The 56335-nt window shown below is 66.7% G+C and carries 53 protein-coding genes and 2 pseudogenes (1 of these 55 cut by a window edge); 23 read left to right on the forward strand and 32 right to left on the reverse strand.

All coding sequences use genetic code 11. The annotated features are described in order from the left end of the window. Positions 1–324: 324 nt before the first annotated feature. Both DIE06_RS29775 and DIE06_RS39175 read left to right on the forward strand, forming a co-directional pair. A complete protein-coding gene (locus DIE06_RS29775; protein WP_185733506.1) occupies positions 325–1218 on the forward strand; it encodes a DUF6402 family protein in 894 nt (297 codons plus the stop codon). Then, positions 1185–1616, forward strand: coding sequence for a hypothetical protein (locus tag DIE06_RS39175; RefSeq protein WP_260433810.1), 432 nt, complete (start codon positions 1185–1187; stop codon positions 1614–1616). The genes DIE06_RS29775 and DIE06_RS39175 overlap by 34 nt, the downstream gene beginning before the upstream one ends. Before the next feature lie 201 nt (positions 1617–1817). Here the strand turns inward: DIE06_RS39175 and DIE06_RS29785 are convergent, their stop codons facing one another. Next, a complete protein-coding gene (locus tag DIE06_RS29785; RefSeq protein ID WP_124664479.1) occupies positions 1818–3377 on the reverse strand; it encodes a methyl-accepting chemotaxis protein in 1560 nt (519 codons plus the stop codon). A gap of 228 nt (positions 3378–3605) precedes the next feature. Between DIE06_RS29785 and DIE06_RS29790 the strand changes: the two genes are divergently transcribed. Further along, positions 3606–5120, forward strand: a complete 1515-nt coding sequence (locus tag DIE06_RS29790; RefSeq protein ID WP_124664480.1) for an MDR family MFS transporter — start codon at positions 3606–3608, stop codon at positions 5118–5120. Positions 5121–5234: 114 nt separating this feature from the next. Here DIE06_RS29790 and DIE06_RS29795 read toward each other — a convergent pair whose 3' ends face one another. Continuing rightward, complete coding sequence (locus DIE06_RS29795) at positions 5235–6233, reverse strand: quinone oxidoreductase (RefSeq protein ID WP_124664481.1); 999 nt, start codon at positions 6231–6233, stop codon at positions 5235–5237. A gap of 125 nt (positions 6234–6358) precedes the next feature. On the opposite strand from DIE06_RS29795, the gene DIE06_RS29800 reads away from it, so the two are divergent. The 4 genes from DIE06_RS29800 (at position 6359) to DIE06_RS29815 (ending at position 9906) form a co-directional block, all read left to right on the forward strand. Then, positions 6359–7273, forward strand: a complete 915-nt coding sequence (locus tag DIE06_RS29800; protein WP_124664482.1) for a LysR family transcriptional regulator — start codon at positions 6359–6361, stop codon at positions 7271–7273. Positions 7274–7374: 101 nt separating this feature from the next. After that, a complete protein-coding gene (locus tag DIE06_RS29805; protein ID WP_124664483.1) occupies positions 7375–7935 on the forward strand; it encodes a GNAT family N-acetyltransferase in 561 nt (186 codons plus the stop codon). A gap of 9 nt (positions 7936–7944) precedes the next feature. After that, positions 7945–8802, forward strand: coding sequence for a MerR family transcriptional regulator (locus DIE06_RS29810; RefSeq protein ID WP_124664484.1), 858 nt, complete (start codon positions 7945–7947; stop codon positions 8800–8802). Positions 8803–8925: 123 nt separating this feature from the next. After that, complete coding sequence (locus DIE06_RS29815; RefSeq protein ID WP_124664485.1) at positions 8926–9906, forward strand: sulfonate ABC transporter substrate-binding protein; 981 nt, start codon at positions 8926–8928, stop codon at positions 9904–9906. A 181-nt stretch (positions 9907–10087) separates the two neighbouring features. On the opposite strand, the gene DIE06_RS29820 is transcribed toward DIE06_RS29815, so the two are convergent. Then, positions 10088–11140: an AraC family transcriptional regulator gene (locus tag DIE06_RS29820; protein WP_260433811.1), complete on the reverse strand. Its 1053-nt coding sequence runs from the start codon at positions 11138–11140 to the stop codon at positions 10088–10090. 99 nt (positions 11141–11239) lie between these two features. Between DIE06_RS29820 and fabF the strand changes: the two genes are divergently transcribed. After that, on the forward strand, positions 11240–12568 hold the full coding sequence (gene fabF, locus DIE06_RS29825; protein WP_311767648.1) for a beta-ketoacyl-ACP synthase II: 1329 nt from the start codon (positions 11240–11242) through the stop codon (positions 12566–12568). A gap of 237 nt (positions 12569–12805) precedes the next feature. Here the strand turns inward: fabF and DIE06_RS29830 are convergent. Both DIE06_RS29830 and DIE06_RS29840 read right to left on the reverse strand, forming a co-directional pair. After that, a pseudogene (locus DIE06_RS29830) lies at positions 12806–12946 on the reverse strand (RNA-guided endonuclease TnpB family protein); the annotation flags it as partial. A 326-nt stretch (positions 12947–13272) separates the two neighbouring features. Continuing rightward, positions 13273–13647 (reverse strand): annotated as a pseudogene (locus DIE06_RS29840) (arginase family protein); the annotation flags it as partial. Positions 13648–14012: 365 nt separating this feature from the next. On the opposite strand from DIE06_RS29840, the gene DIE06_RS29845 reads away from it, so the two are divergent. The 5 genes from DIE06_RS29845 to DIE06_RS29865 all read left to right on the forward strand — a co-directional run bounded on the left by DIE06_RS29845 (position 14013) and on the right by DIE06_RS29865 (position 19305). Continuing rightward, positions 14013–14687, forward strand: coding sequence for a lysoplasmalogenase (locus DIE06_RS29845; RefSeq protein WP_124664486.1), 675 nt, complete (start codon positions 14013–14015; stop codon positions 14685–14687). 244 nt (positions 14688–14931) lie between these two features. Continuing rightward, on the forward strand, positions 14932–16515 hold the full coding sequence (locus tag DIE06_RS29850) for an NAD(P)/FAD-dependent oxidoreductase (RefSeq protein WP_124664487.1): 1584 nt from the start codon (positions 14932–14934) through the stop codon (positions 16513–16515). A 21-nt stretch (positions 16516–16536) separates the two neighbouring features. Continuing rightward, positions 16537–17475 (forward strand): SDR family oxidoreductase, encoded by a 939-nt coding sequence (locus tag DIE06_RS29855; RefSeq protein ID WP_124664488.1) that lies wholly within the window; start codon positions 16537–16539, stop codon positions 17473–17475. Next, positions 17472–18377 (forward strand): metal-dependent hydrolase, encoded by a 906-nt coding sequence (locus tag DIE06_RS29860; protein ID WP_124664489.1) that lies wholly within the window; start codon positions 17472–17474, stop codon positions 18375–18377. Before DIE06_RS29855 ends, DIE06_RS29860 begins: the two co-directional genes overlap by 4 nt. 4 nt (positions 18378–18381) lie before the next feature. Then, a complete protein-coding gene (locus tag DIE06_RS29865) occupies positions 18382–19305 on the forward strand; it encodes an alpha/beta fold hydrolase (RefSeq protein WP_124664490.1) in 924 nt (307 codons plus the stop codon). Here the strand turns inward: DIE06_RS29865 and DIE06_RS29870 are convergent. Together DIE06_RS29870 and DIE06_RS29875 are read right to left on the reverse strand one after the other, a co-directional pair. Next, positions 19266–19820, reverse strand: coding sequence for a putative glycolipid-binding domain-containing protein (locus tag DIE06_RS29870; RefSeq protein ID WP_124664491.1), 555 nt, complete (start codon positions 19818–19820; stop codon positions 19266–19268). The genes DIE06_RS29865 and DIE06_RS29870 overlap by 40 nt on opposite strands. Positions 19821–19908: 88 nt before the next feature. Continuing rightward, positions 19909–21453: a Fic family protein gene (locus tag DIE06_RS29875; RefSeq protein WP_124664492.1), complete on the reverse strand. Its 1545-nt coding sequence runs from the start codon at positions 21451–21453 to the stop codon at positions 19909–19911. A gap of 275 nt (positions 21454–21728) precedes the next feature. On the opposite strand from DIE06_RS29875, the gene DIE06_RS29880 reads away from it, so the two are divergent. The 5 genes from DIE06_RS29880 (at position 21729) to DIE06_RS29900 (ending at position 28942) form a co-directional block, all read left to right on the forward strand. After that, entirely contained in the window at positions 21729–22622 is an 894-nt protein-coding gene (locus DIE06_RS29880; RefSeq protein ID WP_124664493.1) for an urea transporter, read from the forward strand. Continuing rightward, positions 22597–23373 carry a class II aldolase/adducin family protein gene (locus DIE06_RS29885; RefSeq protein ID WP_124664494.1) on the forward strand — a complete coding sequence of 259 codons (777 nt, stop codon included), beginning with the start codon at positions 22597–22599 and terminating at the stop codon, positions 23371–23373. The genes DIE06_RS29880 and DIE06_RS29885 overlap by 26 nt, the downstream gene beginning before the upstream one ends. Positions 23374–23422: 49 nt before the next feature. After that, entirely contained in the window at positions 23423–23611 is a 189-nt protein-coding gene (locus DIE06_RS29890) for a 4-oxalocrotonate tautomerase (protein WP_124664495.1), read from the forward strand. 105 nt (positions 23612–23716) lie between these two features. Next, positions 23717–23938, forward strand: a complete 222-nt coding sequence (locus tag DIE06_RS29895) for a hypothetical protein (protein ID WP_124664496.1) — start codon at positions 23717–23719, stop codon at positions 23936–23938. A 162-nt stretch (positions 23939–24100) separates the two neighbouring features. Further along, positions 24101–28942, forward strand: coding sequence for an NAD-glutamate dehydrogenase (locus DIE06_RS29900; RefSeq protein WP_124664497.1), 4842 nt, complete (start codon positions 24101–24103; stop codon positions 28940–28942). 15 nt (positions 28943–28957) lie between these two features. Here the strand turns inward: DIE06_RS29900 and DIE06_RS29905 are convergent, their stop codons facing one another. From DIE06_RS29905 to DIE06_RS29930, 6 genes are all read right to left on the reverse strand, one after another. Beyond that, positions 28958–29818: a class I SAM-dependent methyltransferase gene (locus DIE06_RS29905; protein ID WP_124664498.1), complete on the reverse strand. Its 861-nt coding sequence runs from the start codon at positions 29816–29818 to the stop codon at positions 28958–28960. Between the two features lie 10 nt (positions 29819–29828). Next, entirely contained in the window at positions 29829–30179 is a 351-nt protein-coding gene (locus DIE06_RS29910; protein ID WP_124664499.1) for a glyoxalase/bleomycin resistance/extradiol dioxygenase family protein, read from the reverse strand. A gap of 1 nt (position 30180) precedes the next feature. After that, positions 30181–30357 carry a ribbon-helix-helix domain-containing protein gene (locus DIE06_RS29915; RefSeq protein WP_124664500.1) on the reverse strand — a complete coding sequence of 59 codons (177 nt, stop codon included), beginning with the start codon at positions 30355–30357 and terminating at the stop codon, positions 30181–30183. Positions 30358–30458: 101 nt separating this feature from the next. Next, positions 30459–31292 (reverse strand): arylamine N-acetyltransferase, encoded by an 834-nt coding sequence (locus tag DIE06_RS29920; protein WP_124664501.1) that lies wholly within the window; start codon positions 31290–31292, stop codon positions 30459–30461. Between the two features lie 119 nt (positions 31293–31411). Then, the gene (locus DIE06_RS29925; RefSeq protein WP_124664502.1) at positions 31412–32104 is read right to left on the reverse strand and encodes a hypothetical protein; all 693 of its coding nucleotides are present in this window, start codon (positions 32102–32104) and stop codon (positions 31412–31414) included. A 254-nt stretch (positions 32105–32358) separates the two neighbouring features. Beyond that, positions 32359–33843, reverse strand: coding sequence for an amidase (locus DIE06_RS29930; protein WP_124664503.1), 1485 nt, complete (start codon positions 33841–33843; stop codon positions 32359–32361). Between the two features lie 397 nt (positions 33844–34240). Between DIE06_RS29930 and DIE06_RS29935 the strand changes: the two genes are divergently transcribed. The 4 genes from DIE06_RS29935 (at position 34241) to DIE06_RS29950 (ending at position 38621) form a co-directional block, all read left to right on the forward strand. Beyond that, entirely contained in the window at positions 34241–34675 is a 435-nt protein-coding gene (locus tag DIE06_RS29935; protein WP_124664539.1) for a universal stress protein, read from the forward strand. A 668-nt stretch (positions 34676–35343) separates the two neighbouring features. Further along, positions 35344–35592 carry an adhesin gene (locus DIE06_RS29940; protein WP_124614144.1) on the forward strand — a complete coding sequence of 83 codons (249 nt, stop codon included), beginning with the start codon at positions 35344–35346 and terminating at the stop codon, positions 35590–35592. Between the two features lie 408 nt (positions 35593–36000). Beyond that, a complete protein-coding gene (locus DIE06_RS29945) occupies positions 36001–37287 on the forward strand; it encodes an NRAMP family divalent metal transporter (RefSeq protein ID WP_124664504.1) in 1287 nt (428 codons plus the stop codon). An 80-nt stretch (positions 37288–37367) separates the two neighbouring features. Continuing rightward, entirely contained in the window at positions 37368–38621 is a 1254-nt protein-coding gene (locus tag DIE06_RS29950; RefSeq protein ID WP_124664540.1) for a DUF2252 family protein, read from the forward strand. Between the two features lie 39 nt (positions 38622–38660). Here the strand turns inward: DIE06_RS29950 and DIE06_RS29955 are convergent, their stop codons facing one another. The 16 genes from DIE06_RS29955 to DIE06_RS30030 form a co-directional block, all read right to left on the reverse strand. Then, a complete protein-coding gene (locus DIE06_RS29955; protein ID WP_124664505.1) occupies positions 38661–39062 on the reverse strand; it encodes a PPC domain-containing DNA-binding protein in 402 nt (133 codons plus the stop codon). Positions 39063–39182: 120 nt separating this feature from the next. After that, a complete protein-coding gene (locus DIE06_RS29960; RefSeq protein WP_260433813.1) occupies positions 39183–39341 on the reverse strand; it encodes a hypothetical protein in 159 nt (52 codons plus the stop codon). 6 nt (positions 39342–39347) lie between these two features. Continuing rightward, positions 39348–40748, reverse strand: coding sequence for an MFS transporter (locus DIE06_RS29965; protein WP_124664506.1), 1401 nt, complete (start codon positions 40746–40748; stop codon positions 39348–39350). A 38-nt stretch (positions 40749–40786) separates the two neighbouring features. Then, a complete protein-coding gene (locus tag DIE06_RS29970) occupies positions 40787–42031 on the reverse strand; it encodes an NAD(P)/FAD-dependent oxidoreductase (RefSeq protein WP_124664507.1) in 1245 nt (414 codons plus the stop codon). Beyond that, positions 42028–42990 carry a VOC family protein gene (locus tag DIE06_RS29975; RefSeq protein ID WP_124664508.1) on the reverse strand — a complete coding sequence of 321 codons (963 nt, stop codon included), beginning with the start codon at positions 42988–42990 and terminating at the stop codon, positions 42028–42030. Before DIE06_RS29975 ends, DIE06_RS29970 begins: the two co-directional genes overlap by 4 nt. A gap of 18 nt (positions 42991–43008) precedes the next feature. Then, the gene (locus tag DIE06_RS29980; protein ID WP_124664509.1) at positions 43009–44499 is read right to left on the reverse strand and encodes an aldehyde dehydrogenase; all 1491 of its coding nucleotides are present in this window, start codon (positions 44497–44499) and stop codon (positions 43009–43011) included. Positions 44500–44597: 98 nt separating this feature from the next. After that, positions 44598–45425 (reverse strand): aspartate dehydrogenase, encoded by an 828-nt coding sequence (locus DIE06_RS29985; RefSeq protein ID WP_124664510.1) that lies wholly within the window; start codon positions 45423–45425, stop codon positions 44598–44600. Beyond that, positions 45418–47085 (reverse strand): thiamine pyrophosphate-binding protein, encoded by a 1668-nt coding sequence (locus DIE06_RS29990; RefSeq protein WP_124664511.1) that lies wholly within the window; start codon positions 47083–47085, stop codon positions 45418–45420. Before DIE06_RS29990 ends, DIE06_RS29985 begins: the two co-directional genes overlap by 8 nt. Next, entirely contained in the window at positions 47078–47875 is a 798-nt protein-coding gene (locus DIE06_RS29995; RefSeq protein ID WP_124664512.1) for an SDR family oxidoreductase, read from the reverse strand. The genes DIE06_RS29990 and DIE06_RS29995 overlap by 8 nt, the downstream gene beginning before the upstream one ends. Then, positions 47872–48732, reverse strand: a complete 861-nt coding sequence (locus tag DIE06_RS30000) for an IclR family transcriptional regulator (protein WP_124614157.1) — start codon at positions 48730–48732, stop codon at positions 47872–47874. The genes DIE06_RS29995 and DIE06_RS30000 overlap by 4 nt, the downstream gene beginning before the upstream one ends. Then, positions 48729–49640 (reverse strand): alpha/beta fold hydrolase, encoded by a 912-nt coding sequence (locus DIE06_RS30005; protein ID WP_124664513.1) that lies wholly within the window; start codon positions 49638–49640, stop codon positions 48729–48731. The genes DIE06_RS30000 and DIE06_RS30005 overlap by 4 nt, the downstream gene beginning before the upstream one ends. Before the next feature lie 18 nt (positions 49641–49658). Beyond that, a complete protein-coding gene (locus DIE06_RS30010; RefSeq protein WP_124664514.1) occupies positions 49659–50186 on the reverse strand; it encodes a cupin domain-containing protein in 528 nt (175 codons plus the stop codon). Positions 50187–50220: 34 nt separating this feature from the next. Beyond that, complete coding sequence (locus DIE06_RS30015; protein WP_124664515.1) at positions 50221–50991, reverse strand: SDR family oxidoreductase; 771 nt, start codon at positions 50989–50991, stop codon at positions 50221–50223. Continuing rightward, positions 50984–52054: an aromatic ring-hydroxylating dioxygenase subunit alpha gene (locus DIE06_RS30020; RefSeq protein ID WP_124664516.1), complete on the reverse strand. Its 1071-nt coding sequence runs from the start codon at positions 52052–52054 to the stop codon at positions 50984–50986. Before DIE06_RS30020 ends, DIE06_RS30015 begins: the two co-directional genes overlap by 8 nt. Positions 52055–52108: 54 nt before the next feature. Beyond that, positions 52109–52420 carry a recombinase-like helix-turn-helix domain-containing protein gene (locus DIE06_RS30025; RefSeq protein WP_124664517.1) on the reverse strand — a complete coding sequence of 104 codons (312 nt, stop codon included), beginning with the start codon at positions 52418–52420 and terminating at the stop codon, positions 52109–52111. Position 52421: 1 nt separating this feature from the next. After that, positions 52422–52739, reverse strand: a complete 318-nt coding sequence (locus DIE06_RS30030) for a non-heme iron oxygenase ferredoxin subunit (protein ID WP_124664518.1) — start codon at positions 52737–52739, stop codon at positions 52422–52424. A 448-nt stretch (positions 52740–53187) separates the two neighbouring features. On the opposite strand from DIE06_RS30030, the gene DIE06_RS30035 reads away from it, so the two are divergent. Then, a complete protein-coding gene (locus DIE06_RS30035) occupies positions 53188–54267 on the forward strand; it encodes a porin (protein ID WP_124664519.1) in 1080 nt (359 codons plus the stop codon). A gap of 107 nt (positions 54268–54374) precedes the next feature. Here the strand turns inward: DIE06_RS30035 and DIE06_RS30040 are convergent, their stop codons facing one another. The 3 genes from DIE06_RS30040 to DIE06_RS30050 form a co-directional block, all read right to left on the reverse strand. Continuing rightward, on the reverse strand, positions 54375–55328 hold the full coding sequence (locus tag DIE06_RS30040) for an IclR family transcriptional regulator (protein WP_124664520.1): 954 nt from the start codon (positions 55326–55328) through the stop codon (positions 54375–54377). A 378-nt stretch (positions 55329–55706) separates the two neighbouring features. Next, a complete protein-coding gene (locus DIE06_RS30045; RefSeq protein ID WP_124664521.1) occupies positions 55707–55913 on the reverse strand; it encodes a hypothetical protein in 207 nt (68 codons plus the stop codon). Between the two features lie 315 nt (positions 55914–56228). After that, positions 56229–56335, reverse strand: partial view of an alpha-ketoglutarate-dependent dioxygenase AlkB gene (locus tag DIE06_RS30050; RefSeq protein WP_124664522.1) — the final stretch only. The gene runs 499 nt beyond the window's last position; the window shows 107 of its 606 coding nt (coding positions 500–606); its start codon lies off the right edge, out of view; its stop codon occupies positions 56229–56231.

Below are 56335 nucleotides of genomic sequence, written 5' to 3' on the forward strand. Positions count from 1 at the left end.
GGCGCTCAGATGCTGGTATTTCGTCATTGCAACACCCTACCTCATCAAAGGTGTTGCACTTGAAACTAGAGTCTAAGAGTTCAAGGATGCATCCCCCTTGATACTCAAAAAGGCGTGTCATTCGACCGGCCCGCTCCGGGGGCAAAGCCGCCACCCGCTCCGCCCGAACCGATTTCGCGCGCGCCGAAGACTCGGCCGCAAAGTGCGGCTCCTCGACCGCTGCCGTAAACCGGTCCGGCAATAGCGAAAGAATCGCCAAGGCAACCAGAGTCGGAAGTTTGCGAAAACCCGCCGCCGTTCGACCTCCGGGACGTACCAATTGCGATGGACAATCCTGGCTGGAAGGTTTCCGCCAGACTCGCGCGAATCTGGTTTGCGGGTGCAGCACATACCTACAATGACGACCCAACGTCGCCTCAGCCATTCAATGACGACAGCATCACACTCGACTGGACGTTGAAATTTGGCAACATCCGGAGGAAATTCGAACATCTCCTTGCGAACGGCGTTTATAGCAGGCGATCTGTAAAAACAGAGATAGATATCATCAAACCCTTCGTCAAAAATATCTTTCTCGAAAGAAATTCGACATCCAATTTCAACACCTCACAATCAACCGATAACTTGCTCAAGTTTCATAACGATTGGCAATTTCAGATTCTGCCGATAAGAAACTGGGACACCCTGAAAAATTTCGCCCCGACGGATCTGACGGGTGCACTGGCCAACTTCAACATCTACATCGCCATAGAAAATGTTGAAATTACGAGCGAAAAATACTTCAAGTACGAGAAATCAGGAAACTTGTACTGCATCAATGCAGTCGGAAAAATCACGCACATCTACGCTTACGTGAAGGACAATTACTCATTCAACGGAAAGCAGTATTTGGGACATTGGAACAGGCACGGAGTCATCATTGCACCCGGCTCGCTGCTAACCAGTTCCAGCTCACCGAAGCGGGATTCCGGTATCGATATTTGGGCAAAAAGCATCAACAAACCCGTAGACACACGAAAAGGCTTGTTCAGAAATTTCAGAAAATCCGACGTCTACTTTCCAATCTACAACGCTGACTACGACCGCTGGCGAGAGAGGCATCATCGCGGCAAGGACTTCATGATATATTCGAAGCCCATCTATCTAAAATTGAAGAAGCCGATCGATCTTGATCTTGGTGAGATATGCAGATTAGAACCATCAGATACGTTGGCCTAGCCATTATTGCCTATATCGGCATCGGTTTGATAATTCACCTTAATCGACCCATCTACGGGCGTTGCGATTTTTATGACCGCCCCGAAACACTAGACGGCGGCATAAAAAACATGAATGGAGTTTCGTACCGGTTCACAATGTGCGGCACCGGTGGAAATGATCAGGATGGGACGAATGACAAAATAGAACTGCGGGTTTTCAGTGGAAATGGCGAACTCCTGGCCAGACGATATTTCTCCGTGAACTGGTATCACGGAGAAAGTTTTCATCAGCCCTTGAATTATGAGGGCAACGTGGTTCGCTACATCGACTTGGCCGATGAGTCAAACTACGACAAATACCTGACAATTCCACCAAGCAAGTGGGATTGGCTTCGCGCCAGGTTGCCTTTGTTTTGAGCGTATCGAAGTGATACGTAATCCGGGACGGTCACGTGGATGTATATACATTGACCAGCTCGGAAAGCCCCACGAACGATGCCAGTCTTTTCGACCGAATCATCGCGACAGCGTGGACCAAGCCCACCGTAAAGAGCATCGCAGGCGACTCGCCTGAACAACCCGGCTGCCGCCCCGTCGCCCCGCCCACCCCGCCAACGATCAAGCCACCCGAAACGCCCCCACCGCGCGCCGCAGCCCGTCGGCCTGCTCCTCGAGCGACGCAGCCGCGGCCGCCGCCTGCTCGACCAGCGCCGCGTTCTGCTGCGACACCTGGTCCATCTGCGACACCGCGCGGGTCACCTGCTCGATCCCGTCGCGCTGCTCGTTCGACGCCGCCGCGATCTCGGTCATGATGCCCGTCACGCGGCCGATCGCCTGCTGGATGTCCTGCATCGTCGCGCCGGCCACGCCGACCAGCCGCGAACCCGTCGCGACGCGCTCGACCGATTCGCCGATCAGCGTGCGGATCTCCTTCGCGGCCGACGCCGAGCGCTGCGCGAGCGTGCGCACCTCGCCCGCGACCACCGCGAAGCCGCGGCCCTGCTCGCCCGCGCGCGCAGCCTCGACCGCCGCATTCAGCGCGAGGATGTTGGTCTGGAATGCGATGCCCTCGATCGTGCCGATGATGTCGGCCACCTTCTGCGAACTCTGGTCGATCTCGTTCATCGTGCCGATCACCTCACCGACGACCGTCGCGCCGCGCGTCGCGATCTCGCTCGCGTTGTCCGCGCATGCCTGCGCCTCGACCGCGTGATCGGCGTTCTGCTTCACGGTTGCCGTCAGCTGTTCCATGCTCGCGGCCGTCTCCTGCAGCGCGGACGCCTGCTCCTCGGTGCGCTGCGACAGGTCGGTGTTGCCGGCCGCGATCTGGTGCGTCGCGGTCGAGATCGCTTCGGAGCCCTGGCTGACCTGGCGCACCGTATCGGCGAGGCTGCGCTGCATGCCCGTCACACCCTTGACCAGCTCGGCCATCTCGTCGCGCGACGACCAGCGCACTTCCGACGTCAGGTCGCCGTCCGACAGGCGGCGGAAATGCGACAGCAGCCGGTTCACCGGTTGCGTGATCGCGAAATGCAGGCCGATCGCGCAGCCGAGACACGCGGCGAGCCCGAGCGCAATGCCGGCGATCGCGCCCACTCGCATCCAGCCGTAATAGGCCTGCGCGGTGTCGTAGACGTCCTTGCCGCGCGCGGCCTGGTACGCATCGAGCGCATCGGTCGCCTGCGTGAGCGCCACCGACAGCGGCGGCGCGACCGTCATCAGCAGCCGGTCGGCGTCGTCGCGACGTCCCGCGCCGATCGCGTCGATCAACGGCTTCAACGCCTGTCCGATCAGCGCCTGGCGCGCGGCGTCGAGCCGCGTCGCGAGCGGGCCCTCGTCGCCGTCGTGCGGCATCGTCGCGTAGGTGCGCCACGCGGCATCGGCCTTCGCGAGATAGTTCTCGGCCTTCTTGACGAGATCGGGCACTTCCGGCGCCTCCGGATGCAGCAGCGCGCGGTCGAGCGTGGTCCGCACGATCGTCAGGTTCAGGCTCGCGGCGGACAGCGCTGTCTTCGCGGCCAGCTCGCGCGTATAGGCCGCGTCGAGCGCACGGTTCGAGCTCTGCATGCCGGTGAGGCCGATCAGGCCCGACACGACGAGCAGCACGGCGACGAGACCGAGCGTGGAAAAAATCCGCGTACGGATCGAGAAACGGGAAAACAGGGCGTTCAGGTTCATGACGGGACGTGAGCGATAAGGAGTGCCGCGGCAATCGGTCCGCGGCACTCTGGATTACGGTTTGCCTGCAAAAAACTTGAGTCCGGCCCGCTTTCTTGCTGATCGTGGTCAATTTCCCGGCCGGCAATCTTCCGTTACCGATGCAACAAATCGAGGCTCGGCAGAAATTGACCAGGCAATCAGTTGCCTCTATATTTCGGTCAATTACCTGCCATGGCAGATATCTCGATGAGAACCGATACCCTCCTTGCTCCACCGGCCGCCGAAGCGGCCCGCCGCGACGCGCCGACCGGGCTGATCGTCGCCGCGCTGCTGCTCGTCATGCTGCTGTCCGCGCTCGACCAGACGATCGTGTCGACCGCGCTGCCGACCATCGTCGGCGAGCTCGGCGGCCTCGACCAGCTGTCGTGGGTCGTCACCGCGTACCTGCTGTCGTCGACGGTCGTGCTGCCGCTATACGGCAAGCTCGGCGACCTGTACGGCCGCAAGATCGTGCTGCAGGCCGCGATCGTGCTGTTTCTCGCCGGTTCGGCGCTCTGCGGCGTCGCACAGGACATGACGCAGCTGATCGTGCTGCGCGCGCTGCAGGGGCTCGGCGGCGGCGGGCTGATGGTCGTCACGATGGCCGCGATCGGCGACCTGGTGCCGCCCAACCGCCGCGCGCGCTATCAGGGGATGTTCGGCGGCGTGTATGGCCTCGCGACGATCGTCGGGCCGCTGCTCGGCGGCTTCCTGGTCGAACACCTGTCGTGGCGGTGGATCTTCACGATCAACCTGCCGCTCGGCTTGCTCGCGCTCGCGGTGATCGGCATCGCGTTCCGGCCGCACACGGCGCACGTGAAGCACCGGATCGACTACCTGGGCGCCGCGTTCCTCGCGACGGCCCTCACCTGCGTGATCCTGTTCACGAGCGAAGGCGGTTCGCTGCTGCCGTGGTCGTCGCCGCAGCTGTGGATGACGCTCGTGCTCGGCGTGGTCGCAATCGGCGGCTTCATCTACGAGGAACGGCTCGCGGCCGAACCGATCATGCCGCTCGAACTGTTCCGCCAGCGCACCTTCGTGCTGATGAGCCTGATCGGCTTCGTCGTCGGCATCGCGCTGTTCGGTTCGGTCACGTTCATTCCGCTCTATCTGCAGGTCGTGAAGGGCTCGACGCCGTCGCAGGCCGGAATGCAGCTGCTGCCGATGATGGGCGGGATGCTCGCGATGTCGGTCGCGAGCGGCCGGCTGATCTCGCGGCTCGGCACGTATCGGCCGTTTCCGATCGCGGGGACGCTGATCGGCGGCATCGCGATGGCGCTGCTGTCGACGCTGTCGCTCGACACGCCGCTGCACACGATGTACGCGTACATGGCGCTGCTCGGGATCGGGCTCGGCATGGTGATGCCGGTGCTGACGCTCGCGGTGCAGAACACGGTCGAATTCCGGCACATGGGTGTCGCGACGTCGGGCGCGACGCTGTTCCGCTCGATCGGTGGCTCGCTCGGCGTCGCCGCGTTCGGCGCACTGTTCTCGCACGGGCTGCAGTCGCGGATCACGCAGGCGCTGCCGGCCGGCACGGAGCTCCCACCCACGCTCGGTCCGGCGGCCGTGCACCAGTTGCCGGATGCGGTGCGCGATGCGTACCTGCATGCGTTCGCCGGGTCGCTGCATGTCGTGTATCTGTCGGCGGCGGGCGTGATCGCGATCGCATTCGTGCTCGCGTGGTTCGTCGAAAGTGTGCCGCTGCGCAAGCATCACTGATCACTGGTCACTGATCCGCGGGCGGGCAGCGGCAGCGTGGCTCCGCCGCCTGCCCGCGGATCGACGCCGCGACGCGACCGTCCTCACGGCTTGCGATCGCCGCCCGGTCCGCCGTCACGGCACCAGCACCACCCCGCCCGTCGTCTGCCGCGACTCCAGCAACCGATGCGCGTCGGCCGCCTGCCCCAGCGACAGCCGCGCGCCGATCTCCACGTGCATCCCGTCCGCGAGCCGTTCGAGCGTCACGCGCGCCGCTTCCCGATACCCCGCCACGTCACGCGCGATGAAACCCAGCACGCTCGGCCGCGCCAGCGCGATCGAGCGAGCCGGCCCCAGTTCGTCGAGATCGATCGTCTGCCGCGCGCCGATCGCGGCAACCTGCCCGATGCTCGCGACCATCCCGAACGGCCGGACCGCGCCGAGCGTGCGCGTCAGCACGTCGCCGCCGATCCCGTCGATCGCATAGTCGACGCCCGCACCGCCGCCGAACGCGCGTGCCGCCGCGACGAAATCCGCCTCGCGATAATCGACCACCGCTTCCGCCCCCTGCGCGCGCACCAATGCCGCCTTCGCGGCCGAGCCGACCGTGCCGATCACCCGCGCGCCGAGCGCACGCGCCCACTGCGTCGCCAGCAAGCCGACACCGCCGGCCGCCGCATGCACGAGCACGGTATCGCCGGCGCCAACCTGCCGCACGCGGTGCAGCAGCATGTAGACGGTGATCCCTTTCAGCAGCCCGGCCGCGGCCGCGTCGTCGCTCACGCCGTCGGGCACGGGCACCACGCGCTCGGCGGGCAGCGTGCGCAGGCTCGCGTAGCTGCCGGTCGGCAGTCCCGCATACGCGACGCGCTGGCCCGGGACGAGCGCCGTCACGCCGGGGCCGACCGCATCGACCACCCCGGCCGCCTCGACGCCGAGCGCGTCCGGCAGTGCCGGCAACGGATGCGCGCCGGTCCTGAAATAGATGTCGACGAAATTCACGCCGACGGCGGTCTGGCGAATCCGCACCTCGCCGGCCCCGGGCGGCACGACGGGCACATCGACACGGCGCAGCACGCCGGCATCGCCATAACGGTCGATCCCGATCCGGGTGGCGCTAGCAATTTGGGGCATGACGTTCCTCGCAATCGAATGATGTGACACGATCATCTCATCGTGCATAATCGATCGGAATCCCCGTTATTCGCCCATCTATTGTGCAAAATTCGACCGATCTGACGCCCGCGTCCGCGCTGCCGATGAGCTGGGACGACCTCCGCTATTTCCTCGCGGTGATGCGCGGCGGCAGCCTGTCGGCCGCCGCGCGGGCGCTGCAGGTCCAGCACTCGACCGTCGCCCGGCGCATCGACGCGCTGGAGTCGGCGCTCGGCATCCGGCTGTTCGACCGGCTGCCGCGCGGCTGGCCGCCGACCGACGAAGGCCTGCACCTCGCCGAACATGCGGCCCGCGTCGAAGCCGACGTGCATGCGTTCGCCCGCGCCGCGCAGGGGGTGGCGGCGCTCGACGGTGTCGTGCGCGTGTCGGCGTCGCCGGTGTTCGCGAGCCACTTCCTCGCGCCGCGGCTCGCCCGCGCGCAGCGCGCGTGGCCTGCACTGCGGATCGACCTGATGGGCGAGATGCACGCGGCCAACCTTTACGCACGCGAAGCCGACCTCGCGGTGCGCCTGTCGCGGCCGAGCGAACCGGGGCTGGCCGCGCGCCGGCTCGGCACGATGCGCTTCGCGCTGTGCGCGTCACCCGACTGGGCCGCCACGCCGCCCGACACCTGGGCATTCCTCGGCTATGACGACGCGCTCGCGCAAATGCCGCAGCAGCAATGGCTCGAACGCTTCGCGGCCGGGCGCCGATTCGCGTTCATCGCCAACGACCTGGCCGCGCTGCATCGTGCGTGCGTGGCCGGCGCGGGGATCGCGTTGCTGCCGCGCTTTCTCGTCGACGCACCGGCGATGGACGCCGGCGCGAGCGCGCCGGCCTCGGTCGACCCTTCGCTGCCGGCCACCGCCGCGCTCGTCGAACTGACGTCCGTGCCCCGTTGCGATGTCGAGCGCGAGATCTGGCTCGTCGTCCACCCGGACGTGCGCCGCTCGCCGCGCGTGCAGCGCGTCGCGGATGCGATCGCCGACGCGATTCACGACGCGGACGGCCATCTGTAGACCTGCGGGCCGGCCTCTGCCGACGCGCGACGCGGCCAATGCCTTTACCGCCCCGCCCGACAGCCGGCATAGTGGCGGTTTCATCCACCCGCTCCGCCACCATGCCCGCCGCTCCCGCCTGCGTCGTCCGCGACGCGACCGATGCCGATCTCGACGCCATTCACGCGATCTACGCACACCACGTGCGCCACAGCGTCGCGTCGTTCGAGGAGACGCCGCCCGACGTCGACGAACTGCGCGCGCGCCGCGACGCGGTGCTGCGTCACGGGCTGCCCTATCTCGTCGCGGAATGCGACGGCCGCATCGCCGGCTACGCGTATGCGACGCCGTATCGCACGCGCAGCGCGTACCGCCACACGATCGAGGATTCGATCTACATCGACGACGCGCAGCGCGGCCGCGGCATCGGCCGCGCGCTGCTCGCGGCGCTGATCGCGCGTTGCGAGACCGGCCCGTGGCGGCAGATGATCGCGGTGATCGCCGACGGCGGCACCGGCGGCTCGACGTCGCTGCACCGCGCATTCGGTTTCGCGCCGGCGGGCGTGCTGCAGGCGGTCGGTTTCAAGCACGGCCGCTGGATCGATACCGCGCTGATGCAGCGCGCGCTCGGCGACGGCGCACGCACGCTCCCCGCCTCGCCCGAGCCCGTCGCGTCGCGCTAGAATGGCCGCATGTCAAAACAGACTCGAACCATGCCAGACGAGGCCGCGGCGGATTCCCGCAACGAGTACACGGTCGACGAACTCGCGCGCGTGTCCGACACGACCGTGCGCAACGTCCGTGCATACCAGGATCGCGGACTGCTCGCGCCGCCCGAGAAGCGCGGGCGCGTCGGCATCTACGACGACACGCACGTCGCACGCCTGAAGCTGATCAACCACCTGCTCGCCCGCGGCTACACGCTGTCGAACATCCAGGACCTGATCATGGCGATCGACGAGGGTCACGACCTGCGCTCGATCCTCGGCCTGGAGAACGCGATCGGCGGCCGCTGGTCGCACGAACTGCCGAAAACCTATTCGCTCGCGACGCTCGCGCAGATGTTCGGCCCGCAGACGGCATCGCAACTGTCGCGCGTGACCGAGCTCGGGTTGCTCGAACGGCGAGGCCTGTCGTTCGTCGCGAAAAGCCCCGCGCTGCTCGAAGCGGCGGCCGCGATGACGAAGGAAGGCATCCCGCCGCGCGAACTGCTCGACGTGATCAGCCTCGCGCGGCCGCACTTCGACGCGATCGCGCGGCTGCTCGTCGACCTCGTCGTGAAGCGGCTCGACCGCTATGACGAAGGCACGCTGCCGCCGGTGACCGACGTGCCCGCACTCGTCGATGCGATCTGGCGCCTGCGTCCGCTCGCGGCCGTGTTCGTCGAAGGCGAGACGAACCGCGCGCTCGAGAACGCGGCCAGTGCGTATCTCGGCGGCCGTGTCGCGACGATTCTCGACAGGAAGCTCAGCGACGAAGCGGCGCGGCAGGCCGGTGCGCCCGATGCGTCCGATGCGTCCGGCACGCAAGGCGACGACGGCAAAGCATAGGACCGCCGCCGTCATATTCATATCGGCAATGCTTCGTTTGCGGGTCCGATCGCCCGTGCGACGATTCTTCCAACCGAGCGGCACGCGCTGCTCCCCGAAGACGTTTCGCATGGAGTCCGTTCGATGATTCGTTTCACCCGCTGGATCACCCGTACCACCGCGACGGCGCTCGTCGCCGTCGCCGCCACATCCGCATTCGCGCAAGGCAGCGCCGACAAGGTCGTGCGCATCGGCTACCAGAAGGCCGGCCTGCTGTCGGTCGTCAAGACGCAGGGCGCGCTCGAGACGCGCCTCAAGCCGCTCGGCTACGACGTCCAGTGGTTCGAATTCCCCGCCGGCCCGCAGCTGCTCGAGGCGCTGAACGCGAACAGCATCGACTTCGGCTACACGGGCGCGCCGCCGCCGGTGTTCGCGCAGGCGGCCGGCGTGCGCTTCGTGTATGTCGCCGCGGAACCGCCGTCGCCGCACAACGAAGCCGTGTTCGTGAAGGCCGATTCGCCGATCCGCTCGCTCTCCGACCTGCGCGGCAAGAAGGTCGTACTGCAGAAGGGTTCGAGCGCGAACTACCTGTTGCTCGAAGCGCTGAAGAAGGCAAGTGTGCGCTACGACGAGATTCGCCCGGTGTACCTGCCGCCCGCGGACGCGCGCGCCGCGTTCGAGAGCGGCAACGTCGACGCGTGGGCCGTCTGGGATCCGTACTACGCAGCCGCCCAGAATTCGCTGAAGATCCGCACGCTGTCCGACTACACGGGCCTCACGCCCGCGAACAACTTCTACGAGGCAACGCGGGGGTTCGCGGAGCAACATGCCGACGTGGTCGGCACGATCCTGAAGCAATTGCGCGAGACCGGCCTGTGGGTCAACGAACATCCGGCCGAGACGGCCGCGCTGATCGCGCCGAAGGTCGGCCTGCCGCTGCCGCTCGTGGAAACGTGGATCAAGCGTGTGCCGTTCGGCGCGGTGCCGGTCGACGAGAAGATCATCGCCGTGCAGCAGCGCGTGGCCGATGCGTTTTATGGGGCTAAGCTGATTCCGCAGAAACTGAGTGTCGCGGAGAATGCTTGGGTCGATAAAAGCGTGGCGGGTGCGCTCGCGGCGAAGTAACGCGCGGACGCAGCGCGATGTAGTCGAAACAGGCCGACGGGCACCCTGCCCGGCGGCTTTTTTGTTCGTGTCGGTCCTTCGGGAAGGGCGGGATGAACTGTCAGGGTTCGGCCGCGGATTCACCCGGTCGACACTCGCCTTCAAAGTCGTTGAAAGTGTGGTCAGGCTGGACTCTTTCCTGTCACTCGCCGTGGCGGGTGTCCTTGCGATAGTCGGAAGGACTACTGCCGGTCCAGTGCTTGAACGCACGGCAAAAACCGGTGGCGTCGGAGAAACCGAGATCAAACGCCAGCACTGCCACGCTCGTGTTCGAGTTGGTCAGCCGATCGACAGCGATATCCCGTCGCAGTCCGTCTTTCACCTGCTGGAAATGGGTTCCTTCTTCCGCAAATCTGCGATTGAGCGTGCGGACAGAGGTATGCAGTGCCTGCGCAAGGCCCTGGATCGTCAGCGGCTGCGCCATGTTCCGCTCAAGATACTCGCGCGTTTTGGCCACAATGGAGCCATGATGAAATGCGCTGAATGTCCAGTCCCCGGGCGCGCCTTTCAGGAACGCCCATAGTTCGTGTTTCTCGCGTTTGAACAGCTCGGCACAATCCTGGTACGAGAAGTAAATGCTCGTCATCCCGGCATCGAAGTGCACCGCGCCGGGGAACAGGAATGCATAGTCTTCGACGTGCCTGGGCCTGGCGAAACTGAACTCGGCCCGATGCAGGATGATCTCTCTGCCAAGCAGCCATGATGCGATGCCGTGCGCCAGCTTCATCATCAACTCGTGCCCAAGCGGAGTGACCTGCGTATCCGGCGCCCTTTCCACCAGAGCCAGTCGCACCAGATCGTTCTTCGTCGAAATCTGCAACCGGTAGTCATCCAGCAGCAAATTCCAGAAACGAACAAACCGATTGAACGCGACCAGGACGGTAGGCGCGTCCAGCAGGCTGAGCATCAGATACTTCAATGTGCCGCCCCGGATCGGCCTGGACCATAGTCCCAGCATTTCGTCGTCGAGCGTCGCCGCGACCGTCTTGTACAACACGACGTATTGCTGGCGTGTGATTCGCGCATCTGGCTGATTCAGAAGCGACTGCGGGATGGCGGCGCTTGCGAGTAGCTGTGCTGCCACGTCTTCTCCGCAACGGGTGCGAACGGTGCGCAGCATCCCGTGCAGGAAGTGAGCCGAAACGGTGAGAGAACTTTGCCGGGACAGGTTCATGATCCGGTCATTATGGCGCATTTTGCATATCGATTGGCACGATGCGCCAGTTCTTCATCCGCCCGATGCCTATACTGGCGGGCAATTTCCGCGATTCTTGAAGTTTGCGAGCATTGCCAGATGGCGCATTGCGCCAATCGCTGGCGGCATTTCTTCGTCAGTCAAAAAGAGGAGCATGGCTTGAATACGAGACGTATCGTCGTGACCGGGATGGGTATCGTTTCGCCGTTGGGATGTGGCGTTGAATCGGTATGGAACCGTCTCCTGAACGGGCATTCGGGCCTCGCCGGTTTGCCCGACGACGTCACTGAAGGGATTGCATCGAAGGTCGGCGGCGTGGTGCCCATGTTGACGTCAGAGTGTCCATGGGGATTTGATCCTGCCCTCGCGGTAGAGCCCAAGGATCAGAAGAAGATGGACCGGTTCAGCCTGTTTGCGCTCGCCGCGGCGCAAGAGGCGCTGACTCAAGCCGGGTGGCAACCTGAATCCGAAAACGCACGCGAAAGAACGGCAACCATCGTGGCGTCTGGCGTGGGCGGGTTCGGCGCGATCGTGGACGCCGTCAGGATCACGGATAACCGCGGACCAAGGCGGCTTTCTCCTTTTACCGTTCCCAGTTTCCTTGCCAATATGGCAGCGGGCCATATCTCCATCCGTCATGGCTTTCGTGGCCCTCTGGGCGCACCGGTGACTGCCTGCGCTGCCAGCGCACAGGCCATCGGCGACGCAGCGCGCCTGATTCGGGCCGGCGAAGCCAGTATTGCCGTGTGTGGTGGGGCCGAGGCCTGCATCGATCGAGTCAGCCTGGGGTCGTTCGCCGCGGCAAGAACCATGTCCACCGGCTTCAATGATCATCCCGCGCAGGCGTCCCGCCCGTTCGATACCGAACGAGACGGTTTTGTCATGGGAGAAGGCGCCGGCATGCTCGTCATCGAGGACCTGGAGCACGCATTGCAGCGAGGCGCCAAGCCGATCGCGGAAGTGCTCGGTTATGGCACGAGCGCCGACGCATATCACATGACGTCTCCGCCCGATGACGGCGCCGGCGGGCGACGTGCGATGGAGCTGGCAATCCGGCAGGCGAATCTTGAACCCGGAATGATCGGGCATCTGAACGCACACGCGACGTCCACGCCCGTAGGCGACATCAGCGAGCTCGCGGCCATCAAGGCGATATTCGGAACGGGTCGAGGCCCCGCCGTATCAGCCACCAAGTCGTCGACCGGACATTTGCTTGGGGCAGCCGGCGGCGTGGAAGCCATTTTCACCGTGCTCGCGCTGCGCGATCAGCTTGCGCCGCCTACGCTCAACCTGATGGAGCCTGATTCAGCCGCGGAAGGCATCGACATCGTCGGCGGATCGCCTCGCAAGCTATCGACGGAATATGCGATCTCCAATGGCTTTGGTTTTGGGGGCGTCAATGCCAGCCTGGTGTTCCGTCGACTTTGATCCTGGCTGCGAGCCGAACGAAGATCCCGAACGCAGGCCCTGGCGCCATTGACCGAATCGGCTACGGGGACCGTGGCCTGCAGGTTTCGCGGGCGTCGATCCACAGTCACTCAAGTAGATGTCCGCGTGGTGTGGATTGCGATAGCTTGCATACGACCTCACTTGCCTGATCTTTTATACTCAGTATATTTTCGCGAATCGCCTCGCACTTTGTCGGCAGGATACTTTTCTCGATTGACCCGTCGGCCACTTCTTGCTCCACTTGAGCGCGTGCTTCTGCGTGTCATTGCAGAAGTTCCACACGTAGTTCACCGCACGGCTCTGCTTGTTAAGGAGTCCGTGGAGCGACTTCACCCGATAGCGGTAGACAAGGATCATGCCGGTCATTGTAGCGTTGGAATGCCGTCTGTCGACGGCGCCCCTTTCCTCCCCGCCATGCGCCGCGAAGGAAGTCCCCTTGGGGGAAATGGCGAGGTTTCTCGGAGCAACTGATGAAACTTGTCCCAGTCACGCTCGTTCACGAACTGGCGAACAAGCTCACGCAACTCTACTAGATCATTCCGCATCTCAAACTTTTCCACGTAGCGACTCCCTGCTGCATTTCCAGATGCCAAGTACAGACTGCTCCGAATGATATAAGACCCAATGCGTACAAACGGCGCACGAACATCGATCGACCGAAGCGCCCCACGCCCCGCTCACTCGCCCGAGCGCAGGATCGTGCGCGCATGCTCGACGATCGCCGGCTTGATCGACAGCGGGTTGTGCGCGTCGAACCAGCAGTCGCCATAGTCGACGGCCGCGAGATCATCGAACGGATCGAAGCCCCACGGATACGGATGGAGCTCCGCGAGCTGCACGCTCGCTGCACGAATCGCGGCCGGCCCGAGCCGCGCGCCGGAGCGGTAGGTCGTCGCAAGATCGAGCGGCACACCGGAAATCGCGACGTCGACGCCGTCGAGCGCACGCGAGTAATTGCGGCGCATGAACGACAGCACGCCCGCATAGGTGTTTTCGATCGAGGAGCCGTATGGCGTCGTGCGACGGATTGCGCCGTCGCCGTGGAGAAGTTCGGTCATGGTCGGACCTGTTTTCGTGGTGGCCGGACCGCTCCGCTTCGGCTGGGCGCGCGGGTCGGGCACGGCGTGGATTCATCGGACACGCACCGGCTTGCGCATCCGGTCGCGCGGCCAGGCGGGACAGCGACAGCGACAGCGACAGCGGCAATACCGCGGCGATCATAGCAAGCCGAATCGCAGCCGTTGCCCCGGTTCAGCCGGGGCAACGCGCGGAAAAATCCGGCGGCGGCATCGGGACGCGGCGCGCTCGTTTCCTAGAAGGATTCGCCGGTTTTCGCGCACGCGTTCTTCCGGATAATGGCCGCAGCCGCGCCCTCGACCGCGCGCCGTCCACCGCAGACAACAACAATCCGGAGACACCCGCCTTGATCGCCACGCTTCCCGCCACCTACCGCCGGCTCTGGCCACTCGCCGTCATCGCCGCGCTGCTGTACGGACTGTCGCTCGTCGCCGCGCCCTATCCCGGCCAGGCCGCCGCGAAAGCCGCGATGGGTATCCTGCTGCTCGCGGCCGGCAGCACCTGCGCGGCACCGCGCGAACGCGCGTGGCTGTGCGCGGCGCTCGCGACGGCCGTGCTCGGCGACGTGCTGCTCGCGCTGCCCGACTGGCCGCTGTCGTTCGTCCTCGGCCTTGGTGCGTTCCTGCTCACGCACCTGTGCTACTGCGCGATCTTCGTGCGCTGGCGCGCGCGGCCGCACGGCTGGCGCATCGTCGCGCTGATCGGGTTGTGGATCGCCGCGCCGGCGTTCTACGCGACGTTCCTTCCGCACCTGGGCGAGCTGCTCGTACCGGTCGCCGTCTACATGCTCGTGCTGTGCGCGATGGCGAGCTTCGCGCTCGCGGCCCGCACGCGCAGCCCGCTGGTCGCCGTCGGCAGCCTGATCTTCGTGGGCTCGGACACGCTGATCGGCGTCGGACGCTTCCTCGGCGCTTTTCCCGGCATCGACTACCTGATCTGGGGCCTCTACGCGCTCGCGCAGGTCACGATCGTCGCCGGGGTTTTCCATGAGACGGCCGCCCGCTCGATCGGTCCCCGATAGCGTTTCAAACAGGCCGCCGTGTGCCGGCGGCCTCGTCTCTCGCAGCTCCCGCCCTACCGACGGCCGTTTCCGCACATTCCGCCATGCGGAAACCGGTCCGTTCCAAACCCCGCTCAGCCCTTTTCCCGTGCGGCTTCCGGCCCTTAGAGCGCTGCTTCTAGCCTCTTGCGGTTTCCGGGTTCACCCACTATCGTTACATCGAACAATGTAACATTCTAAAATGAGCCAAATCGGAGACACCCGGATGAATGCTCGCACGTTGCCTTTCGGCCCGCCCGGCCACGACGGCCTGGACGAAACCACCGACATCGCCATCATCGGCACCGGCTTCGCCGGTCTCGGGATGGCCATTCGCCTGCGGCAGACCGGCGTGACCGACTTCATCGTCCTCGAGAAGGCCGCGTCGGTCGGCGGCACGTGGCGCGACAATCATTACCCCGGGTGTGCCTGCGACGTGCAATCGCACGTCTATTCGTTCTCGTTCGCGCCGAACCCGCGCTGGACGCGCATGTTCGCGCCGCAGCCCGAGATCCGCGCGTACCTGGAGGACTGCGTGCAGCGCTTCGGCATCGGCCCGCACCTGCGCCTGAACCACGCGCTGCAGCGCGCCGAATACGACGAAGCCGCGCAACGCTGGCGCCTCACGTTCGCGAACGGCAAACGGCTGTCGGCGCGCGTGCTGGTGTCGGGGATGGGCGGGCTGTCGCGCGCCGCGCTGCCGGCGATTCCCGGCATCGAGCACTTCAAGGGCCGCGCGTTCCATTCGCAGCAGTGGGATCACGACTACGCGCTCGAAGGCAAGCGCGTCGCGGTGATCGGCACCGGCGCGAGCGCGATCCAGTTCGTACCGCAGATCGCGCCGCGCGTGAAGGCACTCGCGCTGTTCCAGCGCACGCCGCCATGGATCATGCCGAAGCCCGACCGCAACCTGACCGGCTTCGAGAAATGGCTGTTCCGCACGCTGCCGATCACGCAGAAGGCCGTGCGCAGCAGCATCTACTGGATGCTCGAATCGCGCGTGCTCGGCTTCGCGATCCATCCGTCGCTGATGAAGAACGTGCAGAAGCTCGCGCTGCGCCACATCCGCAAGCAGATTCCCGATCCGGAGCTGCGCAAGACCGTCACGCCGAACTACACGCTCGGCTGCAAGCGCGTGCTGATCTCGAACGACTACTACCCGGCGCTGTCGCGCAAGAACGTCGACGTGATCACGACCGGCATCGACCACATCGAGGCCGACGCGGTCGTGACGACCGACGGCAAGCGACATGAAGTCGATTGCCTGATCTACGGCACGGGCTTCCAGGTCGCCGATCCGTATCCGCGCGGCGCGATCATCGGCCGCGGCGGCCTCGACATCGTCGACGCCTGGCGCGACGGCGCGCACGCGTATCTCGGCACGACGCTGCCGGGCTACCCGAACTTCTTCATGATCGTCGGTCCGAACACGGGCCTCGGCCACAACTCGATGGTGTTCATGATCGAGTCGCAGATCGAATACATCCGCGGCGCGCTGCAGGCCATGCATCGAGAACGCGCGGATGCGATCGAGGTGCGCCCGCTCGTCGAGGCGCAGTTCAACAGCGACCTGCAGGGCAAGCTGAAAAAGGCGATCTGGTCGACGGGCGGCTGCAAGAGCTGGTACCTCGATCCGCGCACCGGCAAGAACACGACACTGTGGCCGGGTTTCACCTGGCGCTTCCGCCAGGCCACCGCGCACTTCTCGATCGCCGATTACCACACGTATCGCGCGCCGCACCACGACACGAGTGCGCGGCCCATCGCCGCGCCCGCCGCTTCCGCTTCCACCGCCGCCGAAGTGGCCTGAGTCAGACAAGGAGCCAACGACATGAGAGATTTCGCCAACAAGGTCGCCGCGATCACGGGCGCAGGCTCGGGCATGGGCCGCTCGCTCGCGGTACAGCTCGCGCAGGCCGGCTGCCACGTGTCGCTCGCCGACAAGAACGGCGTCGGTCTCGCCGAAACCGAGCGGATCGTGCGCGCGATCGCGCCGAACGTGCGCGTGTCGACGCGCGTGCTCGACGTCGGCGACCGCGACGCGATGTTCGCGTGGGCCGACGACACTGCAAAGGAACACGGCAAGGTCAACCTGATCTTCAACAACGCGGGCGTCGCGCTGTCGAGCACGATCGAAGGGATGGAATACGGTGATCTCGAGTGGATCGTGAACATCAACTTCTGGGGCGTCGTGCATGGCACGAAGGCGTTCCTGCCTCATCTGAAGGCAGCGGGCGACGGTCACGTGATCAACACGTCGAGCATCTTCGGGATCTTCGCGCAACCGGGCATGAGCGGCTACAACGCGACCAAGTTCGCGGTGCGCGGCTTCACCGAATCGCTGCGCCAGGAACTCGACATGATGAAGTGCGGCGTGTCGGCCACCTGCGTGCATCCGGGCGGCATCCGCACCAACATCGCACAGTCGAGCCGCGTCGCGAAGAACATGGTCGGCTTCATCGTCGAGAGCGAGCAGCAAGGCAAGGACAGCTTCGAGAAATTCTTCATCACGACCGCCGACGACGCCGCGCGCACGATCCTCGCCGGTGTGCGCAAGAACAAGCGCCGCGTGCTGATCGGCCGCGACGCGAAGGCCGCCGACTGGATGGCGCGCATCCTGCCGGCCGCGTACCAGGCGCTCGTCGTGCTCGCGACGCGCCGCGAGGCCGCGAAGGCCCGCCGCGCGGCCGCCCGCTACGGCACGCCGGCGGCCGCGCCGCTTCACGCCACCTACAACAACGCAGGCAATCAGGGAGGAGAACAATCATGACGACCCCGAACATGATGCCGGTGCGGCGCGACATCCGTTTCGCGCTGCCGCCCGAACACGCGAAGAACTGGCACGTCCAGGGCGTGCCGGTCACGCACTTCATGAACGCGCTGTCGCTGCTGTTCCCGGCCGGCGAGCGCTTCTTCATGGATTCGGTGCGCCACTACCGCGAACGGATCGAGGATCCGGCGCTGAAGAAGCAGGTGCTCGGCTTCATCGGCCAGGAAGCGATGCACACGCGCGAGCACATCGAGTACAACGACCTGTTGCAGTCGTCCGGCCTGCCCGCGCACAAGCTCGACAAGCGGCTGTGGACGATCCTCGGCTTCTTCAAGAAGACGCTGCCGCACTCGATGCAGCTCGCGATCACGATCGCGCTCGAGCACTACACGGCGATCCTCGCGAACCAGCTGCTGTCGGGCCACGAGCACCGCATCGACGGGTCGGTCGAGGGCTATCAGCAGATGTGGATGTGGCATGCGATGGAGGAAACCGAGCACAAGGCGGTGTCGTACGACGTATGGAACGCCGTGATGAAGCCGGGCGTCGGCAGCTACCTGCTGCGCACCGGCACGATGCTGACGACGACCGTGCTGTTCTGGACGATCGTGTTCGACTTCCACGTGCGGCTGATGCTGTCGCACCGTCGCAAGCACGGCGGGTTCGGCGGCATGTGGCGCCTCGTGAAGTACCTGTACAGCCCGAGGACCGGCGTGTTCCCGAGCATCGCGCGCGAGTGGCTCGACTATTTCCGTCCGGGCTTCCACCCGTGGGACCACGACAACCATCAGTACCTGCAGGGGCTCGACACGCTGCTCGCGAACATCGACGCGACCAACGCGCGCTACGCGGCGCAGGCCGCCCCGCGCCGCGTGCCGCTGCATCCGGTTGCGCAGGCATGACATCATGGCGCGCGCACACGAGATGCTGACCGTCCGCTCCGGCGACGTGAAACTCGCCGTCCATGTCAGCGGCCCGCGGCGCGCGCCGGCGCTGATCCTCGTGCATGGCTACCCCGATTCGGCGGCCGTGTGGGCGCCGGTCCGCGCGCGGCTCGCGAAGCGCTATCGCGTGATCGCCTACGACGTGCGCGGCGCCGGCGCATCCGATGCGCCGCGCCGCCGCGCCGACTACACACTGGCGCGGCTCGCCGACGACCTGAAGGCCGTCGCCGACGCGACCTGCGGCAACCGGCCGTTTCATCTCGTCGGTCACGACTGGGGGTCGATCCAGTGCTGGGAGGCCGTGACCGATCCCGCGTTCCGCGGGCGCATTGCGTCGTACACGTCGATCTCCGGCCCGTGCCTCGACCACGTGTTCCGCGCGAAGATGCGGCTCAAGCAGAGCCTGAAGTCGTGGTACATCGCGTTCTTCCACTTGCCGGTCGTGCCGTCGCTGGTCTGGCGCCTCGGCGGCGCCGCACTGTGGCCGCGCTGGCTGCAGCTGACCGAGCGCGTGCGGCCCGAGCGCGATCCCGCGCAGCTGAAGAATGCGCTGAACGGATTGCAGCTTTACCGTGCGAATTTCCTCGCGCGGGCGAGAAAGCCGCGCGAACGGTATGCGCAGGCGCCGGTGCAGATCCTCGTGCCGGTGCGCGACCGCTATGTGACGCCCGGGATGTCGGTCGGCCTCGATCGCTGGCTCGGCGAGCACGTGCGCGAGGAAATCGACGGCGCACACTGGGTCGTGGTGCGCAATCCTGATCTCATCGCGGCGCGGATCGACCGGTTTGCGTCGGCGCATGAACGACCGGCGGTCACGGCAGCGCCCGCGGCAGCGCGAGGGGCAGTTCAGCGCAACGGCGGCAGGCGCTTGAACAGCGTTTCGTAGTCGATCACGAGCCCGTCGGCGTCGATGTCCATCTCCGCCGTGAAATTCCTGAAAATGCCTTCGTAGCGGTAGCGCCGGCCGGGCTCGATGCACGCATAGGCCTGCTTGACCGGCGTCACGGTCAGGTCCGGCGTCGAGATGTAGGCGACGTCGATCGGCCGCCGCTCGCCGCGCGCGAGGCCGAGGCGGCCGATCGGCAGCGAATTCGTGAACGGCGTCGCCGCGATGTCGATGTCGACGCAACCGTCCAGTTCGCGCAGTTCGCGGCCTGAGCCGTCGCGCCAGTGCCCGGCCGCGTCGCCGTGCAGTTCGAGCGTGCCGCCACCCATCACCTTGAGTACCGCGTACTTCACGCGCCATTGCGAATCGCACTCGACCCGATACGCGAGCCCGTACGCGCGGCCGTACCGCTGACCGACCACGGCGCTTTCGACGACGATGCCGGAGGGATTCCGGTCGAACGTCAGATGTTCGATTCCGTCGCCTTCGAGCGACGTCCAGCGCAGTTCGTGCATCGTCCCGTCTCCTTGTTGCCGTACGAGGGGGCATCGTCACACAAATCCCGGCTATCCAAAATGCTAGCGCCGGCGAGTCCAGCACATGTCATTTGTGTTCGACGTCCATGTCCGGACCCTCGAACGCTGATCGGATCGCTTCCACGACTCGCGCCGCTCTGTGCTCATCCTCAAGCTGCGGATACTGCTGTTTGAGCTTGCGAGAAATTTGCCAGCCGTTTTCCCTGACGGAGCGAATGATCCGGTCTGCATCCGGGTTCGGCATCTCCACAACTTCCTTGAGGCGCTCCTGGGCGAGCTGAAAGACGACCAACGTCCTGGCCTCATCGGCCATCTCGGTGCGAATCGTGTGCTCGACGACTCGCGCGGTATACAGAACGTGAGCTGTCAGATCTGGATAGCGCCAGACGAAACGCGCATCTCCGTAGCTGTCGAAATCGAAATTGCTGCACGTTCCGTCTTCATAGGTCACGAGTTTTCCGAACCGATAGGACGTTGCGTAGCGCCGCATGACGCAGCGGGAGAACACCTCGAGCGTGCGATCGTATCCGGCACGAAACTCCGTCGAACTCGTGATGGTTGCCGAGATCGGCAATATCACGCCATCCGGTACCGCCTTGTCCCGCACCAGTGAGTCATTGATCAAGAAGCGATGAATCCGGCCGTTGCCGTCACGCATCGGATGGATATAAACGAAGCCGAACGCCAACGCCGCGGCACGCGCCAGCGGCTCGGCGCCTCGCGTTGCTGCCTCGAATTCGGCGAGCCCCGCCAGCATTGGCGTCACATCTTCGAACGCCGGGGCAATGTAATGCACGATGTCTTCGCGCATCGTAGCCTGCCCCACGAATACCGGTGAACGGCGCACCCCCAACCCAAGCGCATCGTGGCCCAGAATGCCGGCTTGCAGCGCATGCAGGCTTGAGGCGCTTAGTGGAGCGTCGATTCGGCCGCAGTATTGCGCGATGACATGCGCAAATCGCTGGATACGGTCCGCCTGATCGATCTCTTTCTCGATGAGAAAGCTTGCACGCGACTCCTTGAATGTCAGCCAACTGGCTGTCCGCATCAGGATGTCCGGCCCGAAGACGCGGTCCAACTCGCTCAGTGCCGCGCTCAAATCAAACTGCACGGCTTCCTGAACCGCGGCAGTTCGGCGAACCAGCGGGCAAAACGCAGGCGTACCCGGCAAGTTGTCGTACACCCGCCAACGGCGATTTCGAAGCGGCTCCGTGCGGGTAAGGTATTCAGTTGAAGAAACCGCATTGACATAGCCGCCGTTCGGCACGTCCGGTACGTCCAGACGCTGGCCTGTCAGCCATTCATACAGGAAACCCGTGCGTCGAGCGTATTGGCCCAACGGAGCGCTCCGGCACCAGCTTTCAATCGGCTCCGGTCCAACGACTGCAAACAAGCGGGCAAAAAACTCGAGGTGAAGCTCTTCATACTTCAGTCCGAACTCGAAATGACCCGCAAAGTCGTCGGTGGGTCGATAACTGGGCGGATAGCGGTTTTCCACTTGGTCGTCGCTTTCACGGCTTGCACGTGTGCTGCCAATGATCGAAGCAACACGCAGCGGCTGCGCCAGCGTAATGTCGTAGCGAGCAACCAGCGCCTTGAAACCGACTTTCATGGATAAATCCCCTAACGAGATTCCGAAAACACTAACAATTGCGCGATCGTACACGAAAACGCTAACGTATCAGTTCGCGCAAAAATGATAACCGAAATCCAAATTTGCTAAGAAATGGCCTCAATCCCGCGAAAACGCTAACACGCATCCCGACTACCCATCGATCACGCCCCACTTCCGGGCATCCCGCCACAAATCCCGACTATCCAGAATTCCCTATTCCGGTGCATCGCGGAGTGTCCTATGCTCGCGGCTCATCCTGTTCTGCCGCCGCCATGCCTGACACCCGCATCGCTTCGCCGACGATCGACCTTCGCATTTTGCTGCGCGGCATCGGACAAATCGTGCTGCAGGCGAACGCGTTCACCGGCGCGATGCTGGTCGCCGCACTGGCGCTGACCGACCTGCGGCTCGCGTGCGCAGCACTGGTCGGCGCGGCCGCCGGCACCCTGACCGCCGTACTGACCGGCGCGCCGCATCCGGACGTCGAACAAGGGCTGCACGGCTTCAATGGCGCGCTCGCCGCGCTGGTGGTCGTGCTGTTTGCCCCCACCCCGCTCACCGCGCTCTTGCTGGTGCCGCTCGCCGCGATCGGCGCCGCGCTGGTGCAGCGTGCGATGCGCACCGCGCTCGCGAAATGGCGCCAGTGCCCGTATTCGAGCCCGTGCCTCGCCGCCACCGCATTGTGGCTGCCGTTTGTCGCGGTGCAGCACGCAAGCGGCACCGCGCCGGCTGCACCGCTCTTGCTCGACACGTTCGCCGCCGCGCTTCTATCGGGCGTCGCACAGACCGCCTTCGCGCAAGGCGCGTGGGCCGGCGTGCTGATCGTCGCCGGCATCGCGATCGCGTCGCGCCGCACGGCCGCATTCGCACTCGGCGGTGCGATCGTGTCGACCGTATTGCTGATCGCGCTCGGCGCGAGCGGTGCAGCATTCGCCGACGGCCTGCTCGGCTTCAACGGCGCACTCGCCGCGCTCGCGCTGATGTCGCGCGGTGCGCGCGCCGCGCTCGCGGCCGCCGCACTGGCCGCGCTGATCCAGTGGCTCGCGATGCGGGCGGGCATCGTCGCGCTCACCGCGCCGTTCGCGCTCGCGTCGTGGATCACCGTGGCCGTCGCGCGCCGCCTTACCCTCGGAGAACCCGATGTCGTCATTCGCACACCGTCCTGACACCGTGAAACCCGGCGGCCCGATCTCGGACGCCGAGCGCCGGCTGCGCGTCGATCTCGCCGCCGCGTATCGCCTCGTCGCACTGAACGGCTGGGACGACCTGATCTACACGCATCTTTCCGCGACGGTGCCGGGCGAACCCGGCCATTTCCTGATCAACCCGTTCGGCCTGACGTTCGACGAGGTTCGCGCGTCGAATCTCGTGAAGATCGACCTGGCCGGCAACCGGATCGGCGACAGCGAACACGCGGTCAACGTGACGGGCTTCGCGCTGCATGCGGCCGTGCACGCCGCGCGGCCTGACGCCGTCTGCGTGATGCATCTGCACAATACGCCCGGCATCGCCGTGTCGATCCAGCGCGATGGACTGCTGCCCGCGTCGCAGCATGCGCTGCGGTTTCTCGGCGACCTCGCGTATCACGACTACGAGGCGCTCGCGTTCTCGCCGGCCGAAGGCGCGCGACTGACCGCCAGCCTCGGCGCGAAATCCGCGATGCTGCTGCGCAACCACGGCACGCTGACGGTCGGCCGGACGGTCGCCGAAGCATATGTGCTGATGGATACGCTGATCAAGGCGTGCGACATCCAGGTGCGCGCGCAGGCCGGCGGCGGGCCGCTCGTGCTGCCCGAGCCGGCCGTCGCCGACCGCACCGCCGAGCAGTTGCGCGACGGCGGCGCGATCGAGGGCGAACTGGAATGGCCGGCGCTGCTGCGCCGCCTCGACCGGATCGATCCGTCGTATCGTGACTGACGCCGCCGGCGTCCCATCGAATTCCCCCCAACCCTCGGAGCATTCAGTCATGCCGACTTTCAATATCCAGTTGTTCGAAGGCCGCACGGTCGAGCAGAAGCGCGCATTCGTCGAAGCGATCACGCGCGTCACGTGCGAGACGCTCGGCTGCGACCCGGGCTCGGTCGATATCATCCTCGCCGACGTGAAGACGGAGAACTGGGCGACGGCCGGGAAGCTGTGGAGCGACGAGCGCTGATGCCGGCCCGTTCGGCGCCGGCGGAACCTGCCGGGCGACGAGCGTTCGAATTGCGGTGACATCTGGACGAACGCGCTGCACGATGCGGCGCGCCAAGGAGACCGCATGATCGACGACAAACGTATCGCCACCGCGCCCATCGACATGATCCTGTCGATGGGCGCGCAACGGGACCAGTCGCTTCGGCATGTCGATCAGACTTGTCCGCAACACGAATTCGTCGCCTGTCGCGAATTCGTGTCGCACGAATTGACCACGATGCTGGTCGACTTCATGGATCCGCTCTACGCACGGCACCCCGACCTGAAGCCGCCGGACCTCGCCTGACCTTCTCCTGCAATGCCGGGCATGCGCGTTGCAGGCGGCCTCCCTGCCCCGCGCCGCGTTGTGCGCCCGCACATCGCGCCGTCACGCAATCGGCGCATCAATCGGCGCATAATGCCGAACACACTACGCAGCAGCCAATGGCCACCCGACCAGGAGACCGCCATGGAAGCGAAGAACGAAGAAGTCGTCGCACACCTGCTCTCCGATGTCGTCGAATTCGCGCGCGGGCGCCTGCCCGAAGCCACGTTCCGAATCGTCGAACCTTTGCTGCGTCATTACTACGATTTCGGCGACGCCGATGATCTGCAGAATCGCAGCATCGCCGACCTGTACGGCGCCGCGATGGCGCACTGGCAGACCGCCCAGAAATTCGTGCCCGGCAGCGAGCGGCTGCGCGTGTACAACCCGATCCTCGAACAGCACGGCTGGCACTCGGACCATACGGTAATCGAGATCGTCAACGACGACATGCCGTTCCTCGTCGATTCGGTGACGATGGCCGTCAACCGCCTCGGGCTCGCGCTGCACTCCGCGCTGCACCCGGTGTTCCGCATCTGGCGCGGTCGCGACGGCGCCATCGAGCGCGTCGACGCCGGCGGCGCGACGCCCGACGACGGCCGGTCGCAGCTCGCATCGTTCATCCATTTCGAAGTCGACCGCTGCGGCGATGCCGCGCTGCTCGACACGCTGCGCGACGACATCGCGCGCGTGCTCGGCGACGTGCGCGCGTCGGTCGAGGACTGGCCGAAGATCGTCGACATCGTGCGTGCGACGATCAAGGACATGAAAGCCCGCGAATCCACCGCGGAAGACATCGAGGCGCGCGCGTTCCTCGAATGGATGGCCGCCGATCACTTCACGTTCCTCGGCCAGCGCGACTACTCGCTGGTATCGGACGGCACCGGCTTCGGCCTGCGCGGCGTCGAAGGCTCGGGCTTCGGCCTGCTGCGCGAATCGCTGCGCCTGCCCGGCGCGTCGGACGTGACGCCGCTGCCGCCGGCCGCCGCCGAGATCATCACCGGCCCCTGGCCGATCTTCGTGACCAAGGCGAATTCGCGCGCGACCGTGCACCGGCCCGGCTATCTCGACTACGTCGGCGTGAAGCTCGTCGGCCCCGACGGCAAGGTGGCGGGCGAGCGGCGCTTCATCGGGCTCTATACGTCGACCGCCTATTTCGGCTCGTACACCGAGATCCCGATCGTGCGCCGCAAATGCGCGAACATCGTGCAGCGCGCGGGCTTCTTGCCGAAGGGACATCTCGGCAAGTCGCTGGTGACGGTGCTCGAAACCTATCCGCGCGACGAACTGTTCCAGGCCGACGAGGACCAGCTCTACGACATCGCGCTCGGCATCCTGCGGCTGCAGGAACACCAGCGCACGCGCCTGTTCGTGCGGCGCGACCGCTTCGACCGCTTCGTTTCGTGCCTCGCGTTCGTGCCGCGCGACAAGTACAACACCGACCTGCGCCGCCGCATCGCGAAGCTGCTCGTCGACGCGTACAACGGCGTCAACGTCGAGTTCACGCCGTTGCTGTCGGAATCGGCGATCGCGCGCATCCACTTCGTCGTGCATGCGGAGCCGGGCACGATGCCGGAAGTCGACACGCGCGAGCTCGAAACGCGGCTCGTGCAGGTTGCGCGCCGCTGGCAGGACGATCTCGCCGACGCGCTGCTCGACGCCTTCGGCGAAGAACAAGGCAACCGCCTGCTGCAGCGCTATGCGGACTCGTTCCCGGCCGGCTATCGCGACGACTATCCGGCGCGCACGGCCGTGCGCGACATCGAGCTGATCGAGCGCGTGAAGGCGTCGGGCCAGCTCGCGATGAACCTCTACCGCCCGATCGAGGCCGAGGCGCGCGCGTTCCGCTTCAAGGTGTATCGCGCGGGCGACCCGATCGCGTTGTCGCGCAGCCTGCCGATGCTCGAACATCTCGGCGTGCGCGTGGACGAAGAGCGGCCGTACCGGATCCAGACGCAGGATGCCGCGCCCGCCTGGGTGCACGATTTCGGCCTTGAACTCGCCGACGATACCGAATTCGACATCGAGCGCGTGAAGGGCCTGTTCGAGGATGCGTTCGACCGGATCTGGAGCGGCCGGATCGAGAACGACGACTTCAACCGCCTCGTGTTGCGCGCGCACCTGAGCGCGCGCGAAGTCACGATCCTGCGCGCGTATGCGAAATACCTGCGGCAGGTCGGCTCGACGTTCAGCGACGCGTACATCGAGCGCGCGCTGACCGGCAACCCGGCGATCGCGCGGCAGCTCGTCGAGCTGTTCCTGGTGCGCTTCGACCCGGCCACGGGCAGCACGCGCGACGTACAGGCCGAACGCCTGCTGAAGGCAATCGAGGCCGCCCTCGACCAGGTGCCGAATCTCGACGAGGACCGGATCCTGCGCCAGTTCCTCGGCGTGATCAACGCGACCGAGCGCACCAACTATTTCCTGCACGACGCCAATGGCGACTCGAAGCCGTACCTGTCGTTCAAGTTCAATCCGGCGAAGGTGCCCGGCCTGCCCGAGCCGAAACCGATGTTCGAGATCTGGGTGTACTCGCCGCGCGTCGAGGGCGTGCACCTGCGCGGTGGGCGCGTCGCGCGCGGCGGGCTGCGCTGGTCCGACCGCCGCGAGGATTTCCGCACCGAGGTGCTCGGGCTGATGAAGGCGCAGATGGTGAAGAACGTCGTGATCGTGCCGGTCGGCTCGAAAGGCGGCTTCGTCGTGAAGAACCCGCCGCCGCCGAGCGATCGCGAAGCGTGGATGCGCGAAGGCATCGCGTGCTACCAGACGTTCCTGCGCGGCCTGCTCGACCTGACCGACAATCTCGCCGGCAACGCGATCGTGCCGCCGCCCGACGTGGTGCGGCACGATCCCGACGATCCGTATCTCGTCGTCGCGGCCGACAAGGGCACGGCCACCTTCTCCGACTACGCGAACGCGATCTCGCACGAATACGGCTTCTGGCTCGACGATGCGTTCGCGTCCGGCGGCTCGGTCGGCTACGACCACAAGAAGATGGCGATCACCGCGCGCGGCGCGTGGGAATCGGTGAAGCGGCACTTCCGCGAGATGGGTGTCGATACGCAGGCGACCGACTTCACCGTGGTCGGCGTCGGCGACATGTCGGGCGACGTGTTCGGCAACGGAATGCTGCTGTCGCCGCATATCCGGCTCGTCGCGGCGTTCGATCACCGGCACGTGTTCCTCGACCCGAACCCCGACCCGGCGACGAGCTTCGCGGAGCGCCAGCGGATGTTCGCGCTCGAACGTTCGAGCTGGGCCGACTACGACACCTCCGTGATCTCGGCTGGCGGCGGCGTCTACCCGCGCACCGCGAAGACGATCCCGCTGTCGCCGGCCGTGCAGGCCGCGCTCGGCATCGACGCGCACGCGCTGCCGCCGACCGAGCTGATCCGCGCGATCCTGCAGGCGCCGGTCGACCTGCTGTACAACGGCGGCATCGGCACCTACGTGAAGGCCGCGCGCGAAACTCACCAGCAGGTCGGCGATCGCGCGAACGATGCGGTGCGCGTGAACGGCGCGGACCTGCGCTGCAAGGTCGTCGGCGAAGGCGGCAACCTCGGCTGCACGCAGTTCGGCCGCATCGAGTTCGCGCAGCGCGGCGGGCGCATCAACACCGACGCGATCGACAACTCGGCCGGCGTCGATTGTTCGGATCACGAAGTCAACATCAAGATCCTGCTCGGGCTCGTCGTCACCGACGGCGAGATGACCGAGAAGCAGCGCAACGCCCTGCTCGCGGAAATGACCGATGAAGTCGGGCTGCTCGTGCTGCGCGACAACTACTACCAGACACAGGCGCTGTCGATCGCGGGCCGCTACAGCGTCGAACTGCTCGACGCCGAGGCACGCCTGATGCGCTGGCTCGAACGGGCGGGCCGCCTGAACCGCGTGATCGAGTTCCTGCCGACCGACGACGAGATCGCCGAGCGGCAAGCCGCGAAACAGGGCCTCACGTCGCCGGAACGCGCGGTGCTGCTCGCGTACAGCAAGATGTGGCTGTACGACGCGCTGCTCGAATCCGACGTGCCCGAGGATCCGCTCGTCGCCGCGATGCTCGTCGACTATTTCCCGAAGCCGCTGCAACAGCGCTTCAGCGAACCGATGCATCGCCACCCGCTGCGCCGCGAGATTCTGGCGACGCACCTGACCAACGCGCTCGTCAACCGGGTCGGCTGCGCGTTCGTGCACCGGCTGATGGAAGAAACCGACGCGCAGCCGGGCGACATCGTGCGCGCATGCATCATGGCGCGCGACGTGTTCGATCTCGATGCGGTGTGGCGCGACATCGATGCGCTCGACAACCGCGTCGCCGACGACGTGCAGGCGCGCATGTTCGTCGACGTCGCGCGGCTGCTGGAGCGCGCGGCGCTATGGTTCCTGCGGCAGTTGCAGTCGGGCACGGTGGCCAACGGCGGCGTCGCCGGATTGATCGCACGCTGCCGCGACGCGGTGCAGCGCATCGCGCCGCAATTGCCGTCGCTGCTGCCGGCCGACGATCTGGCAGCGCTGTCCGAGCGGCAGCGCGTGCTGGTCGAAGCCGGCGTCGACAGCGCGCTCGCGGTGCGCGTCGCGAGCGGGGACATCTCGGCCGCGCTGCTCGACATCGCCGAAGTGGCCGCGACCTGCGATCGCAGCCTCGAACTGGTCGCGGGCGTCTATTTCTCGCTCGGCACGTTGCTGAACTACGGGTGGATCGGCGAGCGCGCGGCCACGCTGCCGACCCCGACGCACTGGGACATGCTGGCGCGCGCGGCCGCGCTCGCGGAAGTCGCGCGGCTCAAGCGCACACTCACCACCAGCGCGCTCGCGGAATCGGCCGATGCGACGGCGCCCGAGTCGATCGTCCAACCGTGGCGCGAACGCCGCGAAGCCGCGCTGCAGCGCTACGAGCATCTGCTCGCCGACCTGCGTGCGTCAGGCGGCGCGAGCCTCGCGGTGCTGCTCGTGGTCGTGCGCGAAATGGCCGTGCTGGAGCGCGCGTGACGGGTAACGGCGCGGCTACACCGTCGCGACGAGCAGCGCTTCCGCGTTGTTCGGCGGACGCAGGCCGTCGGTACGATCGGCGAAGTAGCGGCGCGTGAGTTCCGCGGCCGACACATGCTCGGCCTGCGTGAAACCCGCTTCCATCGCAAGCGCGCGGATATCAGCCGGCATGAAGAAGCTGATGAACGGCGTGCCGCTCGCGCGTGCGCCCTTCTCGGCCATCTCGAGCCCCGGGCGTACATCCGGATCGGCATGCTCCAGCGGCAGCAGGAACGTCATCGCGAACGTCGAGCCCGGTGCTAGCGACGCGACTTCGCGCAGCGCCGCCGCGTTCGCGTCGCGCGTCAGGTACATGCTGACGCCGGTGGACACCACGACCGCCGGTTTGCCCGCATCGAAGCCCGCACGCACGAGCGCATCGCGCCACGCTTGCTTCCGCTCGAAATCGACCGGCACGAACCGCAGCCAGTCCGGCACGCCGAAACCGAGCTCGGTCAGCCGGCGGCGCTTCCACGCCTGCGGCGCGGGCGGATCGACCTCGAAGACGGTCAGGCGCGACGCCATCTCGGGCCGGCGCTGCACGAAGCTGTCGAGGCCCGCGCCGAGGATCACGTACTGGCTCACGCCCCGCGCGGCCTCTTCGACGACGAGATCCTCGATGAAGCGCGCCCGCGCGACGATCGACGCGCGAAACGGCCGCGTGAACCGTGGATCCATGTCGCCGCGCTGCTGCCAGCCCGGCGCCGGCGCGAGCAGGCGCAGGCCGACTTCGTCGGCGAGCACGTGCGGCGGCGCATCGAGTTCGGCGTGCAGCGCGCGCCACAGCGCGACGCGCGCGGCGGTGCTGTCGGGGGCGTCCTGATGGAGGTCGGTCATCGCCGTGGCCTCACGCGCCCGGCTGGCCTGGCGCCTGCAGGCGCCACACGCGGCCGTCCGGATCGCGCACGGTCATGTCGCGCGTGCCCCAGTGCGTATCCTCGAACGGCGTGACCACGTCGACGATCGGCTGCGGCCGGACCGCCTGCTCGTCGGGCACCTTCAGCACGACCTGCATGTCCGGCGTCTCGCTGGCCGGCACTTCGGCGATGAACAGAAACGGGCCATCGCCGCTTCTCAGCTGGCCCGACTGGTGGTCGGTTTCGAATTCCAGCGTGAAGCCCAGTGCCTGGAAGAACTTCGCCGACTTGCCCCAGTTGTGCGTCGTCAGGTACACGGCTTCGATTCGCTCGGATGACATGTCATTCCTCCTTGATGGACGGCCCCGCCCCCGGCTGCGGCGCGGCCAGATACGCGCGCAATGCGTCGGCCACCAGCGCGGACAGCGACTGCTCCGTTTCGATGGCGCGATGCTTGACCTGCCGGATCAGGCTCAGCGGCAGGTACACGTTGAATTGCTTCACTTCTTCGTCGGTCATGGAGGCTAGTATGCTAGCAAAATAGCAAATGTCAAACTGGAATCCGCAATCGGCGACGCCGCGGACGTCGACGCCCGCCCGCACCGCCGCTCGCAACGTACCTACATCGTGTTCGCCCGTGCCGCCACCCGCGCGAACAGCACGTCGAGATCGAAGCCGCTCGTATCGATGCCGATCGTGTCGCGCAGGCACGCACCCCACGCGGCCGCGTCGTCGAACGTGACGGTGCGCCCCGCGCCCGCCGCGTCGCGCAGCGTCAGCACGGTGTTGAACAGCGCCGCGCGGCCGTCCGGCAGCACGCGGCACGCGATCAGGTCGTTCACGAAGATCGATTCGGGATAGGTCGACGTGAACCAGTTCGCGGCGTCGTAATCGATCCACTCGGCCCGCTTCAGCGAGAAGCGGTAGGTCGTCTGCCAGCCGTCGGGAATCTCGAACTGCATGTCGAACTCGCCGTCGGTCGGCGCGCCGACGACGCGAAACGCGCCGTGCGGCGTCAGTTGCCGCTCGTCCGGCACGAAGCGCAGCGGCGCGGTCAGCGTCGCGCTGCCGAAGCCGATGTCCGCGAGCCACGCCGCGCCGTCGAGATCGATGCGCAGCAGCATGTGCGTCTGCGCGGTGACGACCTCGGGCGGCCGCATCCAGCGCACGCGCGCGATCAGCGGCGTCACGCGAAAACCGATCGTCGTGAGCGCGGTGTAGAACAGCTTGTTGAGTTCGAAGCAGTAGCCGCCGCGGCGCCGCCCGATCACCTTGTCGACGATCGCGGGCAGGTCGAGCGCGACACGCGCGCCGGTCAGCGGATTGAGGTTTTCAAATGGAATCGCCTGCGGGTGCAGCAGATGCAGCCGGCGCAGCACGTCGAGCGTCGGCTCGGCCGGGCCGTCGTAGCCGATGCGGGCGAAGTAGCGCGAGAGGTCGAACGAGTCAGTCATGAACCGGCACCGGGAACGGGGAACACGCCACGATAGCATCGGGCGATATCCCCATGTTGCGTGGGGCCATCCCGGATCGCCGCGCGCTGCCGGCGCCGCGGCGCGCGGGTCCGCCAGCGTCAAGGCAGCAGCTTCAGCGCGGACGACGCGACCGACGGCACCGAAATGCCCTGGCTCGTCGCGAACTGCACGGCCTGGCTGAGCGTCGTCGCGAGCGACTGCAACTGGCCCGGCGCGCTTTGCGCGATATACGACGCGGCCTGCATGTTCTGCGGATTCAGGCCCGCCTGCAGCAGCGATGCGGCGCTGGTCGAACCGAGATTGCCGAGCCCCGACTGCAGCTGCGAGTACTGCGTCAGGCCCTGGCCGAGCGAGGCCAGGCCATTGCTGAACGCCTGCTTGTCGATCGGGCCGTGCGTCGCACCGCCGCTCGCGAACGCCTGGCCGAGCGCCTGCGACACCGACTGCTGCGCGCCGCCCATCTGCGACAGCGCCGCCGGCGTCAACGCATTGCCGCCGCCGAGCAGGCTGGCGGCCTGCTGCGCCTGGCCGGCCGCGCCGGTGAGCCCCATCGCCGACGCGAGCGACGACTGGCCGGACAGCACCTGCTGGTTCGCGCCGACGTACGCCTGCATCAGCTGCGCGACGCCGCCCTGCGCGGGTGCGGCCTGTTGCTGACCGCCGCCGAGCAGCGCCGCTCCGATCGACTGCAGGTCGAGCTGCGCGTGCGCGGTGCCGTTCACGCCCAGCAGGATGCCGAATGCGATGCCCGCCGATGCCAGGTGCTTGCCCGTCGCGCGAATGTGCTTCATCTGTTTCCCTCGTGCCCGAATCGTTGAGGCCGATATTGTCGAAGCGCGCCGCGCGCCGCCGCAACGACTGAAACACATCGAAACGAAATCGCGCGCCGCGGCCGCTTGCAATTCCGCGGCCGTCTCGCGTCGCCGCGCGCATTCATCCGCGTTTGCGGCGCGATCTCGGGCGCGCATCAGGATTCGTTCCGGGTCCGCATCAATATGCGTTTATCTCCCGGGTTCCGGGGATCGACGCCGCACCGCACCGCACGTCACTCAGCCACCCAGTCCGGCAGCCGCCGGCCGACCCAGTCGGCCGCCTGCTCGTAGCCGCGCGCGAGCTGCAGCACCGCGAGATCCGCGCGCGGCCGGCCGATCAACTGCATCCCCATCGGCAGCCCCGCGTCGTTGAAGCCGACCGGCACGCTGATCACCGGGCAGCCGGCCAGCGTCCACGGCACGACCGTTTCCATCCAGCGGTGGTAGGTGTCCATCGTGCGTCCCGCGATTTCCGTCGGCCAGCGCTGCTCCACGTCGAACGGGAACACCTGCGCGGTCGGCGCCGCGATGAAGTCGTAGCGATCGATGAAGCTCAGCACGGCCTGGTGCCACGCGGTGCGCTCGATGCTGGCGTCGAACACCGCGGCGCCCTGCATCGCGAGCAGCCCTTCGACCTCGTAGATCGCCTCGGGCTTCAGCAGCGCACGCCGTGCCGGGTCGCGATAGTGCGCGAGCAGCCCGCCGCCGGACAGCAGGTGCCGATGCGCGAGCCACAGGCGCCAGATCCGCTCGGGCGCGAACGCGGGCAGCGCCACATCGACGTCGCAGCCGATCTCGCGCAGCGTCGCCAGGCCCTTTTCGCACTGCGCGAGCACGCCCGGCTCGGTCGCGAGATAGCCGTTCCAGTCGCCGACCCACGCGATACGCTCGCCGCGCAGGTCCTTGTCGAGCGGCTTCGCGAACACCGCCGGATCTTCCGCGAGCGACAGCGGATCGTTCGGGTCGTAGCCGGCCTGGATCGCGAGCAACTGCGCGACGTCGCCGACCGTGCGGCCCATCGGCCCTTCGATGCCGAGCTGCTGCATGAACACGTCGACGGCCGGCCAGCGCGGCACGCGGCCCTGCGACGGACGGAACCCGTAGATGTTGCAGAACGCGGCCGGATTGCGCAGCGAACCGCCGAAGTCGCTGCCGTCCGCGACCGGCAGCATGCGCGCCGCGAGCGCCGCCGCCGTACCGCCGCTGCTGCCGCCCGCGCTCTTCGTCAGATCGTACGGATTGCGCGTCGCGCCGTGGACTTCATTGAACGTATGCGAGCCGAGCCCGAACTCCGGCGTGTTGGTCTTGCCGATGAAGATCGCGCCCGCCGCGCGCATCCGGCCGACGCCGACCGAATCGGCCTGCGGCACGTTATCGCGGAAGATCGGCGAGCCGTAGGTCGTCCGCAACCCTTTCGTCATCGCGAGATCCTTCGGCGCCTGCGGCATCCCGTGCAGCCAGCCGCGGTACTCGCCGCGGGCCAGCTCGGCGTCCTTCTCCGCGGCTTCGGCGAGCAGCGTGGCGCGATCGCGCAGCGAAATCAGCGCGTTCACCGCCCCGTTTACGCGCTCGATGTGATCGAGATACGCGCGCATCGTCTCGACGCACGAGACCGCCTTGCTGCGGATCGCCGACGCGAGTTCGCCGGCCGGCAGGCGCACGATCGGGTCGACGGTGATGGAAGCGGGGGCGAGCAGCTGCGGGGCGCCGTGCGGCATGCGAGGTCTCCTGGAATCGAAATGGAATGGCGGGCCGCATGGGGGCGGCGATCCGTCCCGAACGGCCCGGAAGGCGCCGGGAGGCGGCCGCGCCGCGGCCGATGCACTACTCTACGCGAGGCCGAAGGGCCGACCTCCGATATTTTCCGCCGCGATTCATTGAGGATTCGACTGAATCGGGGTGGCGCGCCACCGCTGGATGGCCCGCGTCGCGCCACTGCCCGCCCGATCGGTGAAAACGTTTATGCGCATAAACTTAAATTTCTTATATTTCTAATAGGCGCGAAACTAGGCGGCACACGTTGACGACATTTTTACGCGGCCGCCCGATCTCTTTAGGTCGAGCGATCCAGCCGCGCGCTACGCTGGAAACCTCTCGATGACGAGGGCATCTTTCATGCTCAAGCTGCTGGTTCCGGTCGGTCATTCGCCCCGCTCGCTGCAGGCGGTCCGCCACGCGACCTTCCTGTATCGCGAACGGTGCGCATCGGAGATCGTGCTGATCAATGTCCAGGCGCCGCTCGAAGCGACGCGGCTCGAGGCGTTTCACCCGCTGTCGCGGCTCCAGTCGATCGAGGACAAGTTCGCGTGCGACGATCTGGCGATGGCCGAGCGGGTGTTGCGGGAGGCCGGTGTCCGATACAGCATCGTGAAAAAGGTCGGGCCGGTGGCCGACACGATCGCGGCCGTCGCGGCCGAGACGGGCTGCGACGAAATCGTCGTCGTCGCGCCGCGGCACGATCCGTTTCACGCGATGCTGTCGATGTTCCGTCGCAGCGTGATGGACCGGCTCGTGCGAATCTCGAATGTGCCGGTGACGGCGGTGCGATAAGCGGCTGACCGCAGCCGGGCCGCCGTCTCGTCGTGCGGCACCGCGCCGGAAACCTCGATGCGCACACGTGCGACGAGGTCGTCGTGGCCCGCTTCGGCGAGTCGTTTCATCTGGGTCGACGCAACGATGTGTCCTGCACGACGCAATGCCGTCCTGTGCCATGTACGAACGCTGCAACGCGCATACGTGCGCCTTCGCGCAGCGCCGGCATGCTTACTGGATGACCTTGCGCACGAAGACGAGATAGGTCGCCAACGAAGACGCGCCCAGCAGAATTACCCACAGCGGCGCCATGCTGATCAGGACGGAAGAGACGTTAAGCATTTGGATTCCTCACTATTTTTATAGCGATGTTCAACACATACCCGCTTCACCCGGAACCGGTGCGCTCATCGCTCGCCGCACATCGCGTTCCGTTAAAACATGCATTGATGGTATCGATTTGACCGGCGATGCGGCCGTCTCGCCCTGCTCCAACCCTGACATTCGTCAAACTCGCGTCAATCGCGCGCCGATGCGGCCGGCCGCCGCCTCTTTGCTCGTTCGCGTGAAAAAACGGGACGCGATCACCCCGGCCGAGCGCCATTTCAGCAGACGTTTACCGGGGGAAGCCCCAAGTGCTTCCCGAAACGTGTCCGCGTTACGCTTGAGCAACGAGGAGACGAATCATGAGACGAGTGGTACACATCGCTTTTTTCGCGCTGCTGGCCTACCTGATCGGCGATCGGGCGCTGCTGCACGCGCAAGGCCGCGACGCCAGCCCGACGGCGTGCTCGCAGGGCGCCGAGCAGGTGAAATACGACGCACTCAGCCGGGGCTTCGGCAACGCGGCCGCCAGCAGCCAGAGCGAGGCGTTCATGTCCGGCTGCCTGGTGACCGGGCGCGGCAATCAGGATGTCGCGATGGCGGCCCGTTGAGGTCGAACGGACGCAGTGCCGGTTGTCCTCATGCCGCATTGCTTGACCGCAAGACGGTCGCCACGAACACTTTCCGTCGGTTGCGCTTCGCGCCGTCGCCATTGACGCGCCGGTAACCGGCAATACGCGATCGAGCCAACGCTCGGCGCGACCGACGAGCAGTCGCCAGAACCCGTCAAGCACGTTCTCGTCATGGCGCTGGCAACGTCCATCGCTACCCCGGGCCAGTCGCGCTCATTCACGGGCGCGCCGTGCGTGCCCTTCCATACCCCCGCTTCCCACGCGCCACCCGAGGCGGCCTTCTGCTGCGCCGCGCGGTGGAAACGCATCGTCCGGTCGATGCCGACCCAACCGGCCGCCGGGCACACCGATTGCGGCTCGATTGCCCTCTCTCCACGGGCCGCCAACATGAACGACAACGAGTCCCTCGATCCGGCGCAACCTCATCAGCCGGCGACACCCTGGCTCCGCCGCCTCGGCCCCGGCCTGGTTACCGGCGCCGCCGACGACGACCCGTCCGGCATCGGCACGTACTCACAGGCCGGTGCGCAGTTCGGATTCGAACTGCTCTGGGTGATGTTGCTGACCTACCCGCTGATGACGGCCATCCAGCTGGTCAGCGCGCGCATCGGCCGCGTGACGGGCAAGGGCCTCGCATCGAACATGCGCACGCACTATCCGCCATGGCTGCTCTATGCGACCGTCGTGCTGCTGATCGTCGCGAACGTGATCAACATCGCTGCCGACCTGTCGGCAATGGGCGCGGCGGTCGGCTTGCTGCTGCGCGGTCCGCAAGAACTCTATGTCGTCTGCCTGGGCGGCGTGTCGGCCGTGCTGCAGATCTTCGTGCCGTACGACCGCTACGCGCGCCTGCTCAAATGGATCGCGCTGGTCCTGCTCGCGTATGTCGCGGTGGCGCTGATCGTGCCCGTCCGGTGGGGCGAGGTCGGGCGAGCGATCGCGCGGCCGCATATCCAGTTCACCGCCGCTTACCTGACCACGGTCATTGCCGTGCTCGGCACCACGATCAGTCCGTATCTGTTCTTCTGGCAGGCGTCGCAGGAAGTCGAAGAGCTGCGAGCGGTGCCGAACCAGGGGCCACTGCGACACGTGCCGCATCAGGCACCCGTGCAATTGCGCCGAATCAGCTTCGATACCTGGGTCGGCATGGGCGTATCGAACGTCATCGCGTTCTTCATCACGCTGACCGCGGCGGCTACACTCAACCTGCATCACATCGACGTGAAGACGTCGGCCGACGCCGCACGGGCGCTCGAGCCCGTCGCCGGGCACTTCGCCTATGTCTTGTTCGCGCTCGGGATCATCGGCACCGGCCTGCTGGCGCTGCCGGTTCTCGCGGGATCGGCTGCCTATGCGGCCGCCGGCACGTTCCGCTGGCGCAACAGCCTCGCGCTGCGGCTCGGTGTCGCGCCCGAGTTCTACGCGGTCATCGCATTGGCGATCATCGGCGGCGTGGCGATCACGTTCATGCACTTCGACCCGATCCGCGCGCTCTACTGGAGTGCGGTCATCAACGGCGTGACCGCCGCCCCGATCATGGTCGTGATGATGTCGATGGCCGGCAGCCGGCGCATCATGGGCAAGTTCGCCGTCACAGGCGCGCTGGCATGGGGCGGCTGGCTCGCGACGCTCGCAATGGCGATCGCCGCGATAGGCGTGCTTGTGCCGGGTTGAACCCACCCTGCCGGCGCCGCACATCGCCGGATAGACCGGCATCGCACTGCCGCATGCAAACCGGGCACGCATGCCGCGGGATGGAAGGAGGACGCATCGTGGCCAGGAAAACCGCAGGATCGGCACGGCTGCCCGCCAGCGACCAGCGCGTGCACATTCTCGCGAACCTCCGCAGCCGCAAGATGGCGCGCTCGATACACACCTACACGCGCGGCAGCGCCGAGCGCTTCTATGCATGGCTGGCGGACCATCGATCCGGGACCTTGCCCGACGGCCCCGCGGTATGGATCGGCGGCGACTGCCATCTCGGCAATCTGGGGCCCGTCGCGGCGAGGACGGGCGAGGTCGCCGTGCAGATCCGCGATCTCGACCAGACCGTGATCGGCAATCCCGTTCACGATGTGCTGCGTCTGGGGTTCTCGCTCGCCACCGCCGCGCGCAGCTCCGATCTGCCGGGCATCATCACGTGGCGGATGATCGAGGCGCTCATCAACGGATACGAACTGGCGTTCGACAGCCGGCACCGCGACGAAGCCGGCCACATGCAACGGCCGACCGCGGTGAAGATCGCGATGAAGACGGCGCTGCACCGCTCGTGGCGAAAACTCGACCGGCAGACGTTCAGGGACGTCACGCCGCACATTCCGCTCGGCAAGCGCTTCTGGCCGCTGTCGGAACGGGAGCGGAGCGCCATTCATTCACTGTTCGAATCCGCACCGGTTTCCCCGATCAGCGCTGCACTGAGCCGCGCGGCACATGGCGACGCCCGAATGAAGGTGCTCGACGCCGCCTATTGGGTAAAGGGTTGCAGCTCGCTCGGACGGCTCCGCTTCGCGGTCATGCTCGATATCGACGACGCATGTTCTGCAGGCCATCCGCCCTGCCTGGTCGACATCAAGGAGGCCGCGCTCGCCAAGGCGCCGAAGTATCCCGGCGTGCGCATGCCGCGCGACGCTGCACAACGGGTGCTCGAAGGCGCGCGGCACGTGTCGCCGATGCTGGGAAGCCGGATGTGCGCCGCGCGCCTCGACGGGCGCTCCGTCATCATTCGCGAACTGATGCCGCAGGATCTGAAACTGGAAGCGGAACGACTGTCGGAGGCCGATGCGGTCGAAGCCGCACGGTACCTTGCTCTGGTGGTTGGTCGCGCGCATGCCGCGCAGATGGACGGCACGACGCAACGCGCGTGGCGCGCCGAGTTGCGTCGCCAGCGTCCGAAGACCGTCGACGCGCCTTCCTGGCTGTGGCGAAGCATCATCGAACTGATGGCCGCACATGAAGAGGCGTATCTCGAACATTGCCGGCGCCATGTGCTCGGCAACGCGGTTCGCTGAATCGACGCACCGATCATGCGCCGCAGGCAGTGCGCGCGATCAGCGTGCGTCCGGATGAATCACCAGCTCGTTGAACCCGGTGCCTGCGTCGGGTTCACGGGAGAAACGATGCGCGGGCAACAGCACGAGCAGGATCTCCGCGGTCGTGCGCACCACGCAGCCGCTCGCGACGTGCCCGCCCGACACACGGCCGTGTGCGTCGGACACCGACATATGCAGATGCGCGCCGTCCGGCGAGACCGAACCGGCCAGCGTCAGGATCTCGAGGTCGCCGCGCAGCTCGGTCGGTGCGTCGACCCCGGCAAAGCGCAATTGCGCGACGGTCAGGCTGCCGATCCCCTGGATCACGAATGCCGCTCGTGCGTCGAGCCGACGCAACGCCTGCTCGATCGACGCGCGCAGATCGTCGCCGGGGGAAAGGCGCAAAGGATGGGCTTGCATGGTCGATAACCTGCTGGTGGGCCTGGGTTCCGACAAAGCGTACGTTCGGCCGGGCAATCCGGCAAGTCCCTTGCCAGACGAAACGCCGCGCCCGCGTCTCCGCAACGCGCGGCGCTCGCCTCACGCCGTGAACCGCTCGCTCGCGAACTGCGCATCCGGGGTACCGGCGGCGACGGCCACTTCCCGCGCGCCCTCGACGAGTGGCGGCGGCCCGCATACGTAGACATCCGGGAGCACCTCGACATCGTCCGGGCCTTCCACGTCAACCGTTACGGCCAACCGCGCTTATGCTTCCAGCGCTTCGAGCACCTTCCCCTTCGTCTCGATCCCGACGAGATGAACGGTCACGGCCGCGATCAGCGGCACGATGCCGATCAGGTAGAACGCCGGCCCGAGATTGCCGCCGATGATCGCGTGCGGCACGATCATCGGCGCCGCGAACGACGCGATCTTCAGCCACGCGCTGCCGAGCCCGCAGCCCGACGCGCGAATGCTCGTCGGATACTGTTCCGGCGTATAGACGTATGCGGTGATGAAGCCCGATGCCATCAGCCCCAGCGACAGCGAGCAGAAGATCGCGACGACGTACACCGACGACGCGTGATAGAAGCCCGCGAGCGCCAGCGACAGCGCGCACAGCACGAACGACCAGACGATCACCGGCTTGCGGCCGAGCTTGTCGACCAGCAGCGCGGACGCGAGCGAACCGAGCACGCCCATCACCGAACCGATCACCGCGAGATTCAGCGCGAGCTGCAGCGGCGCGTGATAGAAGTTCTTGTAGATCGTCGGCAGCCACGTGGACAGCCCGTACTGGATGAACCCGCAGGTCGCCCACAGCGTCGCCACCGCGAGCGTGCGCTTGCGATACGCGGCGCTGAACAGGTCGCTCATCCGGCGCTTCGGGTGCTGGCGGACCATCTCGTCGTACGCGGCCACCTGCGTGACCGGCGGCAGCTCACCGCGCACCGACGCTTCGAACACGCCGACCGCGCGCCCGGCTTCCGGGAGCCGCCCGCGCGACGCGAGCCAGCGCGGCGATTCCGGCACGAGATGCGTGAGCACCAGCGCGAGGATCAGCGGCAGCCCGCCGACGAAGTACATGATTTCCCAGCCGAACCGCGGCACGAGCCACGCGCCGAGCGCCATCGACACCAAGAGGCCGATCGGGAACACGATTTCATACAACAGCACGAAACGGCCGCGGCCGTGTGCGCGCGTGATCTCGTTGATGTAGGTGGCCGCGACCGGCAGTTCGCCGCCGAGACCGATCCCCTGCAGGATTCGCAGCAGCACGAACACCTCGAACGTCGGCGCGAAGCCGCACGCGATGCTGGTGATGCCGATCACGGCGGAACTCCATGCGATCGCCTTCACGCGGCCATGCTTCTCCGCGAGCGCGGGAAACAGGAATGCGCCGATCAGCTGGCCGATCGCGCCGGACGCGATCAGCATGCCGATCTGCGTCGGCGACAGCCCCCACTTGTGAATCAGCAGCGGCAGCGTCGCCGCGATCGTGATCACGTCGAAGCCGTCGAAGAACGTCGCGGTGCCGATCAGCACGCGCGCGCGGATCTGCATCGCGTTGGCCGGAAGCCGCTCGAGCCGCGCGATGATCGCGCCGGGCGTGGAGGCGGCAGCTTCCATCGTGGCCCTGCCGGCCACGACGTTGTCGAAAGTGCTCATGCGGGGTGTCTCCTGGATCTTGTGGCGGTCTTGGCCGGTCAGGCAAGCGCTTTGGTCGTGTCCGCCAGGGCTTCCGTGTCCACTGCCCGGCCCTGGTTCATCCACTTGCGCGCGAGCTTCAGCTCGCGTGCGTTGTTGATGGCGATGACACCTCTCACATGCCCGTCGCCAAGGAAAAACAGCGTCGCGCGGCGCGCGGCGAGATCGCCGCGCACGACGAGCTGCGCATCGGCCGGCAGATCGCCGAGGATCTGCAGGTTCACGTCGTACTGATCGGACCAGAACCACGGAATTTCCGCATACGGCGCACGCACGCCGAGCACGGCCTTCGCGGCCGCGATCGCCTGGTTCTGCGCGTTCGCCCACGATTCGAGCCGCACGCGCCGCTTCAGCCAGCCGTTGTGATGGTTCGCGACGTCACCACACGCGAAGATCGCCGGGTCGCTGGTCGCACCGAATTCGTCGACCACGATGCCGTCGTCGATCGCCAGCCCCGCGTCGCTCGCCAGCGTCGCGTTCAGCGCGAGGCCGATGCCGGCCACCGCGAAATCGGCGTCGATCGTCGTGCCGTCGGCGAGCGTCGCGCGCACCTTCGATGCATCGTCCGGCTGCGCGTCGAGCGATGCGAGCGCCGCGCCGAGCCGCACGTCGACACCGTTCGTACGGTGCAGGTCGAGCAGGAAGTCCGACACGATCTGCGGCACCGATCGGCCGCACAGCCGCGGCGCGCCTTCGACGACGACCGCTTCGACGCCGAGCTTGCGCGCGGTCGCCGCGACCTCGAGGCCGATCCAGCCGCCGCCGATCACGAGCACACGTTGGCTCGCACGCAGCTTCTCGCCGAGCGCGGCCGCTTCGTCGAGCGTGCGCAGGTAATGCAGGTTCGGCGTCCTCACGATCGCATCCGGCAAGCGGCGCGACGTGCCACCGGTCGCGATCACGAGACGGTCGTATTCGATCTCGCGGCCGCTTTCGGTCGTCACCACGCGGCGCGCGCGGTCGATCGACGCCGCGCGTTCCGGCTGCCACGCCTCGACGTTCAGCGCGTCGAATTCGTCCGGGCGCACGACGCGCACCGTTTCGATGTCGGCGTCGCCGGCCAGCACGGCCTTCGACAGCGGCGGACGCTCGTACGGCAGGTGCGGCTCGTCGGCGATCATCACGAGGCGGCCGGCGAACCCTTCCGCGCGCAGCGTCTTCAGCACCCAGCCGGCAGCCTGGCCGCCGCCGATCACGACGACCGTGCCCGGCGCGGCCGATTCCTGCGTGTTTGCTTCGTTCACGATTTGCGCTCCGTCATGAACTTGCCTTCCGGCGCCTTCGCGTTCTTCTGCCGGCGCGTGTTGCCGTCGAGGCCGCCGTCGACGGCCCATTCGGCGAACACGGTCGGGCCCGGTTCGAATTCGCGCGGCTGCCACTCGGGCGTCAGCACGTCCTCGTCCGCGTAGTACTCGATCAGTGCGCCGGCCGGGTTCTGGAAGTACCAGAAATACGCGGACGACACCGGGTGACGACCCGGGCCGAGTTGCGTTTCCCAGCCGCAGCGGTCGATGTGCATGCCGCCGCCGAACACTTCGTGGATGTCGCGCACGGTAAATGCGACGTGGTTCAGGCCGCGTTTACCGTTCGGCAGCGCGAGCAGGAACAGGTCGTGGTGGCCACCGTGCGGTGCGCAGCGCATGAACGCGCCGCGGCCCGGATAGCGATCCGACGTCTCGAAGCCGAGCAGTTCGTGATAGAACGTCTCCTGCGCGTCGAGGCAGTTCGTGAAGAACACCACGTGCCCGACCTCGACCGGCTCCGCGCGCGCATAGATCGGGCTCGGCTGGTCGACCCGCATCGTCCGGCCCCACACGTTCGACGGCGAACCGGTAATGTCGAGTGCGCGCTTGCGCGTCACCTCGATGCGGATCGCCATCCCGTTCGGATCGATGCAGCCGACCGCATCGTCCTGCGCGTAATAGCCGGGCTGGCCGGCCAGCTTCGTGCGCAGCGCATCGACTTCCTGCTGCGTCGCGACGCCCCACGTGACTTCACGCAGCGTCGGGCCCGCCTCGAACGCGGGCGGCAGCGACGGATCGTCGGCCTTGACGACCAGCACGGTGCAGCCGTTCATCGTCTCGAAGCGTGCGCGCGTGTCGTCGTGCGCGACTTCCTTCAAGCCCCAGTCGGCGAAAAAGCGCCGGCACGTCGCGAGGTCGTCGACACCGTACGTGATCTGCTCGATACCCAAGATGCTCATTGCGTCATTCCCCTTCGCTCAGTTCGCCCACGGCAGCGGCGCGTCGTTCAAGCCCCAGTAGAGGCTCTTCTGCTGCATGTACTCGCGGATGCCGAGACGGCCCTTCTCGCGGCCCATCCCGCTCTCCTTCCAGCCCGAGAACGGCGTGGAGATCGAAAACAGCTTGTACGTGTTGATCCAGACGGTGCCCGTCTCGAGCGCGCGCGCGATGCGCCATGCGCGCTTGTAGTCGCGCGTCCAGATGCCCGCGGCGAGGCCGAACACGCTGTCGTTGGCCTGCGCGATCAGCGACGCTTCGTCGTCGAACGGCATCGCCACCAGCACCGGCCCGAAGATTTCTTCCTGGCAGATGCGCGCGCTGTTCGACAAGCCTTCGAGAATCGTCGGCTGATAGAAGAAGCCGTCCTCGCGCCCGTCGCCCGACGGCCGCTCGCCGCCGCACAGCAGGCGGCCGCCTTCCTCCAGCCCGAGCGCGACGTAGCGCTCCACCGATTCGCGATGCTTCGCGGTGATCAGCGGGCCCATCTGCGTGTCGGGCCGCGTCGGGTCGCCGACGCGCAGCTTGCGTGCGCCGGCCACCAGCCGCTGCATGAATTCGCCGTACACCGCGCGCTGCACGAACAGGCGCGAACCCGCGATGCACGCCTCGCCCGACGAGCTGAAGATGCCGTACAGCACGCCGTTGACCGCGTGATCGAGATCCGCGTCGTCGAACACGATCGTCGGCGACTTGCCGCCGAGTTCCAGCGACACGGGCATCAGCTTTTCCGCCGCGATGCGCGCGATGCCGCGGCCCACCTCGGTGCCGCCGGTAAACGACACCTTCTTCACGAGCGGATGACGCACCAGCACGTCGCCGATCACCGAGCCCTTGCCCGGCAGCACGCTCAGCACGCCCTTCGGCACGCCGGCTTCCTCGCAGATGCGGGCCAGCGCGAGCGACACGAGCGGCGTGACCTCGGCCGGCTTGAGCACCACCGCGTTGCCGCCGGCGAGCGCCGGAGCCAGCTTCTGCGCGTCGGATGCAATCGGCGAATTCCACGGCGTGATCGCCGCGATCACGCCGATCGGCTCGTGCACGCTCATCGTCAGGTAATCGCCGCGCGACGGCGTCAGTTCCTCGTCGAGCGTTTCCAGGCAGGCCGCGAAATAGCGGAACGTGTTGGCCGCGCTCGCCACCAGCACGCGCGTCTCGCCGATCGGCTTGCCGTTGTCGCGGCGCTGCAGGTTCGCGAGCGCCTCGTGACGCTGCATGATCAGGTCGGCGATCCGGTACAGCACCAGCGCGCGCTGGTGCGGCTTGAGGCCGGCCCAGTCGGCGCGACGCCACGCCGCGTCGGCGGCCGCGACGGCTTCGGCCGCGTCTTGCGCGTCCGCCGTCGAGACCTCCATGTTCAGCGACTGGTCGGCCGGATAGATGCTCGCGTAAGGTGCGCCGCGGCCGCGCCGCCACTCGCCGCCGATCAGGATGTCGCCGTTGGGTACGAGGCTCGTATCGAATGGAGTCATGTCACAAGTCCCACAAATCTGTCTCTGCGCGGCTGCCCGCGCCGTGGCGCAGGCGGCCGTTCAATGGCCCGAATGGCCGGATCGGCCGGGTTGTCCGCTCAGATCACGCACCGCGCCGCGCGGTTGCGCAGCGCGCGAATCGCGCAGTACGCGGTCAGCGCGGACGTCTTCGGGTTGTCGGGCAACGGCTTGCCGCTCATTTCGAGCGACATCTCGCCGAATGCGCCGCGTGCGGTGATGCGGTGCACGTTGCGCGCGACCGCCGGATCGGCGATCAGGCGCACGCGCGTCGCGTCGAGGCCGAGCCCCGCGAGCGCAACCGTCGCCGCGACGTTCGCGTTCTTCGGATACAGCCGCGCGGCGTCGCGTGCGGTGCCGTCGAAGATCACCTTCTCTTCGGTCATCGCACGCAGGTCGCAGCGTTCCTCCGCAGGCGTGCCGAGCCAGCCGAGCGGCGGCTTGCGGCCGACGTACAGCACCTCGTCGAGGCCGCCCTGCTTCGCCGATGCCAGCGCGTCGATTCCGCCGATCGCGCCGGACAGCAGCGTCAGCGTCGCGTCGCCCTCGTCGGCGGCCTGCGACAGCACGTCGAGCAGCGCGAGATCGGACAACGCGCCGATCGATGCGACCGCGCAGTCGGTGCCGGCCTTCAGCAGCGGCACGACGTGATCGACGAGCGCGCTGTGACCCGCGCATTCGAGCGCGAACTCGGGGCGGCGGGCCAGCGCGTCGACCGACGACACGACCTCCACCGCGCCGCCGAGCGCACGCTGCACCGCATCGCGCTGGTGCTCGGGCACGATCACGTGCGCGACGCGCAACGACGCATCGTGCTCGACCGCGTGATACACGGCGGCACCGATCGCGCCGAAGCCGATCATCGCGACGTCGACCGGCGCATGCCCGTGTCCCCGGCCGTTATGCATATTGGCGCTCCGTCGGCGCTTCCTTCTTCACCGGCGGGCCCGCGAAGTTCGACGCGAACGAGCCGACCGACAGCATGTCGACTTCGACCATCACCGGCCCTTCCTTCGCGATCCCTTCGCGCACGATCGCTTCCGCCTGGTCGAGCGACGTGATCCGGTAGTGCGTGAGGCCGAAGCTCGCGCAGAACTGCGCGAAATCGGGCTGGTGCAGCTGCACGAAGCAGCGGCGGCCACCGTAGTGCGCGTCCTGGATGTTGCGGATCACGCCGTAGCACTGGTCGTTCATCAGCACGATCATCACGTTCGCGTTTTCCTGCACGGCCGTCACGAGCTCGCCGACGTTGACCATCAGGCCGCCGTCGCCGACCAGGCAGACCGTCTTCGCCGCCGAGCCGGCCAGCGCCGCGCCGATGCCCATCTGGATGCCCTGGCCGATGCCGCCGCCGAGCGCATGCACGCCCGCGCGCGGTTCGAAGATCTTCAGCAGGCGGTTGCCCCACGTGCTGTTCGAGATCGTCACGTCGCGCACCCAGTTGTAGTCGCGGCCCACCGCACCCTGCAGCGTGTCGACCAGCTTCTTGTACGGGCCGAGGCCTTCGGCCACGCTGGCGACCGCCTGCTCGCGCGCCGCCGCGAGATCGGCCGCGAACCGCGGATCGACGGACAGGCGGCCTTCGAGGCGATCGGCCAGCTCGGCCAGCACGCGCTTCGAATCGCCGTGCACGAACAGCTCGTTGCGATAGCCGCGGTTGTCGGCGAGCGCGTCGGCGTCGACGCGGAACAGCGGTTGCGGCAGCGCGAGCTTGTACTTCAGCGTCTCGTTGCCGCGCAGGCGCGAACCGACCACGACGAGCGCGTCGCAGGTCTTGTAGAACGCTTCGACGGACGCATGCACGTTGAACGCGCCGAGCGTCGCCGGATGATCTTCGGGCAGCACGCCGCGGCCCTGCACGCTCGTCACGACGCCGAAGCCGAGCTTCACCAGGCGTTCGACTTCCGCACGCGCGTGGCGCGCGCCGCCGCCGAGCCACAGCAGCGGACGGCGCTTGGCCGCCAGCGCGTCGGCGAGCTTCGCGACGCGTGCGTCGTCGTGCTCGCGCACCGCGACGTGTGCCGGCGCGAGGTCTTCCGGCCATTCGATTTCGGCAGCCTGGATGTCGATCGGAATCTCGACCGACACGGGGCCCGTCGGCGCGGTTTGCGCGATGCGCACTGCTTCGCGAATCGTCGGCAGCACGGTTTCGACCGTGCGCACGCGGAACGCGGCCTTCGAGATCGCGTCGAGCATCGTGAGCTGGTCCGGCGCTTCGTGGATGTACGCCAGATCCTGATCGAGGTACGGCGTCTCGATCTGCCCCGTGATGTGCAGCAGCGCGGTGCCGGCCGTCAGCGCCTCGACCATCGCGCCGGCCGCATTGCCCGCCGCCGTGCCCGTACTCGTGAACGCGACGCCGAGGCCGCCCGACACGCGGGCCAGGCCGTCGGCCATGTTCACCGCGCCCGCTTCACCGCGCGCGCCGACATACCGGATGTTGCCGCGCGAGTTGATCGCGTCGAGGATCGGCATGTTGTGGATCGAGATGACACCGAATGCGGTTTTGACGTCGCACTGCTCGAGAAAGGCGGCAATCAGCTCGCCAACCGTGGTTTTTTTAGACATGGCGTGCAAAGCCTCCAGAAACGTCGATATGGCTGCCCGTCGTATAGGACGACAGATGCGTTGCGAGATAAAAAAGTGCCCAGGCTGCCTCGTCGGGCTTGCCGAAGCGGTTCAGCGGAATGTTCTTCTTGCGGGCGAGCGCGCCCGTCCAGTCCTCCCAGCTTTCGCCGGCCTGCGCCTGCGCTTCGTGGCGGCGGCGCCACTGACCCGACTCGACGATGCCGATCAGGATCGAGTTCACGCGGATGCGCTGCGGTGCCAGCTCGGTCGCGAGCGACTTCACGAGGCTCAGCACGCCCGCACGCGCCGACGACGTCGCGACCATGTGCGGCTCCGGCTGCAGCGCGAGCAGCGAGTTCACGCAGGTGATCGTCGGCGCCTGCGCGTCGCGCAGCAGCGGCAGGAACGCGCGCGTCGGGCGGATGATGCTGAAGTACTTCAGTTCGAGCTCGTCGCGCCATGCGTCGTCGGTCGTGTCGGCGAAGGTCGACACACGGCCCTGGCCCGCGTTGTTGACGAGCATGTCGGCGCGGCCGAAGCGGTCGGACACGGCTTGCGCGAACGCGGCCACGTCGGCTTCGTCGAGCACGTTGCAGCGCACCGCGAGCAGTTGCGCGCCCGGATATTTCTCGCCGAGCATCGCTTCGGCGCGTGCGAGACGTTCACCGTCGCGGCCGCAAATCGCGACCGACGCGCCGGCCTGCAGGAACCGTTCGGCAGTCGCGAGGCCGATGCCGGACGAACCGCCCGTCACCACCGCCACCTGCCCGGTCAGATCGATCTGAATCATCGCAGTCCTAAAGCTTTGAGAAACGTGTGCTCGTCGTCCGAGCGGTAATTGAGCCGCCGCGACAGTTCCGCCGCCGCGCGCTGCACCTTGTCGATCAGCCCGTCGGCGATCAGCGCCGCATCGATCTCCGGCCGCGGCACCGTCACCGTGATGCACGCGACGATCCTCTGCGTGTCATTGCGCACCGGTGCCGTGACCACCGAGATACCACGCTCGAACGACGAATTGCTGACGCCGTAGCCGCGCAGCGCATCTTCGCGGATCACTTCGTACAACGCGTCGACCGATTCCGGCGTCGCGCCCGTCATCCGGTTCAGCGTGCCTTCCGGATACAGCGCACGCAACTCCTTCAGCGACAGGTCGCCCATCAGCACATGGCCGTGGGTCGTCGCATGCGCGGGCAGCCGCGTGCCGACGTTCACGCGAATCGAGCTGAACACCGGCGACTGGCTCTGCGCCTTCGCGACGAACACCACGTCGCGGCCGTCGCGGATCACGATGTGCGTCGTGAAGCCGGTCGCATCGCGCAGGCTCTCGATCACCGGCAGGCCGAGATCGGTCAGCTCGAGCGAGCTCAGGTATTCGAAGCCGAGCCGCAGCACGGCGATGCCGAGCTTGTAGTTGCGATCCTTGTCCGCGCGCTCGAGAAAGCCGAGCGATTCGAGCGTCTGCAGCAGACGGAACACCGTCGTGCGCGGAATGCCGAGGCGCTTGGACAATTCCGGCGCACCGAGCACCGGCTCGCGCGGCGAGAATTCGGCGAGAATCCGCAAACCGCGTTCGAGGCCCGGCACCACGTAGTTGGCCTCGGACTTCGCGGTGTCCGCATCCTGTTGTTGTTGCAACGGTTCGCTCATTCCAGCCCCCGTTGACGATCGCATTGACGACAGAACGTATCGATCAGCGACGAGTACACCGCCGGCGCTTCCACGTAACCCGCATGACCGGCCTGCGGAATCACCTGCAGCCCGACGTGCGCGGCCGCGGCGATGCGCTCGCACGCAGCGGGTGGCGTGATCGCGTCGTTCGCGCCGACCGCCACCGCCGTGCGGCCGCGAAAGCCGGCGAGATCGGACGCGAGATCGGCGTTCGCGAGCAGATGCGTGGCCTGCGCATAGCCGGCCGGCACGATGCGCGCCATGTTCCAGCGCACCCATGCACGCGCATCCTCGCTCGCAAAACCCGACAGCATGTTGCCGCTGCGCTGCTCGGCAAGCCCGGCCGGGCCGAGTTCCTCGAGCATCGCAAGGCGTGCATCGCGACGCGTGTCGCGCGTTTCCGCGGGCGCGCTGCCGTAGCCGCCTGCGGGCGAGATCAGCAGCAGGCCGGCGATTCGCGCGGGCATCACGCGGGCCAATCCGCCCGCGATGATCGCGCCGAGCGAATGCCCGACCAGCACGCAGCGTTCGATGCCGAGTGCCTCGAGCCACGCGTTCAGCGACGCCGCGTAATCGGCGGACGCCGGCGACGCGCCGTGCACGGGGGTCGACACGCCGTAGCCGGGCGCATCCCACGCGAGCACGCGGCGCGACGCGCCGAGCGTGTCGAGCTGGCGCACCCATGATGCGGCGCCCGAGCCGATCCCGTGCAGCAGCACGACGGGCAGCGCGCGGCCCGCATGCTGCGCGCCGGCCTCGCCTGCGCCAGCCTCACGGTAGCCGATCGTGCCCGCCGCGCCGGCCGCGCAGCGCTGTTCGGGAAACTGCCCGAGCAGCGCGGCGAACGCCGCGCTGCGGTCGCGTTCACGTTTGTCGATGACACTCATTGCGTGCTCCGCCTCGTCTCAGCGCTTGATCTTCGCGAGCGGCGAATCCGGCGGATACGTCGGCGTGATGGGCTTCGGCGATCCGAGCATCACGCACATCAGCGCGTCTTCCTCACCGATGTTGATTTCCGTGCGATACACGCCCGGCGGCACCGAGATCAGGTCGCGCTCGCCGAGGATCGCTTCCCAGGTCTCGCCGTCGCGCTCGCAGATCACCTTCATCTTGCCGCGCAGCACGAAGAAGATTTCCTCGACGTCGGTGTGGATGTGGCTGGGGCCGATGTTGCCGGCCGGGATGACCATCGTCGAGAACGTGAAGTTGCCGGCCGGCACCGTGTTGACGTCCTTCGCGACGCCCGTGCCGCCCGTGCCGACGTAGCGCATCTGCGCACGGCGGTACTTCGGGTCGTAGTCGGCCTGGAACTTCAGCGCATCCCAGTCGTAGCGCCGCGTCGCATAGCGCGCGACGCGCCCTTCCATCCAGTCGCCGAAGCTTGCGTCTTCCGGCTGGTCCCACGACTTGCGTTCGAGATCTGCGTCCGCCATCGTCCTCTCCTTCATTCAGAGTAAAAACTTCAATTCAGTTCATTACGAAGCCGCCGTTCACCGGCAGCAGTTGACCCGTCACGAAGCGCGCGCCGTCCGACAGCAGGAACAGCACGGGGCCCGTCACGTCGTCGGGCACCTGCGCGCGCGTCAGCGCGCGGCCCTGCATGTAGAACGCGTGGCGCTCGGCCGGCACGTAGGCCGTCGCCTCGACTTCGGTGAGCCCCGGCGCGATCGCGTTGACCGTCACGCCGTGCGCGCCGAACTCGCGTGCCTGCGCATGCGTCATCGCGATCACGGCGCCCTTGCTCGCGACGTACGCGAGCAGCTTCGGCGCGCCCCACAGCGCGGTGTCCGATGCGAGGTTCACGATCGCGCCGCGGCCCGACTGCGCGAGGTACGGCAGCGCCGCATTGCTGACGAGCCAGACGCCACGCACGTTCACGTTCATCACGGCATCCCAGGTCGACACGTCGAGTTCCGTCGACAGCTTGCCGCCCGAGTTCGTGAGCGCCGCGTTGTTGATCAGCGCATCGACGCCGCCGAGCGCCGCCGCGCCCTGCGCGACGAAAGCCGTGACGCTCGCCGGATCGGCCAGGTCGAGCGCGAAGAAGTGCGCGGTGTGGCCGGCTTGCGCGAGCTGCGCGGCCAGCGCGCGACCCTCTTCGACGAGCACGTCGCCGAATGCGACCTGCGCGCCCGCCGCGACCAGCGCCGTCACGAACGCGGCGCCGAGACCGCGCGCGCCGCCCGTGACGAGCACGCGGCGCCCCGGCAGCGACACGACCGGTGCGAACTCAGCCATTCGCGGGCTCCGATGCGGCGTGCGCCGCGCGGTGCGCGTCGAGCGCGGACAGGTGTTCCTGCGCGCGCTGGCGCAGCATCCGGCGCACGCGCGTGATGCCGACGTCGTGCTGGTACAGGTATTCGTGATCGCGCGCGTGCGGCGCGAGGCTTTCGAGGACATAGCGGTCCTGCTCGAGCACGTCCCAGTGCAGGCCCTCGAGGCGGTTGCGGTACATGAAGCGCCACACGTCGCGCTGCCAGCCGCTGACCTTGCGGGTACGCCAGAAGTAGACCTGGCAGTTGTCGCCGTCGACCGGCGTCGCGAAGCCGATGATCCCGAAGTTGCCGCCCGGGCCGAACTTCTGCTTGTACGGAATCGCGAGGCGCATCCACAGGCAGCCGGTTTCACCGAGCTCGACCCAGTCGAAGTTAACGTCGCGCTGGCCGATCTTCTCGAACATCAGGCCCGTTTCCGTCTTGCGCACGCGCATGTCGGCCTGCTTGTCGCCTTCGGCCATCGAGTGCGACGTCGCGTGCAGGTACGCGCCGTGCATCGGGTCCATCACGTTGTCGATCGCGTACTGGTAATTGCACTTCCAGTTCGACACGCACAGGAAGTGGCCGTATTCGTCGGCGACCAGTTCTTCCGGCAGGTTCAGCGGCGCCGGCTTGCCGTGCGCTTCGTCGCCGAACCACAGGAAGATCGCGCCGGCCTTCTCTTCGACCGGATAGGACTTCACGCACGTCGTGCCTTCGAGCGGACAGTTCGATACGGCCGGCACACGGTTGACCGTGCCGCCGCCGTCGACTTCGATGCCGTGATACCAGCAGGCGATGCTGCCGCCGAGGTTCCAGCCGAGCGACAGGCGCGCGCCGCGGTGCGGGCAGCGATCTTCCAGCGCGTGGACCTTGCCCTCGTGATCGCGCCACAGCACGATCTGCTCGGACAGGCGCGTGAGGCCGACGGGCGCGTTCGACACCTGCCAGCTCGGGGCGACGGGATACCAGTAGTTCTTGATGCCGCGGTCGAGATAGTCGCGGACCGGGTCGTGTTGGACTTCGTGTTGTGCGGGGGACGTCATCAGTGTGCTCCGGATGCGGTTGTCGTCAGGTCGGCGGTCACGCGGCGCGCGCGCTCATTCCGCCAGCGCGGCCATTTCGGCGCGGAAGCGCTCGGGTGTCCACGCCGTGCCGTCCGGCGCGCGGAAGCCGATGCGGTTCAGGCCCGCGACGACGTCGTCCAGCTCGGTCGCGCCACTCTCGAACACGCGTTCGAGCGCATCGCCGAGGTCGTTCTCGTACTGGGTCGGCTCGGCCTTGCGGTTCTGCCAGACCTGGTTCTCGACCTGCCCGGGGATCTCGATCTGCCCCTTGCCGGCGACGTTGTTCGGCTGCGGCGCCACCCACGGCTTCAGGAAGGGATTGAAGTTGACGGTCGCTTCTTTCATGTCATTCCACCTTGATCTGGATTTCCTCGCCGGCAAGTCGCACCGCGTACTGCTTCAGCGCGCGCCCGCCCGGCCCCTTCAGGCATTCGCCCGTCTTGATGTCGAACACGGCCTCGTGCAGCGGGCATTCGACCGTGCCTTCGTCGACGAACCCCTGCGTCAGCAGCGCGTACGCATGCGGACACACGTTCTCGAGCGCATACACCTCGTCGCCGACGCGGTAGATCCCGATTTCGACGCCGTCGGTCCGCTTGAACTCGATCGGCGCGTCTTCCGACAGCGCGCCGGCGTGCCCGGCGCAAACCCATTGTTCAGACATCTCACACCCTTCCTTCTGATCGACTCTCGGTTCGCCCCGGGCTTGTTCCATACCCGGAACAGCAGTTTATGGATGGTGATTATAGGAGCGACTTTCCGCGAGTAAAACAAAAAGCTGCATGTCCTAGGGAAAATACTGACCGCCGGGTCGGCAATCGCCGGCCCCTCTCTCGTCAGATGTGATTTTTTCTTTACTGGCGGGGATTTAAGTCGGTTTTTCAGGATTACCCAACCCGTGGTGCGGATCGTCCTCACCTCCATCCGGCCCGATAAATTTATTTTTGATCCGGCGCACGACGCCTCTATACTTCATTCCATCAAAGGTACGTTGTTCCTTATATGGAACATAAAGATGCCCGCCTGGTGGTGAAGAAAGCGCGACGGCCGGCCGTCCCCGCGCCCGCCGCCACGGCACGTTTCTCATCAGGTTTGGAGAGTCAGGAGATCAAATGGTCAAGCACGCGGTAGCAGCAGCAATCATCGGAATGGGCGCGGTGTCGGGCGCCTGGGCACAGAGCAGCGTAACGCTGTACGGCAGCATGGATGCCGGTGTCGCCTATGTGAACAACGTCGGCGGCCACGCGAAGTGGGCGATGATCCAGGGCAACACGCAGCCCGATCGGTGGGGCCTGAAAGGCAAGGAAGACCTCGGCAACGGCCTGTCGGCGATCTTCCAGCTCGAAAACGGCTTCTATACGAACAACGGCCAGTTCGCGACCGCGAACACGATCTGGAACCGCGCGGCGTTCGTCGGCCTCAGCTCGGACCGCTACGGCACGCTGACGCTCGGCCGCCAGACGCCGCTGACGTTCGACTATCTCGACCCGCTCAGCACCGCATACCTCGCGATGAGCTGGTATGCGTTCCACCCGGGCAACATCGACGGGCTCGCCGCGACCGGCAACGTGCCGTACAACAACGCGGTCAAGTACCGTTCGCCGAGCTTCGCCGGCTTCTCGGCCGCCGCGACGATGGCGCTCGGCAACACGACGAACTTCTCGACCGGCAAGTCGGTCGGCGTCGCGCTGAACTATGCGAACGGCCCGTTCAAGGCGTCGGCCGTCTACTCGAACGAGCACGACCGCTCGATCCTGATCGGCCAGACGGGCATCACGTCGTTCCAGGGGCAGAACACCGCGAACGGCTACATCGCGAACAAGGTCGAGAACATCGGCGCGGGCGCGTCCTACCAGTTCGGCGACGTTCTCGTGCACGGCCTCTACACGCGCACGAAGATGCAGTCGAACGGGTTTTCCGACACGTTCCAGAGCTACGACGCGGGCGTGAACTACCGCAGCAGCGCGTTCAACACGATCGCGGGCGGCGCGGCGACCACGACGCTGGCCGGCCGCCGCTGGACGCAGGTCGAGCTCGGCGACATCTATTCGCTGTCCAAGCGCACGCAGCTGTACGCGAACGTGCTGGTTGAGCGCGGTTCGGGCGGCGCGAAGGCCGCATTCTTCACGGCCGGCACGTCGAGCACCGCGAACCAGGTGATCGTGCTGACCGGCATCCACCATTCGTTCTGAACGGCGACGGGCGCATGCGCCCGAGGCCGGAAACGAAAAGAGCAGCCCGCGGGCTGCTCTTTTCGTTCGCCATGGGCAAAGCCGCGCGCCGCGGCTCGCTCGACCGGTCAGAACATCGCGACCCGATGGCGCGCGTGCGCGAACGTCGGGTCGCTTTCGAGCGGCCGGTAGTTCAGCCGCTGCGACAGGTCGACCGCCGCGCCGCATACCGCTTCGACGAGCCGCTCCTTCTCGCCGGCCTCGCCGATCTCCGAGCGCGGCACCGTCGCGGTGATCGCCGCGACGATCGCGCCCGAATGATCGCGCACGGGCGCGGTCACGGCCGAGATGCCGCTTTCGAACGCGGCCTCGCTGACCGCGTAGCCGAGCCGCGCATAGTGACGCACGCGCTCGTACAGCTCGTCGACGGTGCCCGGCGTGCGCTCGGTGAACTGTTCGAGCCGCTTTTCCGGATAGAGCTGGCGCAGCGCGTCACGCGTGAGGTCGCCCATCAGCACGTGGCCGTGCACGGTCGCGTGCGCAGGCAGCCGCGTGCCGACGTGCACCTTCACCGAACCGAACATCGACGTGTTGCTCTGCGCCTTCGCGACGAACACGACATCGCGCTGGTCGCGGATCAGCAGGTGCGTCGACAGGCCCGACGCATCGCGCAACCGTTCGAGCACGGGTGTGCCGAGATCGGTCAGCTCCAGCGAATTCAGATATTCGAAGCCGAGCCGCAGCACGCCGACGCCGAGCCGGAAATAGCGGTCGCCGTTCACGCGCTCGAGAAAGCCGAGTGCTTCGAGCGTCTGCAGCAAGCGGAAGGTGGTCGTGCGCGGGATGCCGATGCGCTTCGACAGCTCGGGCGCGCCGAGCACCGGCTCGCGCGCGGAGAATTCGGCGAGGATCCGCAGCCCGCGTTCGAGGCCCGGCACCAGATACGACGACGCGCCGCCGGACGATTCGTCGTCGCCCGCGCCCTGCTTCGACGCGTCGTGGTCGACGTGGCCGCCATCGCCGCCGGCTGTCGCGCGCGGCGCGCTTGCCGGCTTCGCCGGCGGTTTCGATGCGCCGCTCATCGTTGAATTGATCCTGTGCACATGGACGGAATGGAAGCGTTCACGAATGACCCGCAATGCTTGATTATGGATTTTCGACCGGACCGGATCAACACGATCCGGCGCAGGCGGCCGACGGCCCGGTGCGCCCGGCCGGATAGCCGGACTGTCATATAGCCTGATGCGATCGAAAGGATAACAGCCATAGACAGGACTGCCCACCGGAACGTCTGCGGGTGTGGTGGCTGGCGGCGAATGATGTGCAGACGAGAATGCTCCGCATGCGATGCCGCACGCGGATCGATTCGGGCAAGTCGGATGGAGGGGAAAACGAACAGGAAAAACGCGTGCAAACGAACGATCGCACCGATCCGCGAACGGAATCGGCGCGACGCGGCGTCAGGCCGTCACGGCGGCGTCAAACTCGGCACGGGCGAGCTGGCCGGCGGCGTACGCGTCGGCTTCGCCGCGAAAGCCTTCCGTGCTGAACGCGACGACTTTCACACCGACGCCGGACGCCCGCTTCACCGTCAGCGCCCATTGCCATCCGCCGTCTTGTTCGAAGACGTGCAGCGAGGGTTCGAGGGATGAGTCCAGTACGGTCACGGGTTATGCTCCGGCCCTGCGCGTCGCATCGGCAACGCGTCGGGCATGTCGAAAAGATGCGCCGCCTCGCGGCGCGCTTCTGCCATTCGACAGTCTAGTCAAGGAATGTTGCGACGCACCATCAGGGCTTACACCTGCCTATCGGAACCGTGCGGTCGATGAAATCCAGCTGAAACCCATATGGTACGGGCCTCACAGGCAGATTCCCGCAGCACGGCACACCACCTGTGCGGCAACGTGCCGCATGGACGACCGATTGCCCGGATAGGTTGAAAAACGGGTCGCGACCCCGGGCGACCGAGCCGAGCGCCGCAGCTACCGGGCCGCCCCCGCCACTACCACCCGCCGGAACGTCAGGTTGACCCGCTCGCCCTGCACGGCGGGCGCCTTCGGCACGCGATGCTGCCATTCGGCCTGCGTGC

This window comes from Burkholderia sp. Bp8998, from assembly GCF_003854235.1.
GTDB lineage: Bacteria > Pseudomonadota > Gammaproteobacteria > Burkholderiales > Burkholderiaceae > Burkholderia.

Bases quoted from the DNA above. Each gene is read 5' to 3' on its own strand.
- DIE06_RS29785 (WP_124664479.1), bottom strand. From the start codon at position 3,377: ATGAACCTGAACGCCCTGTTTTCCCGTTTCTCGATCCGTACGCGGATT.
- DIE06_RS30025 (WP_124664517.1), bottom strand. From the start codon at position 52,420: ATGAAAGAAGCGACCGTCAACTTCAATCCCTTCCTGAAGCCGTGGGTG.
- DIE06_RS30005 (WP_124664513.1), bottom strand. From the start codon at position 49,640: ATGAGTGTCATCGACAAACGTGAACGCGACCGCAGCGCGGCGTTCGCC.
- DIE06_RS29865 (WP_124664490.1), top strand. From the start codon at position 18,382: ATGGCGCGCGCACACGAGATGCTGACCGTCCGCTCCGGCGACGTGAAA.
- DIE06_RS29820 (WP_260433811.1), bottom strand. From the start codon at position 11,140: ATGCGCCATAATGACCGGATCATGAACCTGTCCCGGCAAAGTTCTCTC.
- DIE06_RS29945 (WP_124664504.1), top strand. From the start codon at position 36,001: ATGAACGACAACGAGTCCCTCGATCCGGCGCAACCTCATCAGCCGGCG.
- DIE06_RS29980 (WP_124664509.1), bottom strand. From the start codon at position 44,499: ATGACTCCATTCGATACGAGCCTCGTACCCAACGGCGACATCCTGATC.
- DIE06_RS29815 (WP_124664485.1), top strand. From the start codon at position 8,926: ATGATTCGTTTCACCCGCTGGATCACCCGTACCACCGCGACGGCGCTC.
- DIE06_RS30020 (WP_124664516.1), bottom strand. From the start codon at position 52,054: ATGACGTCCCCCGCACAACACGAAGTCCAACACGACCCGGTCCGCGAC.
- DIE06_RS30030 (WP_124664518.1), bottom strand. From the start codon at position 52,739: ATGTCTGAACAATGGGTTTGCGCCGGGCACGCCGGCGCGCTGTCGGAA.
- DIE06_RS29955 (WP_124664505.1), bottom strand. From the start codon at position 39,062: ATGCAAGCCCATCCTTTGCGCCTTTCCCCCGGCGACGATCTGCGCGCG.
- DIE06_RS29855 (WP_124664488.1), top strand. From the start codon at position 16,537: ATGAGAGATTTCGCCAACAAGGTCGCCGCGATCACGGGCGCAGGCTCG.
- DIE06_RS29965 (WP_124664506.1), bottom strand. From the start codon at position 40,748: ATGAGCACTTTCGACAACGTCGTGGCCGGCAGGGCCACGATGGAAGCT.
- DIE06_RS29990 (WP_124664511.1), bottom strand. From the start codon at position 47,085: ATGTCTAAAAAAACCACGGTTGGCGAGCTGATTGCCGCCTTTCTCGAG.
- DIE06_RS29795 (WP_124664481.1), bottom strand. From the start codon at position 6,233: ATGCCCCAAATTGCTAGCGCCACCCGGATCGGGATCGACCGTTATGGC.
- DIE06_RS29930 (WP_124664503.1), bottom strand. From the start codon at position 33,843: ATGCCGCACGGCGCCCCGCAGCTGCTCGCCCCCGCTTCCATCACCGTC.
- DIE06_RS29925 (WP_124664502.1), bottom strand. From the start codon at position 32,104: ATGAAGCACATTCGCGCGACGGGCAAGCACCTGGCATCGGCGGGCATC.
- DIE06_RS29850 (WP_124664487.1), top strand. From the start codon at position 14,932: ATGAATGCTCGCACGTTGCCTTTCGGCCCGCCCGGCCACGACGGCCTG.
- DIE06_RS29880 (WP_124664493.1), top strand. From the start codon at position 21,729: ATGCCTGACACCCGCATCGCTTCGCCGACGATCGACCTTCGCATTTTG.
- DIE06_RS29985 (WP_124664510.1), bottom strand. From the start codon at position 45,425: ATGCATAACGGCCGGGGACACGGGCATGCGCCGGTCGACGTCGCGATG.
- DIE06_RS29910 (WP_124664499.1), bottom strand. From the start codon at position 30,179: ATGTCATCCGAGCGAATCGAAGCCGTGTACCTGACGACGCACAACTGG.
- DIE06_RS29860 (WP_124664489.1), top strand. From the start codon at position 17,472: ATGACGACCCCGAACATGATGCCGGTGCGGCGCGACATCCGTTTCGCG.
- DIE06_RS29905 (WP_124664498.1), bottom strand. From the start codon at position 29,818: ATGACCGACCTCCATCAGGACGCCCCCGACAGCACCGCCGCGCGCGTC.
- DIE06_RS39175 (WP_260433810.1), top strand. From the start codon at position 1,185: ATGCAGATTAGAACCATCAGATACGTTGGCCTAGCCATTATTGCCTAT.
- DIE06_RS30015 (WP_124664515.1), bottom strand. From the start codon at position 50,991: ATGGCTGAGTTCGCACCGGTCGTGTCGCTGCCGGGGCGCCGCGTGCTC.
- DIE06_RS29915 (WP_124664500.1), bottom strand. From the start codon at position 30,357: ATGACCGACGAAGAAGTGAAGCAATTCAACGTGTACCTGCCGCTGAGC.
- DIE06_RS29900 (WP_124664497.1), top strand. From the start codon at position 24,101: ATGGAAGCGAAGAACGAAGAAGTCGTCGCACACCTGCTCTCCGATGTC.
- DIE06_RS29940 (WP_124614144.1), top strand. From the start codon at position 35,344: ATGAGACGAGTGGTACACATCGCTTTTTTCGCGCTGCTGGCCTACCTG.
- DIE06_RS29790 (WP_124664480.1), top strand. From the start codon at position 3,606: ATGAGAACCGATACCCTCCTTGCTCCACCGGCCGCCGAAGCGGCCCGC.
- DIE06_RS29895 (WP_124664496.1), top strand. From the start codon at position 23,717: ATGATCGACGACAAACGTATCGCCACCGCGCCCATCGACATGATCCTG.
- DIE06_RS29805 (WP_124664483.1), top strand. From the start codon at position 7,375: ATGCCCGCCGCTCCCGCCTGCGTCGTCCGCGACGCGACCGATGCCGAT.
- DIE06_RS29800 (WP_124664482.1), top strand. From the start codon at position 6,359: ATGAGCTGGGACGACCTCCGCTATTTCCTCGCGGTGATGCGCGGCGGC.
- DIE06_RS29890 (WP_124664495.1), top strand. From the start codon at position 23,423: ATGCCGACTTTCAATATCCAGTTGTTCGAAGGCCGCACGGTCGAGCAG.
- DIE06_RS30000 (WP_124614157.1), bottom strand. From the start codon at position 48,732: ATGAGCGAACCGTTGCAACAACAACAGGATGCGGACACCGCGAAGTCC.
- DIE06_RS29810 (WP_124664484.1), top strand. From the start codon at position 7,945: ATGTCAAAACAGACTCGAACCATGCCAGACGAGGCCGCGGCGGATTCC.
- DIE06_RS29995 (WP_124664512.1), bottom strand. From the start codon at position 47,875: ATGATTCAGATCGATCTGACCGGGCAGGTGGCGGTGGTGACGGGCGGT.
- DIE06_RS29975 (WP_124664508.1), bottom strand. From the start codon at position 42,990: ATGAGCATCTTGGGTATCGAGCAGATCACGTACGGTGTCGACGACCTC.
- DIE06_RS29935 (WP_124664539.1), top strand. From the start codon at position 34,241: ATGCTCAAGCTGCTGGTTCCGGTCGGTCATTCGCCCCGCTCGCTGCAG.
- DIE06_RS29775 (WP_185733506.1), top strand. From the start codon at position 325: ATGGACAATCCTGGCTGGAAGGTTTCCGCCAGACTCGCGCGAATCTGG.
- DIE06_RS30040 (WP_124664520.1), bottom strand. From the start codon at position 55,328: ATGAGCGGCGCATCGAAACCGCCGGCGAAGCCGGCAAGCGCGCCGCGC.
- DIE06_RS29950 (WP_124664540.1), top strand. From the start codon at position 37,368: ATGGAAGGAGGACGCATCGTGGCCAGGAAAACCGCAGGATCGGCACGG.
- DIE06_RS29885 (WP_124664494.1), top strand. From the start codon at position 22,597: ATGTCGTCATTCGCACACCGTCCTGACACCGTGAAACCCGGCGGCCCG.
- DIE06_RS29875 (WP_124664492.1), bottom strand. From the start codon at position 21,453: ATGAAAGTCGGTTTCAAGGCGCTGGTTGCTCGCTACGACATTACGCTG.
- DIE06_RS29920 (WP_124664501.1), bottom strand. From the start codon at position 31,292: ATGACTGACTCGTTCGACCTCTCGCGCTACTTCGCCCGCATCGGCTAC.
- DIE06_RS30035 (WP_124664519.1), top strand. From the start codon at position 53,188: ATGGTCAAGCACGCGGTAGCAGCAGCAATCATCGGAATGGGCGCGGTG.
- DIE06_RS29870 (WP_124664491.1), bottom strand. From the start codon at position 19,820: ATGCACGAACTGCGCTGGACGTCGCTCGAAGGCGACGGAATCGAACAT.
- DIE06_RS30010 (WP_124664514.1), bottom strand. From the start codon at position 50,186: ATGGCGGACGCAGATCTCGAACGCAAGTCGTGGGACCAGCCGGAAGAC.
- fabF (WP_311767648.1), top strand. From the start codon at position 11,240: ATGGCGCATTGCGCCAATCGCTGGCGGCATTTCTTCGTCAGTCAAAAA.